Source organism: Lentzea sp. NPDC036955, from assembly GCF_055608005.1.
Genome location: NZ_JBVJRC010000003.1, coordinates 687639 through 744202, shown reverse-complemented (window position 1 = coordinate 744202; position 56564 = coordinate 687639). Strand labels below are relative to the sequence as shown.

53 protein-coding genes, 1 tRNA gene and 1 pseudogene (2 of these 55 cut by a window edge) are annotated in these 56564 nt (G+C 70.4%); 36 read left to right on the top strand and 19 right to left on the bottom strand.

The window, feature by feature from the left end:
* Positions 1 to 1844: the 5' portion of a DEAD/DEAH box helicase gene (locus tag ACZ7CF_RS12795; RefSeq protein WP_360385148.1), read on the bottom strand. The gene continues 454 nt to the left of window position 1, outside the view; the window shows 1844 of its 2298 coding nt (coding positions 1-1844); the start codon lies at positions 1842 to 1844; its stop codon lies off the left edge, out of view.
* A gap of 215 nt (positions 1845 to 2059) precedes the next feature.
* On the opposite strand from ACZ7CF_RS12795, the gene ACZ7CF_RS12790 reads away from it, so the two are divergent.
* From ACZ7CF_RS12790 to ACZ7CF_RS12750, 9 genes are all read left to right on the top strand, one after another.
* The gene (locus ACZ7CF_RS12790; protein ID WP_470369622.1) at positions 2060 to 4369 is read left to right on the top strand and encodes a sodium-translocating pyrophosphatase; all 2310 of its coding nucleotides are present in this window, start codon (positions 2060 to 2062) and stop codon (positions 4367 to 4369) included.
* A gap of 63 nt (positions 4370 to 4432) precedes the next feature.
* Complete coding sequence (locus ACZ7CF_RS12785; protein ID WP_360385152.1) at positions 4433 to 5002, top strand: hypothetical protein; 570 nt, start codon at positions 4433 to 4435, stop codon at positions 5000 to 5002.
* 43 nt (positions 5003 to 5045) lie between these two features.
* A complete protein-coding gene (locus ACZ7CF_RS12780; protein ID WP_470369621.1) occupies positions 5046 to 5594 on the top strand; it encodes a hypothetical protein in 549 nt (182 codons plus the stop codon).
* Positions 5591 to 6133, top strand: a complete 543-nt coding sequence (locus ACZ7CF_RS12775) for a hypothetical protein (protein WP_360385156.1) — start codon at positions 5591 to 5593, stop codon at positions 6131 to 6133. Before ACZ7CF_RS12780 ends, ACZ7CF_RS12775 begins: the two co-directional genes overlap by 4 nt.
* Before the next feature lie 65 nt (positions 6134 to 6198).
* A complete protein-coding gene (locus ACZ7CF_RS12770; RefSeq protein ID WP_360385158.1) occupies positions 6199 to 6771 on the top strand; it encodes a hypothetical protein in 573 nt (190 codons plus the stop codon).
* Positions 6772 to 6910: 139 nt separating this feature from the next.
* Positions 6911 to 9673 carry a type I DNA topoisomerase gene (gene topA / locus ACZ7CF_RS12765; RefSeq protein ID WP_360385160.1) on the top strand — a complete coding sequence of 921 codons (2763 nt, stop codon included), beginning with the start codon at positions 6911 to 6913 and terminating at the stop codon, positions 9671 to 9673.
* Positions 9674 to 9690: 17 nt separating this feature from the next.
* Positions 9691 to 10101, top strand: a complete 411-nt coding sequence (locus ACZ7CF_RS12760) for a hypothetical protein (protein ID WP_360385162.1) — start codon at positions 9691 to 9693, stop codon at positions 10099 to 10101.
* Positions 10102 to 10181: 80 nt separating this feature from the next.
* Positions 10182 to 12227 carry a bifunctional MFS transporter/dTMP kinase gene (locus tag ACZ7CF_RS12755; RefSeq protein ID WP_470369620.1) on the top strand — a complete coding sequence of 682 codons (2046 nt, stop codon included), beginning with the start codon at positions 10182 to 10184 and terminating at the stop codon, positions 12225 to 12227.
* A gap of 28 nt (positions 12228 to 12255) precedes the next feature.
* Positions 12256 to 13452 (top strand): DNA polymerase III subunit delta', encoded by a 1197-nt coding sequence (locus ACZ7CF_RS12750; RefSeq protein ID WP_470369619.1) that lies wholly within the window; start codon positions 12256 to 12258, stop codon positions 13450 to 13452.
* Positions 13453 to 13515: 63 nt separating this feature from the next.
* Here ACZ7CF_RS12750 and ACZ7CF_RS12745 read toward each other — a convergent pair whose 3' ends face one another.
* On the bottom strand, positions 13516 to 14874 hold the full coding sequence (locus ACZ7CF_RS12745) for a hypothetical protein (RefSeq protein ID WP_458429659.1): 1359 nt from the start codon (positions 14872 to 14874) through the stop codon (positions 13516 to 13518).
* Between the two features lie 111 nt (positions 14875 to 14985).
* Between ACZ7CF_RS12745 and ACZ7CF_RS12740 the strand changes: the two genes are divergently transcribed.
* A tRNA-Thr gene (locus tag ACZ7CF_RS12740) sits at positions 14986 to 15059 on the top strand.
* 248 nt (positions 15060 to 15307) lie between these two features.
* Here the strand turns inward: ACZ7CF_RS12740 and ACZ7CF_RS12735 are convergent.
* The 4 genes and pseudogenes from ACZ7CF_RS12735 to ACZ7CF_RS12720 all read right to left on the bottom strand — a co-directional run.
* Positions 15308 to 15802, bottom strand: a pseudogene (locus ACZ7CF_RS12735) (tyrosine-type recombinase/integrase); the annotation flags it as partial.
* A 243-nt stretch (positions 15803 to 16045) separates the two neighbouring features.
* Positions 16046 to 16768, bottom strand: a complete 723-nt coding sequence (locus ACZ7CF_RS12730; protein ID WP_470369618.1) for a hypothetical protein — start codon at positions 16766 to 16768, stop codon at positions 16046 to 16048.
* 271 nt (positions 16769 to 17039) lie between these two features.
* Complete coding sequence (locus ACZ7CF_RS12725; protein WP_470369617.1) at positions 17040 to 18101, bottom strand: helix-turn-helix domain-containing protein; 1062 nt, start codon at positions 18099 to 18101, stop codon at positions 17040 to 17042.
* Between the two features lie 204 nt (positions 18102 to 18305).
* A complete protein-coding gene (locus ACZ7CF_RS12720) occupies positions 18306 to 18719 on the bottom strand; it encodes an NUDIX hydrolase (protein WP_458429655.1) in 414 nt (137 codons plus the stop codon).
* A gap of 130 nt (positions 18720 to 18849) precedes the next feature.
* Here ACZ7CF_RS12720 and ACZ7CF_RS12715 point away from each other — a divergent pair, with 130 nt between their 5' ends.
* Positions 18850 to 19623, top strand: a complete 774-nt coding sequence (locus ACZ7CF_RS12715; protein ID WP_470369616.1) for a TauD/TfdA family dioxygenase — start codon at positions 18850 to 18852, stop codon at positions 19621 to 19623.
* Positions 19624 to 19944: 321 nt separating this feature from the next.
* Here ACZ7CF_RS12715 and ACZ7CF_RS12710 read toward each other — a convergent pair whose 3' ends face one another.
* Entirely contained in the window at positions 19945 to 20586 is a 642-nt protein-coding gene (locus ACZ7CF_RS12710) for an HNH endonuclease family protein (protein WP_470369615.1), read from the bottom strand.
* Between the two features lie 128 nt (positions 20587 to 20714).
* On the opposite strand from ACZ7CF_RS12710, the gene ACZ7CF_RS12705 reads away from it, so the two are divergent.
* The gene (locus tag ACZ7CF_RS12705; protein ID WP_360385174.1) at positions 20715 to 21533 is read left to right on the top strand and encodes an endo alpha-1,4 polygalactosaminidase; all 819 of its coding nucleotides are present in this window, start codon (positions 20715 to 20717) and stop codon (positions 21531 to 21533) included.
* Here the strand turns inward: ACZ7CF_RS12705 and ACZ7CF_RS12700 are convergent.
* A complete protein-coding gene (locus ACZ7CF_RS12700; protein ID WP_360385176.1) occupies positions 21506 to 22246 on the bottom strand; it encodes an SRPBCC family protein in 741 nt (246 codons plus the stop codon). The two genes, ACZ7CF_RS12705 and ACZ7CF_RS12700, sit on opposite strands and share 28 nt — an antisense overlap.
* Positions 22243 to 22839, bottom strand: coding sequence for an ArsR/SmtB family transcription factor (locus tag ACZ7CF_RS12695; RefSeq protein WP_458429648.1), 597 nt, complete (start codon positions 22837 to 22839; stop codon positions 22243 to 22245). Before ACZ7CF_RS12695 ends, ACZ7CF_RS12700 begins: the two co-directional genes overlap by 4 nt.
* Positions 22840 to 22983: 144 nt before the next feature.
* Here ACZ7CF_RS12695 and ACZ7CF_RS12690 point away from each other — a divergent pair, with 144 nt between their 5' ends.
* Complete coding sequence (locus tag ACZ7CF_RS12690; RefSeq protein ID WP_470369614.1) at positions 22984 to 23157, top strand: hypothetical protein; 174 nt, start codon at positions 22984 to 22986, stop codon at positions 23155 to 23157.
* On the opposite strand, the gene ACZ7CF_RS12685 is transcribed toward ACZ7CF_RS12690, so the two are convergent.
* The 3 genes from ACZ7CF_RS12685 to ACZ7CF_RS12675 form a co-directional block, all read right to left on the bottom strand.
* Positions 23135 to 24103, bottom strand: coding sequence for a TIGR03617 family F420-dependent LLM class oxidoreductase (locus ACZ7CF_RS12685; RefSeq protein ID WP_360385182.1), 969 nt, complete (start codon positions 24101 to 24103; stop codon positions 23135 to 23137). The two genes, ACZ7CF_RS12690 and ACZ7CF_RS12685, sit on opposite strands and share 23 nt — an antisense overlap.
* 36 nt (positions 24104 to 24139) lie before the next feature.
* On the bottom strand, positions 24140 to 24844 hold the full coding sequence (locus tag ACZ7CF_RS12680) for an excalibur calcium-binding domain-containing protein (protein WP_470369613.1): 705 nt from the start codon (positions 24842 to 24844) through the stop codon (positions 24140 to 24142).
* Between the two features lie 99 nt (positions 24845 to 24943).
* Entirely contained in the window at positions 24944 to 25402 is a 459-nt protein-coding gene (locus tag ACZ7CF_RS12675) for a DUF4442 domain-containing protein (RefSeq protein WP_470369612.1), read from the bottom strand.
* 163 nt (positions 25403 to 25565) lie between these two features.
* On the opposite strand from ACZ7CF_RS12675, the gene ACZ7CF_RS12670 reads away from it, so the two are divergent.
* Together ACZ7CF_RS12670 and ACZ7CF_RS12665 are read left to right on the top strand one after the other, a co-directional pair.
* Positions 25566 to 26102 (top strand): MarR family winged helix-turn-helix transcriptional regulator, encoded by a 537-nt coding sequence (locus ACZ7CF_RS12670; RefSeq protein WP_360385188.1) that lies wholly within the window; start codon positions 25566 to 25568, stop codon positions 26100 to 26102.
* Complete coding sequence (locus ACZ7CF_RS12665) at positions 26102 to 27742, top strand: MDR family MFS transporter (RefSeq protein ID WP_470369611.1); 1641 nt, start codon at positions 26102 to 26104, stop codon at positions 27740 to 27742. Before ACZ7CF_RS12670 ends, ACZ7CF_RS12665 begins: the two co-directional genes overlap by 1 nt.
* A gap of 61 nt (positions 27743 to 27803) precedes the next feature.
* On the opposite strand, the gene ACZ7CF_RS12660 is transcribed toward ACZ7CF_RS12665, so the two are convergent.
* Positions 27804 to 28307 (bottom strand): inorganic diphosphatase, encoded by a 504-nt coding sequence (locus tag ACZ7CF_RS12660; protein WP_360385192.1) that lies wholly within the window; start codon positions 28305 to 28307, stop codon positions 27804 to 27806.
* 123 nt (positions 28308 to 28430) lie between these two features.
* Between ACZ7CF_RS12660 and dacB the strand changes: the two genes are divergently transcribed.
* The 4 genes from dacB to hpt are packed head-to-tail and all read left to right on the top strand — an operon-like array spanning position 28431 to position 33990.
* Complete coding sequence (dacB, locus tag ACZ7CF_RS12655; protein ID WP_470369610.1) at positions 28431 to 31430, top strand: D-alanyl-D-alanine carboxypeptidase/D-alanyl-D-alanine endopeptidase; 3000 nt, start codon at positions 28431 to 28433, stop codon at positions 31428 to 31430.
* A gap of 28 nt (positions 31431 to 31458) precedes the next feature.
* Positions 31459 to 32502: a zinc-dependent metalloprotease gene (locus ACZ7CF_RS12650; RefSeq protein WP_458429643.1), complete on the top strand. Its 1044-nt coding sequence runs from the start codon at positions 31459 to 31461 to the stop codon at positions 32500 to 32502.
* A 10-nt stretch (positions 32503 to 32512) separates the two neighbouring features.
* A complete protein-coding gene (gene tilS / locus ACZ7CF_RS12645) occupies positions 32513 to 33424 on the top strand; it encodes a tRNA lysidine(34) synthetase TilS (protein WP_360385198.1) in 912 nt (303 codons plus the stop codon).
* A gap of 17 nt (positions 33425 to 33441) precedes the next feature.
* Complete coding sequence (hpt, locus tag ACZ7CF_RS12640) at positions 33442 to 33990, top strand: hypoxanthine phosphoribosyltransferase (RefSeq protein WP_030472607.1); 549 nt, start codon at positions 33442 to 33444, stop codon at positions 33988 to 33990.
* A 69-nt stretch (positions 33991 to 34059) separates the two neighbouring features.
* Here hpt and ACZ7CF_RS12635 read toward each other — a convergent pair whose 3' ends face one another.
* Positions 34060 to 35706: a substrate-binding domain-containing protein gene (locus ACZ7CF_RS12635; RefSeq protein ID WP_360385200.1), complete on the bottom strand. Its 1647-nt coding sequence runs from the start codon at positions 35704 to 35706 to the stop codon at positions 34060 to 34062.
* A gap of 378 nt (positions 35707 to 36084) precedes the next feature.
* Here ACZ7CF_RS12635 and ftsH point away from each other — a divergent pair, with 378 nt between their 5' ends.
* Genes ftsH through ACZ7CF_RS12600 form a run of 7 tightly spaced genes read left to right on the top strand, consistent with a single transcriptional unit; the run spans position 36085 to position 42644 of the window.
* A complete protein-coding gene (gene ftsH, locus ACZ7CF_RS12630) occupies positions 36085 to 38274 on the top strand; it encodes an ATP-dependent zinc metalloprotease FtsH (protein WP_360385202.1) in 2190 nt (729 codons plus the stop codon).
* Positions 38271 to 38918 carry a GTP cyclohydrolase I FolE gene (gene folE / locus ACZ7CF_RS12625; RefSeq protein WP_360385204.1) on the top strand — a complete coding sequence of 216 codons (648 nt, stop codon included), beginning with the start codon at positions 38271 to 38273 and terminating at the stop codon, positions 38916 to 38918. Before ftsH ends, folE begins: the two co-directional genes overlap by 4 nt.
* Before the next feature lie 32 nt (positions 38919 to 38950).
* The gene (gene folP / locus ACZ7CF_RS12620; RefSeq protein ID WP_470369682.1) at positions 38951 to 39736 is read left to right on the top strand and encodes a dihydropteroate synthase; all 786 of its coding nucleotides are present in this window, start codon (positions 38951 to 38953) and stop codon (positions 39734 to 39736) included.
* Positions 39729 to 40121 (top strand): dihydroneopterin aldolase, encoded by a 393-nt coding sequence (gene folB, locus ACZ7CF_RS12615; RefSeq protein WP_360385208.1) that lies wholly within the window; start codon positions 39729 to 39731, stop codon positions 40119 to 40121. The genes folP and folB overlap by 8 nt, the downstream gene beginning before the upstream one ends.
* Positions 40118 to 40615: a 2-amino-4-hydroxy-6-hydroxymethyldihydropteridine diphosphokinase gene (folK, locus tag ACZ7CF_RS12610; protein WP_360385210.1), complete on the top strand. Its 498-nt coding sequence runs from the start codon at positions 40118 to 40120 to the stop codon at positions 40613 to 40615. Before folB ends, folK begins: the two co-directional genes overlap by 4 nt.
* Positions 40612 to 41064, top strand: coding sequence for a DUF3180 domain-containing protein (locus ACZ7CF_RS12605; RefSeq protein ID WP_470369609.1), 453 nt, complete (start codon positions 40612 to 40614; stop codon positions 41062 to 41064). The genes folK and ACZ7CF_RS12605 overlap by 4 nt, the downstream gene beginning before the upstream one ends.
* A 50-nt stretch (positions 41065 to 41114) precedes the next feature.
* Positions 41115 to 42644: a DUF6779 domain-containing protein gene (locus tag ACZ7CF_RS12600; RefSeq protein ID WP_470369608.1), complete on the top strand. Its 1530-nt coding sequence runs from the start codon at positions 41115 to 41117 to the stop codon at positions 42642 to 42644.
* A 32-nt stretch (positions 42645 to 42676) separates the two neighbouring features.
* Here ACZ7CF_RS12600 and ACZ7CF_RS12595 read toward each other — a convergent pair whose 3' ends face one another.
* The 3 genes from ACZ7CF_RS12595 to ACZ7CF_RS12585 are packed head-to-tail and all read right to left on the bottom strand — an operon-like array spanning position 42677 to position 45121.
* The gene (locus ACZ7CF_RS12595) at positions 42677 to 43756 is read right to left on the bottom strand and encodes an NADH-quinone oxidoreductase subunit D (protein WP_470369607.1); all 1080 of its coding nucleotides are present in this window, start codon (positions 43754 to 43756) and stop codon (positions 42677 to 42679) included.
* A gap of 13 nt (positions 43757 to 43769) precedes the next feature.
* Positions 43770 to 44192, bottom strand: coding sequence for a DUF1203 domain-containing protein (locus ACZ7CF_RS12590; protein WP_360385218.1), 423 nt, complete (start codon positions 44190 to 44192; stop codon positions 43770 to 43772).
* Positions 44193 to 44209: 17 nt separating this feature from the next.
* Complete coding sequence (locus tag ACZ7CF_RS12585; protein ID WP_470369606.1) at positions 44210 to 45121, bottom strand: SAM-dependent methyltransferase; 912 nt, start codon at positions 45119 to 45121, stop codon at positions 44210 to 44212.
* 30 nt (positions 45122 to 45151) lie between these two features.
* Between ACZ7CF_RS12585 and ACZ7CF_RS12580 the strand changes: the two genes are divergently transcribed.
* The 5 genes from ACZ7CF_RS12580 (at position 45152) to ACZ7CF_RS12560 (ending at position 49475) form a co-directional block, all read left to right on the top strand.
* Positions 45152 to 46300: a PrsW family intramembrane metalloprotease gene (locus ACZ7CF_RS12580; RefSeq protein WP_360385222.1), complete on the top strand. Its 1149-nt coding sequence runs from the start codon at positions 45152 to 45154 to the stop codon at positions 46298 to 46300.
* A gap of 102 nt (positions 46301 to 46402) precedes the next feature.
* Entirely contained in the window at positions 46403 to 47293 is an 891-nt protein-coding gene (locus ACZ7CF_RS12575) for a Rossmann-like and DUF2520 domain-containing protein (RefSeq protein WP_360385224.1), read from the top strand.
* Position 47294: 1 nt separating this feature from the next.
* Entirely contained in the window at positions 47295 to 48185 is an 891-nt protein-coding gene (gene panC / locus ACZ7CF_RS12570) for a pantoate--beta-alanine ligase (RefSeq protein WP_458429633.1), read from the top strand.
* A gap of 10 nt (positions 48186 to 48195) precedes the next feature.
* On the top strand, positions 48196 to 48684 hold the full coding sequence (gene panD / locus ACZ7CF_RS12565) for an aspartate 1-decarboxylase (RefSeq protein WP_360386602.1): 489 nt from the start codon (positions 48196 to 48198) through the stop codon (positions 48682 to 48684).
* Positions 48684 to 49475 (top strand): type III pantothenate kinase, encoded by a 792-nt coding sequence (locus ACZ7CF_RS12560; RefSeq protein WP_360385228.1) that lies wholly within the window; start codon positions 48684 to 48686, stop codon positions 49473 to 49475. Before panD ends, ACZ7CF_RS12560 begins: the two co-directional genes overlap by 1 nt.
* Here ACZ7CF_RS12560 and ACZ7CF_RS12555 read toward each other — a convergent pair.
* Entirely contained in the window at positions 49465 to 50217 is a 753-nt protein-coding gene (locus tag ACZ7CF_RS12555) for a class I SAM-dependent methyltransferase (protein ID WP_458429632.1), read from the bottom strand. The genes ACZ7CF_RS12560 and ACZ7CF_RS12555 overlap by 11 nt on opposite strands.
* Positions 50218 to 50678: 461 nt before the next feature.
* On the opposite strand from ACZ7CF_RS12555, the gene lysS reads away from it, so the two are divergent.
* From lysS to ACZ7CF_RS12530, 5 genes are all read left to right on the top strand, one after another.
* The gene (gene lysS, locus ACZ7CF_RS12550) at positions 50679 to 52133 is read left to right on the top strand and encodes a lysine--tRNA ligase (RefSeq protein WP_360386605.1); all 1455 of its coding nucleotides are present in this window, start codon (positions 50679 to 50681) and stop codon (positions 52131 to 52133) included.
* Between the two features lie 112 nt (positions 52134 to 52245).
* A complete protein-coding gene (locus tag ACZ7CF_RS12545; protein ID WP_360385232.1) occupies positions 52246 to 52599 on the top strand; it encodes a histone-like nucleoid-structuring protein Lsr2 in 354 nt (117 codons plus the stop codon).
* Between the two features lie 333 nt (positions 52600 to 52932).
* The gene (locus tag ACZ7CF_RS12540; RefSeq protein ID WP_360385234.1) at positions 52933 to 53925 is read left to right on the top strand and encodes a FecCD family ABC transporter permease; all 993 of its coding nucleotides are present in this window, start codon (positions 52933 to 52935) and stop codon (positions 53923 to 53925) included.
* Positions 53922 to 54974, top strand: a complete 1053-nt coding sequence (locus ACZ7CF_RS12535) for a FecCD family ABC transporter permease (protein WP_470369605.1) — start codon at positions 53922 to 53924, stop codon at positions 54972 to 54974. Before ACZ7CF_RS12540 ends, ACZ7CF_RS12535 begins: the two co-directional genes overlap by 4 nt.
* Positions 54971 to 55768: an ABC transporter ATP-binding protein gene (locus ACZ7CF_RS12530; RefSeq protein ID WP_360385238.1), complete on the top strand. Its 798-nt coding sequence runs from the start codon at positions 54971 to 54973 to the stop codon at positions 55766 to 55768. The genes ACZ7CF_RS12535 and ACZ7CF_RS12530 overlap by 4 nt, the downstream gene beginning before the upstream one ends.
* A 58-nt stretch (positions 55769 to 55826) precedes the next feature.
* Here ACZ7CF_RS12530 and ACZ7CF_RS12525 read toward each other — a convergent pair whose 3' ends face one another.
* Positions 55827 to 56564 carry the 3' portion of a (2Fe-2S)-binding protein gene (locus ACZ7CF_RS12525; protein WP_360385240.1) on the bottom strand. 57 nt of this gene lie beyond the right edge of the window, so only the last 738 of its 795 coding nucleotides appear in the window; its start codon lies off the right edge, out of view; it ends in the stop codon at positions 55827 to 55829.

The following is a 56564-nucleotide window of genomic DNA, read 5'->3' as shown; positions in this document are numbered from 1 at the left end:
TCGAGCACCACGCCCGAGGGCAGCCGGCGCAGGTAGCCGACGACCTGCGTGGTCACCTCCACCTCGCCCAGCGACACCGTCACACCGCCGAACTCCTGCCGCTCCACCTCCCGCACGACGGTGATGTCCACGCAGTCGCGCGGCTGGGTGGTCCACTCCGGGTCCTCGCGGTGCACCAGTGCGAGACCGCTGTCGAGGTCGAGCTCGTCGACCACGTATGAGCGGCCCTGGTGCAGGTAGACGGCGCCGGGGTGCACCTGCCAGCTGGCCGATCCCGGGTCGACGGTGCCGAGCATCCGGCCGGAGTCGGCCTCCACCACCGCCACCTGCTCGCCGCCGGAACCGCGGATGTCCACCCCGGCGTGCGGCCGGTCGTGCGAGGCCCAGTACCAGCCGGCGGGCCGTTTGCGCAGCAGCTTCTCCGCCACCAGTTCGGCCAGCACGGACTCCGCCAGCTCGCCGCCGAAGTCCGGCAGGCAGTCCCGCGTCAGCGGCATCTCGGAGGCCGCGCAGGCCAGCTGCGGCCCGAGCACGTACGGGTTCATCGGGTCCAGCACGGTCGCCTCGACCGGCCGGTCCAGCACCGCCGCCGGGTTGTGCACCAGGTACGTGTCCAGCGGGTCGTCCCGCGCCACGAACACGACCAGCGCGCTGTCACCGGACCGCCCGGCGCGACCGGCCTGCTGCCAGAACGACGCCAGGGTGCCGGGGAAACCCGCCACCACCACGGCGTCCAGCCCCGCGATGTCGACGCCCAGCTCCAGCGCGTTCGTCGTCGCCACGCCGAGCAGGTCGCCCGTGGACAGCGCCTTCTCCAGCGCCCGCCGCTCCTCCGGCAGGAACCCGCCCCGGTAGGCGGCCACCCGCGCGGGCAGCTCACCATCCACTTCGGACAGAATCCGCTGGGTGCCCAGCGCCGTCAGCTCGGCACCGCGCCGCGAGCGCACGAACGCGAGCGAACGCGCACCCTCCACCACCAGGTCCGCGAGGATCCGCGACGTCTCCGCGCCCGCCGACCGCCGCACCGGCGCGCCGTTCTCGCCCTCCAAAGAGGTCAGCGGCGGCTCCCACAACGCCACCGTGCGCGAGGCACGCGGTGAGAAGTCGTCCACGACAGCGGACACCGGCACGCCCAGCAGCCTTTCCGCCGAAGCGGAAGGATCAGCCACAGTGGCCGATGCCAAAACGAAGATCGGGTCCGCGCCGTATTTGCGGGCCACCCGCCGCAGCCGCCGCATCAACAACGCCACGTGCGAACCGAAAACACCTCGGTAGGAATGGCACTCGTCGATCACCACGTACTTCAGCCTGCGGAAGAACCGCAACCATTTCGGGTGCTGCGGCAGGATTGAGCGGTGCAGCATGTCCGGGTTGGTGAAGACCCAGTTCGCGTGCGCCTTCACCCAGTCCCGTTCGGCCATCGGGGTGTCACCGTCGTAGGCCGACGCGCGCACCCCCTTGATCCCCAGCTCGTCGAGCGAGCGGAGCTGGTCCGCACCAAGGGCTTTGGTGGGGGACAGGTACAGCGCGGTGGCCCTCGTGTCCGCCAAAAGAGTGGAAAGCACCGGCAGTTGGTAGGCGAGCGACTTGCCCGACGCGGTGCCCGTGGCGAGCACCACGTGCCGCCCGGACCACGCCAGCTCGGCCGCCTCGACCTGGTGCCGCCACGGCTCGCGCACCCCCGTCTCCGCGAACGCCTCGACCACCGCCGAGGCCGCCCACGACGGCCATTGCACGTGATCAGCCCGCCGCAACGGGAGATCGCGCGCGTGCGTGAGGGGCGACTCCCCGGCGGGCGTCCCCGCCAGCACCCGGTCCAGCAACCGGCGTCCCTGATCCACCACGACCCGAGCTTCGCATACACCACCGACAGTCTGGACCGGGCCGCGGTCGACTTCCAGCGCGGATAACGGTGTGTGCACGCTTCGGGACGGTTCGTTGCCTTGTTGCAACCAGCCCCTAGACTCCCCGCTCATCGCATCCAATGAGGGATGCGTCACGTCGCGCTGGGCGGCTGGTCTGCCTTGGCGCTGCACATGGCAACTCACCAGGAGGACGGATGTCCCGGCAATTCCTCGCGGAGGGCCTTGAGCTCTCCGGAGGTGATCGCGGCGTCGTAGCCGTGGTCGCCGTGGTCGCCCTGGCTGCTCTCGCCGTCGGGTACGTGCTGCTCAAGGAGGTGCTGGCCGCCGGCCAGGGCACCGACAAGATGCAGGACATCGCCAGGGCGGTTCAGGAGGGCGCAGCGGCCTACCTCAACCGGCAGTTCCGCACGCTCGGCATCTTTGTCGTGATCGTGTTCGTGCTGCTGTTCGCGCTACCGGCAGATGATTTGGCCGAACGAATCGGCCGATCTTTGTTCTTCATCGTCGGTGCCGCGTTCTCGGCGATCATCGGCTACCTGGGCATGTGGTTGTCCACGCGCGCCAACGTGCGTGTCGCCGCCGCCGCGAACGAAGAAGGCGGTCGCGAAAAGGCGACGCGCATCGCGTTCCGCACCGGCGGCGTGGTCGGCATGACCACGGTCGGCCTCGGCCTCTTCGGCGCGGCGCTCGTCGTGCTCGTGTACGCCGGTCAGGCCCCGAAGGTCCTGGAGGGCTTCGGTTTCGGTGCCGCGCTGCTCGCGATGTTCATGCGCGTCGGTGGCGGCATCTTCACCAAGGCCGCCGACGTCGGCGCCGACCTGGTCGGCAAAGTCGAGCAGGGCATCCCCGAGGACGACCCCCGCAACGCCGCGACCATCGCGGACAACGTGGGCGACAACGTCGGTGACTGCGCCGGCATGGCTGCGGACCTCTTCGAGTCCTACGCCGTCACCCTGGTCGCGTCGCTGATCCTCGGCACCGCCGCGTTCGGTGTGCAGGGCCTGCTGTTCCCGCTGATCGTCCCGGCGATCGGCGTGCTGACCGCGGTCATCGGCGTCTACACGACCAGGGCGAAGGTGGGCGAAAGCGGCCTTTCCGCCATCAACCGCTCCTTCTACATCTCCGCGGTCATCTCCGCGGTGCTGTGCACGATCGCGGCCTTCACGTACCTGCCGAGCTCCTTCGCCGACCTCAACGGCATCTCCGACGCGATCAAGGGCACCAGCGGCAACCCGGCGCTGATCGCGTCCGTCGCGGTGATCATCGGCATCGTGCTGGCCGGTGTGATCCTCTGGCTGACCGGCTACTACACCGGCACCGAGCACAAGCCGGTGCAGGAGGTCGGCAAGACCTCGCTGACCGGTGCGGCCACCGTCATCCTGTCCGGCATCTCGGTCGGTTTCGAGTCGGCCGTCTACACCGCGCTGGTCATCGGTGCCGCCGTCTACGGCGCGTTCCTGCTGTCCGGTTCGGTCGTCGTCGCGCTGTTCGCGATCGCGCTGGCCGGTTGTGGTCTGCTGACCACCGTCGGCGTCATCGTCGCGATGGACACCTTCGGCCCGGTCTCGGACAACGCGCAGGGCATCGCCGAGATGTCCGGTGACGTGCACGGCGAGGGCGCGCAGATCCTCACCGAGCTCGACGCCGTCGGCAACACGACCAAGGCCATCACCAAGGGCATCGCGATCGCGACCGCCGTGCTCGCCGCGACGGCGCTGTTCGGCTCCTACAAGGACGCGATCGACCAGGCCGTGCTGAAGATCGGCAACGAGATCGGCTCGCTGCCCATCTCGTTCACCAACGTGGTGTTCAGCCCGAACGTCCTCGTCGGCGTCGCCATCGGCGCGGCCGTCGTGTTCATGTTCTCGGGCCTCGCGGTCAACGCCGTGACGCGCGCCGCCGGTGCCATCGTGTTCGAGGTGCGCCGCCAGTTCCGCGAGAACCCGGGCATCATGGACTACTCGGTCAAGCCGGAGTACGGCCGCGTCGTCGACATCTGCACCAGGGACTCGCTGCGCGAGCTCGCGACCCCCGGTCTGATGGCCGTGCTCGCCCCGATCGCCGTCGGCTTCGGCCTCGGCGTCGGCCCGCTGGCCGGCTACCTCGCCGGCGCCATCGCCACCGGCACGCTGATGGCGGTGTTCCTGGCCAACTCCGGTGGGGCGTGGGACAACGCGAAGAAGCTGGTCGAGGACGGCAACCACGGCGGCAAGGGCTCCGAGGCCCACGCCGCGACCGTCATCGGCGACACCGTCGGTGACCCGTTCAAGGACACCGCCGGCCCGGCCATCAACCCGCTGATCAAGGTCATGAACCTGGTCTCGGTGCTGATCGCCCCCGCCGTCGTGACGTTCTCCGTCGGCCCGGACGCGTCCGCGCCGCTGCGCATCGCGATCGCGGTGGTCGCCACCGTCATCATCATCGGCGCGATCATCGTGTCGAAGCGCCGCGGAACGGCGATCGCCGACTCGCCCGCGGAGGCCGTCAGCAACGGCGCCGCGTAGTTCCACCGCCGGTCGGGGTACGTTCGGGTGTCCACCGACGTACCCCGACCGAGGAGTTACGACATGAGGCGCAGCCTCGTCGCCACTACCGCAGTTGCCGCCATCGCGCTGGCCGGGTGCACCAACGGCGGCAACTCCGGCACGTCCACGCCGACCAGCGGCCAGCCCGACGCCGCCGCCGTCACCTACATGGACAAGGTCTGCGGCGCGGCGTCCGCGTTCGCCAAGGTCGACAAGACGGCGCCGAAGCTCGACGCGGGCGACCCCGCCAAGCTCAAGGCCGAGATGGCCGCCTACATGGGCCAGCACGCCGACGCGTTCACCAAGTCCGCCGCCGACCTCAAGCAGGTCGGGCCGTCGCCCGTCGCGGGCGGTGACGAGGCCGTGACGAAGATGTCGGAGACCTTCACCGCGCTCGGCACGCTGTTCGCCGACGCCAAGGTGAAGATCGAGCAGGCGGACGCCAACGACGCCACCGGCGGCCTGCAGGCGGCGGGAGAGGCGATCTCCAAGCTCTCCGAGCTCGCCGACCCGCTGAGGGACCTCAAGGCCGTTCCCGAGCTGCAGAAGGCCGCCCAGAGCGCGCAGAAGTGCCAGGAGATGCAGCGGCTCGGCGCCGCCCCCACGGGCTGAGCCCGACCTGTGCGGCACCACCGCCCGGAGTAGCTTGCGGCCCATGACCCGCTCCACCGCACGCGCAGTCCTCGCCGTCGTCACGAGCCTGGCCCTGGCCTCCTGCACCGGCGGCACCCCCGCGTCCACGCCCGCGGCGCCCACCGAGGCCGACGTCGTGGCGTGGCTGGACCAGGTCTGCGGCGCCGTCGGCGGCACGACGAAGGCCATGGCGGGGGAGCCGTCCATCGACCTGAGCGACCCGGCGAAGCTCAAGGCCGGCCTCTCGGGCTGGCTGACCACCCAGATTACCGCCGCCGACCGGTCGGTGAACGACCTGAAGGCACTGGAGGACGGACCGCACCCGAAGGCGAAGGAGCTGGTCGGGGCGGTGGAGAACAGCACGGGGGAGTTCAAGGCGCTGCTCTCCGACACCAGGTCGAAGATCGACTCCTCGTCCGACGCGACCGCGGTGGTCACCGCGTTCAGCGAACTGATGACCAAGGCTGCCGCGTTCGAGAACACCGGCGCCGACGTGCGCAAGCGCTTCGAGGACAGCGGGCTGGCCGAGCCGATGAAGAAGGCGGGCAAGTGCGAGGAGCTACCCCGGTGACCCGGACCAGGCTGGTCACGGCGGTGCTGGCCGCCGCGGCGCTGCTGACGGCGTGCGGTTCGGACGAGGACAAGCCCCTCACCGACGCCCAGGGCCGGTGGGTCGACGCGTTCTGCGGCGGTGTCCTGCCCGGTCTGAGGGCAGGGCAGGAGCTGCAGGCCCAGGACCCCGCCGACCCGGCCGCGGTCAAGGCCGCCTACCTCAAGCTCGTCACCGCGAACGCCGCCGCCCTCACCGACGCGGTGCGGGAGCTGACCGAGCTCGGCTCACCGTCGGATGAACTGCGGGACGTCCACGACGGCACGCTCAGGTACTTCACCGAGTCCGCGAAGTCCTACGAGGCGGCGAAGGACCCGATCACCGTGCTCGCCGCGGACGCCGGGTTCTGGGACGACGCCGAGCAGGTGCTGGCGAGGACGTCGCAGGTCAGCACGCCCGAACAGCTGCGGGCCACGTTCGACGCGCTGGAGCGGTCGCCCAAGTACGCGGCCGCCGTCGGCCGGTCGCGACCGTGCTCCGAGCTGAAGGCGAAGCAGTAGTCCAACCGGTGTGGCCACGCGTGCGCCACTGGTCACAGTCGAACGCCTGTTCTACTCTGTGGGCCGTGGTGGGGCAGCTGTCCTTCTTCTCGGCCGAGGCGCGCACGCCGGCCAAGGCGGACCTCGCCGGCTTCCTCTGCGGGCCGGGGCAGGCCGTCAGCTTCGCACGCGGCACAGCGGCCCGCGTGTACGTCGAACTGCGCGACGAGTGGCGCTACCGGCCCCTCAAGCAGGCCTGCGACGAGCGCGGCGTCACCTCCGAGCTGTGCGTCGACGACGAAGGCACGCGCTTCGTCCGCACGCCGTTCCGCACCGACCTCACCCCGCTGGCCGCCCACTGGCTGAACGGGACCGCGAAGACGGTGCCCGCCGGCTTCGAGCTGAACGGGGCGGTGCTCCGGGTCTGGGCACTGGCCGCCGGCAGCTGGTCGGAGTCGGCCTACCTGCTCGGTTTGGACCCCAACGCACCCCAGACACACGCACCGTTGCAAAATGCCCTGCTCCAGTCCGGACTTCCGTGCACCCTGGTAGGGGCACCGGCGCTGCGGGTAACCGGCCGCCGACGGCTCGCAAGGCTCGCTGAGCTGGTCGGAAGCCCTCCCCACGGGGTGGCGATGAGCACTTGGCCGGCGGCCTGAGCGGGGCAGTCCGGCGGGGTTGTGTCACTCTGTCTCGTCGAACAGGCGTCGCAGAAGACATGACGGATGGTGTGCTTTTCGGCCGGCGCTGGGCAACACTGGCGGGCCTGGGAACGGGTTTGGAAGAGAGCGGGACGGCGTGGCTGGATCGACACGGACGAGAAAGAGCAGCGGAGGAGCGGGTGGCACCCGACGACTTGTGATCGTCGAGTCGCCCACGAAGGCGCGCAAGATCGCGTCCTACCTCGGCGCCAACTTCGTCGTGGAGTCCTCCAGGGGACACATCCGGGACTTGCCGCGCGGTGCCGCCGACGTGCCCGCCAAGTTCAAGGGCCAGGCCTGGGCCCGGCTCGGCGTGGACGTCGACCACGACTTCGAGCCGCTCTACGTGGTGTCCGCCGACAAGAAGTCGCTGGTCACCGAGCTCAGGGAAGCCCTGAAGGAAGTCGACGAGCTCTACCTCGCGACAGACGGTGACCGCGAGGGCGAGGCCATCGCGTGGCACCTGCTGGAGACCCTGAAGCCCAAGGTCCCGGTGCGCAGGATGGTGTTCCACGAGATCACCGAGTCCGCGATCCAGGCCGCCGCCGCGAACCCCCGCGACCTGGACCAGGACCTGGTCGACGCGCAGGAGACCCGCCGCATCCTCGACCGCCTCTACGGCTACGAGGTCAGCCCCGTGCTGTGGAAGAAGGTCATGCCGAAGCTCTCGGCGGGCCGCGTGCAGTCGGTGGCGACGCGCCTGGTCGTGGAGCGCGAACGCGAACGGATGAAGTTCGTCTCCGCCGGCTACTGGGACATCTCGGCGGTCATGGACGCCGGTGCCGACGCCACGCCGCGCCAGTTCGGCGCCCGCATGGTGGCGCTCGACGGCACCCGCCTCGCGACCGGCCGCGACTTCGGCTCCGACGGCAAGCTCACCGGCAAGGCCGACGTTGTCGTGCTGGACGAGGCGCAGGCCCGTGCCATCGCCGCCGGCCTGGAGCAGGCCCCCGTCCGGGTCGCCTCGGTCGAGGAGAAGCCGTACACGCGCAAGCCGTACGCGCCGTTCATGACCTCGACGCTGCAGCAGGAGGCGGGCCGCAAGCTGCGGTTCTCCGCCGACCGCACGATGCGCACCGCGCAGAAGCTGTACGAGAACGGCTACATCACCTACATGCGCACCGACAGCACGACGCTGTCGGAGACCGCGATCAACGCGGCCCGCACGCAGGCCACGGACCTGTACGGCGCGCAGTACGTCGCCGACAAGCCGCGCCAGTACACCCGCAAGGTCAAGAACGCGCAGGAGGCCCACGAGGCGATCCGGCCCGCCGGTGAGGTGTTCCGCACGCCCGGCCAGGTGGCCTCCGAGCTGGACTCCGACGAGTTCAAGCTCTACGAGATGATCTGGCAGCGCACGATCGCCTCCCAGATGGCCGACGCGCGCGGCAACACGACCAGCGTGCGGATCGTCGGCAAGGCGGCGACCGGCCAGGAGGTCACCTTCGCCGCGTCCGGTCGCACGATCACGTTCGCCGGCTTCCTCAAGGCCTACGTCGAGACCGTCGACGCCGAGGCCGGTGGCGAGTCCGACGACGCCGAGTCGCGGCTGCCGCTGCTCGCCAAGGACCAAGCGCTGACGATCGCCGAGCTGTCCCCGGACGGCCACACGACCTCACCGCCGTCGCGCTACACCGAACCGTCGCTGATCAAGACGATGGAGGAGCTCGGCATCGGCCGCCCCTCCACCTACTCGTCGATCATCAGCACGGTCCAGGACCGCGGCTACGTGTGGAAGAAGGGCGCGGCGCTGGTCCCGTCGTGGGTGGCGTTCGCCGTGGTCGGGCTGCTGGAGGTGCACTTCGGCCGCCTGGTCGACTACGACTTCACCGCCGCGCTGGAGGACGAGCTCGACGGCATCGCCGCCGGTCGCCAGCAGCGCACGACGTGGCTGTCCGGGTTCTACTTCGGCGGCAGCGTCGGCCCCGACGGCTCGATCGGCCGCTCCGGTGGCCTGAAGAAGCTGGTCGGCACGGGCGTCGAGGACATCGACCCGCGCGAGGTCAACTCGATCCCGCTGTTCAGCGACTCCGAGGGCCGCACGGTCGTGGTCCGCGTCGGCCGGTTCGGGCCGTACCTGGAGCGCGAGGTCGACGGTGCCGCGCAGCGCGCGAACCTGCCAGACGACCTGCCGCCCGACGAGCTCACCGCGGAGATCGCCGAGAAGCTGTTCTCGACGCCGCAGGAGGGCCGCTCGCTGGGCACCGACCCGGTCTCGGGCAACGAGATCGTGGCCAAGGAGGGCCGCTTCGGCCCGTACGTGACCGAGGTGCTGCCCGAGCCGGAGGAGAGCACGCCGAAGTCGAAGCTGCCGAAGCCGCGCACCGGCTCGTTGTTCAAGTCGATGTCGCTGGACACGATCACGATCGACGACGCGCTGAAGCTGCTGTCGCTGCCGCGGGTGGTCGGCAAGGACCCGGAGACGGGCGCCGAGATCACCGCGCAGAACGGCCGCTACGGCCCGTACCTCAAGAAGGGCACCGACTCGCGGTCGCTGGCCGACGAGTCGCAGATCTTCACGGTCACGCTCGACGAGGCCCTGAAGATCTACGCCGAGCCGAAGAAGCGCGGCCGGGCCGCCGCCGCGCCGCCGTTGCGGGAGCTGGGCAACGACCCGGTGTCCGGCAAGCCGATGGTGATCAAGGAGGGCCGCTTCGGCCCGTACGTCACCGACGGCGAGGCGAACGCGTCGCTGCGCAAGACCGACAGCGTCGAGTCGATCACCGACGAGCGCGCGGCCGAGCTGCTGGCCGAGAAGCGCGCCAAGGGCCCGGTGAAGAAGAAGGCACCGGCCAAGAAGGCGACGACCGCGGCGAAGAAGCCGGCGGCCAAGAAGGCCCCGGCGAAGACGAAGAGCTGACGTGACGGGGGTGGCGGGTGCCGAGCTCTGACTTCGGTCCGGACGGGACGCAGGCCCCGCCGCCACCCCCGCTGTTCCCCGACCCGCTCGCCGGGCTGGTGACGGCCGACACGTGGGTGGCACCCCAGTGGTCCTCGCTGCGGACCGCGTCGTTCTCGTCACGTGTGGCGGTGCCGACACCTCCCGATCCCACCGAGCAGGTGCGGCAGGCCGTCCAGGCCCAGCTGGAACAGGAGCGGCGGCGCCCGCAGAGCCGCCGGCCACGACCGGGGCAGCAGGCCGCGCAGTGGCCGCAAGTGCCTGCCGCACAGGCGCAGCAGCCCGTGCAGAAGCCCAACACCGCCGCTACCGTGGTCGGCTGCATCGTCGTCCTCGGCTTCTTCGTGCTGGTGCTCGTGAGCGTCCTCGGCGCGATCTTCAGCGGATAGTGACCTTTCGACGTCGAGAGTCCGGCGTCGTCACCCACTACATCCGGTTACCCTGATCGCACCCGCACGGGCGAGCAGAGGTGACTGAGATTCAGGACGCGGACACACCAGCGACGCAGGCAGACCCGGCCGGGTCCGCCCAGTCCAGCGTGTCCACGGTCCACCGGCTGCGGTCGGTGCTCGCGATCCGGCCGTTCCGCCGGCTCTGGCTCGTCACCTACCTGTGCAGCGTCGGTGACTGGCTGTCACTGCTCGCGTTGACCGGTCTGGTCTCCGAGATGCTGAACAGCTACCAGTGGCAGTCGTTCGCGCTGTCGCTGGTCGTGCTGACCCAGCTGCTGCCCGGCATCCTGTTCGCCCCCGTCGGCGGGGTGCTCGCCGACCGCTTCGACCGGCGCAAGGTCATGGTCGTCTGCGACGTCCTGCGCGGGTCGCTGTTCATCTCGATCGCGCTGATCGGGTCGCCGATCTGGCTGTTCGTGGCGAACTTCCTGGTCGGCTGCTGCGCGATGCTGTGGATTCCGGCCAAGGAGTCGGCGGTGCCGAACCTGTTGCGCCGGCCCGACCAGGTCGAGTCGGCCAACCAGCTCGGCCTCGTGATGACCTACGGCATTTCGACCATCAGCGGGTTCGGCCTGTACTCACTGATAGCGGGCGTGCCGGCGTACCTGAACCTGCAGGGCGGCGACCTCGAGTTCCGCATCGCGACCATCGCCGTGATCATCAACGGCCTGCTGTACTTCACCTCCGCCGTCCTGATCGCCACCCGGCTGCCGGAGCTGTCCGGCCGGGCCGCGCGGCAGAAGAAGGAGGTCGACGCCGACAAGCCGGGCTTCGTCGCGATGTTCCGCGAAGGGGTCAGGTTCGCCGCCGCGACGCCGCTGGTCCGCGGCCTGGTGATCGGCATGATCGGCGCGTTCGCCGCGGCCGGTGTCGTGATCGCGACGGCGAAGCTCTACGCGACCTCGCTCCTCGGTGGCGCGTCGACGTTCGGCCTGCTGTTCATGGCCGTGTTCCTCGGGCTCGCGGTCGGCATGGCGACGGCACCCCGGTTCGCGCGCAGGCTCGCCTACAACCGGCTGTTCGGCGTGACGATCGTCGGCGCGGGCGTCACGTTGACGCTGGTCGCGCTGGCCCCGAGCCTGTGGCTGGCGCTGCTGATGGTGTCGCTGGTCGGCCTGTGCGCCGGCGTGGCGTTCCTGACCGGTCTCACGATCGTGGGCTCGCAGGTCGAGGACGAGATGCGCGGCCGCACGGTGGCGTTGATCCAGTCGTTGCTCAAGGTCGTGCTGTTCGGTGCGTCGGCCGGTGCTCCGCTGCTGGTCGCGGTGCTGCAGAAGCGCACGGTCAGCATCTTCGGCCACCCGATGGAGGTCGACGCGACCCGTCCGGTGATGCTCGGTGGCGCGGTCATCGCGATCGTGCTCGGTCTCGTCGCCTACCGGCAGATGGACGACCGTCGCGAAGAGCGCGTGCTGTCGTCGTTGTTCGCCGCCATCCGCGGACGCTCGCGCACCAAGGGTCTGCTGATCGCCGTCGAGGGCGACACGCGTCAAGACACGTCCGTGCAGGCCCGTCGGCTCGCGGCCGCTCTTCGCGCCGAGGGGTTCGAGGTGCTGCTTGCCGCCGACCCCGAACACGACGAACGCCGTCTGCGCACGATGCTGTCGTCCGCCGAGCTGGCCGGCGTGCGCGCCCAAGCCCTCGTCGCCGCCGCCGTGCGCGCCGATGTCGTCGAACGGCAGGTGCGTCCCGCGCTGGACGAGGGGTCCATCGTCGTGATGGAGCGCTACGTCGACTCGCCCCTGGCGCACTTCAGCGCGACCGGCACCCTGGAGCACCAGGAGCTCGAAGGCCTGGTCGAGTGGGCCACCGGCCGCCTGCGCCCGGACCTGACGATCCTGCTCGACCGCCCGGTGTCCGACGGCAAGGCGATCGGCCTGGAACAGCACTGGCGGGTCCAGCGCCTGCTCAGCGAGATGGCCGCCGCGAACCCCGACCGCTACCTGGTGGTCGAGACCGACGGCGACGCCGACACGACCGCGCACCGCGTCCACACCGCCGTGCTCCCGCTGCTCGCGTCCCGCAAGAAGGTGCCCGCGGAAGCCCCCGCCCCGACGTCGTGACCGGCCCGGCCGCTGGGAGACTGCACCCATGAGCGTGTGGGACGAGGTGGTCGGCCAACCCGACGCGGTGGCAAGCCTGTCCGCGGCGGCCGAGGCAGCCGCCACGATCGTCGCCGGCGGCACCCCGGCACCCGGCGTGATGACCCATGCCTGGCTCTTCACCGGCCCACCCGGCTCCGGCCGTTCGTCCACGGCCCGTGCGTTCGCCGGCGCGTTGCAGTGCGTTGTCACCGATGACCGCCCAGGCTGCGGTGAGTGCACCGGCTGCCGCACGGCCCTGCACGGCACACACGCCGACGTGCGCGTCGTCATCACCGAAGGCCTCTCGATCTCCGTGGCCGAGATGCGCTCCCTCGTGCAGATCTCCGCCCGTCGCCCCACGTCCGGCCGTTGGCAGGTCGTCATCATCGAGGACGCCGACCGCCTCACCGAGGGCGCCGCGAACGCGCTGCTGAAGGCCGTCGAGGAACCCCCGGAGCGCACCGTCTTCCTGCTCTGCGCCCCCTCCGACCACCCGGAGGACGTCTCGATCACCATCCGCTCGCGCTGCCGCCTCGTCCCCCTCGGCTCCCCCCGCCCCCCGGCCATCGCCTCAGCACTGGAAGTCGTCGACGGCGTGTCCCCTGAGATGGCCTCCTGGGCCGCCTCCGTGTGCGGCGGCCACGTGGGCCGCGCCCGCCGCCTGGCCGTCGACCCCGAAGCCCGCGAACGCCGCGAGGCCGTCCTGCGCATCCCTCTTGCCCTGCGCAAACCCGCCGACGTCTTCACCTGCGCCGACGAGCTCATCAAGGCGGCAGAGGAAGACGCCACCACCGCCAACGAGGCCCGCAACGAGGCCGAACGCACCGCCCTGGAAACCGCCATGGGCGCCGGCGGCACCGGCAAGGGCACCGCAGCCGCCACCCGCGGCGCGAAGGGCGCGTTGAAGGACCTCGAAAAGCGCCAGAAGTCCCGCGCCACCCGCACCCAGCGCGACTCCCTCGACCTCGCCCTGGTCGACCTCGCCGGCTTCTACCGCGACGCCCTGGTCACCAAAACCGGCTCCGAGGCGTCCCTGATGCACCCCGACCGCGCCGCCGACTCGCGCACCGCCGCTGCCCAGTGGTCGCAGGAGTCGATCCTGCGCCGCCTGGAGGCCGTGCTGTCCTGCCGGGAGGCGATCGAGGTGAACGTGAAGCCGCGCATCGCGATCGAGGCGATGGTCACCACGCTGCACCGCGGCTGACGCGCGGTTCTCGGGTGCCGCTGGTCCGCCCCAGCAGGTGCACCCGACTCCGCCACGCCAGCGTCAGCCCGGAACACGACGCGGCCGGCGCCGGACCGGGAGCGCCGCCACCACCACGACCCCGACGAGCAACAACCCGGCACCGGTCCAGAACAGCGGAACCGACTGATACGCGGCGTTCGTGTAGGCGAGCGGCGGTGCCTTCTTGGGCGGCGCCGCCGCACCACCCGGCTCCTGCGGAGCGGGCGTCTGCGGCGGCTGTGACGTTCCGCACACCACGCCGCCCTGCGGTGCCGCGGCGCGGACGATCTGCTCGCCGAGCGAGATCTGCGCGAGCGCGGTGGGCAGGTTCGGGAGCTTCAGCTTGTCCGTCGGCAGGAGCTGCACGTCGAGCATCCGCGCGGTCGCGCCGAGCTGGTAGCCGGTGAAGCCGTTGCCGGAGAAGGCGGCCTTCTTCTCGGTCAGGCCCGCGATCTGCAGCTTCACCACGACCAGGTCGAGCAGCAGCGGCACGTCCAGCACCGGGTGGGCGGCGTCGAGGGTGCCGAGGTCCTTGCCGTTCTGGCTGACCTTGAGCACCGGCGCGGTGTAGCTGATCGTCGAGGTCTTCTCGTCGCCGGTCGCGGTGGCGGTGAGCGTCGGCGGGGTGACCACGTCGATCTTCAGACCGCCGGCGAGCTCGATGCTGACCGCCCGCATCGTCGACGTGGACGCGACGGCCTTGTTCTTGCTGCCCGGCAGGTCGACGAGCCGGACGGCGGAGCTCGCCTCGAACGTGTCCGGGATGCTCACCAGCCCGGTCTTGGGCGCCAGCGGCACCTCGGCGGGCAGCGCGCTCAGCACCTGCAACCCGGCCAGCGACGTCGTGGCCGTGGCGAGCGGGCTGATGCACGGCCCGACCTCCTCGTCCCACCGCGCCTGCACGCTGCCGTTGAGCACGCTCAGCTTCGCGAGCGGCGTCTCCGGGATCGGCAGGCCGCCCTTCGTGGGCTGCGGGTTGTCCGGGATTGCCGTCTGCACCAGCGTTCCCGGCGTCTGCGGCGCCCGACCGGCCACCGCGAACCCGAACGGGTTGGCCTGCGTGACCACGCGTTCCGTCGCCAGGAACGCCTCGGTGTTGACCTGCGCGCTCGACAGCCCCAGCCCGAGCTCGGTCACCGACTGCTTCGGCAGCTGCTCACCGAACCCCGGCAGGATCGTGCTCGTCGGAACGCCCTGCGGCCCGAGCCGCACCACCGCGAGCCCCGTGCCCGCGTCACCGACCGCGTGCGCCAACGGCTGCGGCCCGTTCGGCGACGACGCCGGCGGCTGGTTCGGGTCCCTCGGCCCCGGCACCGGTGTGGTCGGCGGCTGGGCGAGTGCCGGCCCTGCGGCGAGTGCCAGCAGCAGACCGGCCAGCGGCACGGAGAACGAGCGACGCATGAACCACTCCTCGACGCGGACTAGGAGACGGTGACCTCGGTCACGGTCGGTTCAACGATGCCGACCCCCGTGAGTGACGGGTCCACGGGTCAGCTATAGTTATCGCGTCTCGCCGCCTTAGCTCAGTCGGCCAGAGCGGCTCACTCGTAATGAGCAGGTCATCGGTTCGATTCCGATAGGCGGCTCGGTGAGATAAGACCCAGGTCAGGCTTCCTGACCTGGGTCTTTCTGTATCCGCAGGTTCGTGACGAGTTGTAGACCTGCGCTGCTCTGGGCCTCGTGTGTGCTCGAAGTATGCCCATCGGTTCCCGGTGGACTTGCGCGGGACGAGCTTGGTCGCCGCTTCGGCGGCACGGTGAGCGACCTCGGGCGGGACGCTCGTGTAGATGTCCGATGTGATCGTGATGGACGGGTGACCGAGCATCTCCTGCACAGTCTTCATGTCTGCGCCGCCCGCGAGAGCGAGCGTCGCTGCACCGTGCCGCAGGTCGTGCAGCCGGATCGGCGGCAGGCTCGACGTCCGCACGATCTTCTCGAACGCCTCGGACACCTTGCCTGGGTGCAGCGGCGTCCCGTTGGCCTCGGTGAACACGCGGCCTGTGTTGATCCAGGCCTCGCCCCACTCCAACCGTTCGGCTGCCTGCTGCGCCTTGTGCGTTCGCAGGACTTTGACCGTCTCGGCGTCCAGCGCAACGACTCGTGCACCGCTGGACGTCTTCGGGCCTCCCTCCTCGACCTCCCAGCCGGCGAGCACGAGCTGAGTTGCGACCGTCGCCGTCCTCGTGTCGAGGTCGACGTCTGACCAGCGCAACCCGCAACCCTCGCCCCGACGCAGGCCCCGGAACGCGATCAGGTGATGCAGCCCGTACAGCCTGTCCTCGTGCACCAAGTCGAGGAACTCGCCCGTCTGCTCTGGAGTCCAGACCATGACCGGTGACGGCTTCTCGCCGGACCGCTTCCACTGCTCGACGCGCTCGGCTGTCCACACCAGGGCCTTGGGGCGCTTGCCTGGTTCGACGCTGCCTCGGCCGTCACGTAGCCGGAGCGGCGGAGCAGCCGACGCTCACCGTCCGCTGTAGACGAGAGTTCTTGACGGATCGCTACCGTCCCGTGTGCTCGCTGACGCTGACCGGTATGTCATAGCAACTCGCGGCGTGTACGAAACTTGGAGTTATTTGACCAGCTGCCACTTGCCGCACCGCTGAGTGGTGAAGCTGCCGTCTGTTGATGCGATCGTCACAGTGATCGACTGGGCGTGTGTGGCGAAGTTGTTGTCGATGATCTCGCCGTCAGGCCGTGTCCGCTCCCAGTAGCAGTCATCAACGCTGAACAGCGTGCGGTACTTACCGGGCTTGATCTTCCCCTTCCCGGTACCGATCTCGTAGGTTCCGCTACCGAAGGGAACGTTGCCTTCGAGAACTTCGTTCAGTGCGCCTTGGTGCTCGGCGCACAACAGCGGTATGCCGATCTTGAAAATCTCTAGTCTCTTCGCATCCTCGTTGATCTGCCCCTGGAGGAACTCCGACGCGGTCACGTACTGAGCCGGGGTCGTCATGCTCTTGCACACGTCGAGCACCCATGCGGATGCCGTGCGGTATGTCGTGCCTACAGCCGAGTCGAGCCCTGCTGCCTGTGCGGCCTCATCGACCTTCTCCGCTGGAGTGAGTTCTCCAGGTTTGACCCACACGGTCGCAGTCGAGTGGGTGCTGCGGTTGGCCTCGATCGAACTCACGACCCACTTGTTCAGGGACTCGGGGAGCGTGCCAGAGGTCGAAATCTGGAAGAGGTTCGACTTCTTGGTCGCATGCGTCACATAGACGTAGTAGCCGAGTTTCTGGATCTCGGCGACCGCTGTGTTCGCAGTGACGCCCACGTACTTGGCTGTGTCGATCACAGGCGGAAGCGGTGCGGCGGAGGTAGTCGTGGTCGTTACCGCCGTTGATGATCGGGACGGTTCAGACGAAGGACTTGCAGCGCCGCAGGCGCACAGCGTGACTACTACGCCTAGCGCGATGATGGGCAGCGTGAATCGGCGCATGCGGAACTCTTTTCGCAGTCGCTAGTGGGTGTCACATCTGGCTGCCAGGCATGCCCTGTATCGGTGTGAGACCAGCAACGCGTTACCGACCGTGGTCGTCCACTGAGATCGACTCAGCCGATCCTTATCAGCCCGGTGTCAGAAGGGCGTTGAGGCGTTGCAGTGCCAGCTGCCCGCCCGTGCTGATTTCGATGAGTCCGCCGTCGTCGGCGGCGCGGATCGTTCGCTGGATCTGATGCGGCAGGCGGTGCGTCTCTGCCGCAAGGAGTGCGGTGCGCAAGGCGTCCCGTGCGCCGTCTCGCTGGCGTGCTGCAAGCAGAACCTGTCCGGCGGTGACTCGCTCGATGATGTGCCATTGCGGCGCGACCGGCGGCGCGACCGGCATGTTCGTCTGCATGATCCGGACCGCCTTGGCGGCTCGGCCAGTCGTGACCAGCCCGCGTAGTTCGATCTCCCGGAACGTGAACGGGTTGAACAGCATGCTGCGGCCGCCAACGTCGTCGAGCCGTTCGCGGTACCCGTCGATCGCGAGGTCGAACAGGTCCGGGTCACGGTGTTCGCCTGCGGCACGAGCGAGCAGTGCGAACGCGGCTCCCTGCCCCTCACGATCCTCGGACACGGCAACCGCCCGGCTGAGTCGAGCAATTGCTGCGCCGGCGTGGCCGGCCTTGCGCAGTTCGTTCCCGTGCATCCGGAGCGCGTGAGCGAGGAATGCCTGATCGCCGAGGCGCTCGGCGATCACGAGTGCCTTGCCCGTCCAGCGGGCAGCAGCCACCAGCCGTTCTTCAGGCAGCACCGTGCCGAGCGAGACGCCGAGCGCGGCACGGCCCTGACCGAGCAGGATCATTGTGTCCCGTTCGGCCCGTCCCTCGGCGGCTCGTGCCTCAAGCCGAGCGACCAGCGGCCACAGCTCGTTGACGGCGTCGACGGCCCTGCCGGACTGGCGTGCGATCTCAGCAAGGCGGATGGTCGAGTCACCGAACTGGATCATCGCCGCGAAGTCGGCGTCGTCGTTGTCGGTCACGCCGAGCGCGTGCATCGGCAGCCCGAGCGTCCGCGCGATGTGCCGGCGCGTGGCGACGTCGCTGATGTTCCGGCGACCGGTCTCGATCATCGACACGTAGGTCTTGTCGTAGCCGAGCAGCGCGGCGAGCCGTTCCTGACTGAGCTTGTTCAGCCTGCGGTACACCCGCAGGATCGTTGCCAGGTCACGACTTCTGAGGGCCGCGGTTGCCTCTGGTGCCGACCACAACCACACGGCGGGCATGAGTCGGCGAGCAGGGACGACCGGGGCGACGTGGCGAGCACTCGCGTGACAGGTGGGGCAGATCGGCTCGACGGCAAGCCGACTCAGCTCGGCTCCACACGCGTCACACCGCCCGCCCGTCACGGCTCACCTGACCGCGTCCGCGCGCAAACGTTCGAACCACGCTGCGATTGACCGCTTGTAGCCCTCTGGCATGTTCAAGCCGGGCACTTCGTCCTCGGTGAACAGGCCGATTTCTTTGTGCTCGTCGGACAGCACGGGTTCGCTGTCGCCATTCGGGTGGCAGCCGTAGGTCACGATGAACACGTTCTTCTCGGCGACGTTGATGTAGTACATCCACGTGTCGAGGATCGGCCCGGTCGTCACCTTCCACTGCGTCTCTTCGGTGATCTCGCGGGCAACGCACTCTTCCGGGGTCTCGCCTGGCTCGATACGGCCGCCCGGCAGCTCCCACTCCTCGCGCTCGTTCTTCAGCAGCAACACCTTGCCGTCGCGGACCACCACGCCCTTGATCGAGACGGGGTAGGCAAGCTGGCTCATCGAGGAGTCCTCCGTGATCGCAGGCGGTTGCTCAACGGCAACGTAGCACCGGAACTCACCGTGCTGAGGCGACGCGATGTTGACAGCCTGTCACTGGACGTGGTGGCCCGAACGGCGTTCTGCTGATCCTATGGACGAGTCGTTCCGGGAGGTAGACGCCATGATCGAGCCATATCGCGTCAACGCGGACTCCACCGACCTGGTCGGGCTGATCGCTGAGCGGGGACTCGCTGTGGTCGACGGTCTCGACGGCCCCGAGGACCTGCTGAGGCTCGCGCAGTCGATCGCCGTAGTCGTTCCGCATCGCGACAGCGGACCTGACGGCGTCACCACGATCGCTGACCTCGGTGAGTCCGTCGTGCGTAGCGGGTTCGCGGGCTTCAGCGCGTGTGCGCTCAACCCGCACACCGATCGCTCAGGCATTCCGCACCCGCCCGCCCTGCTGATGATGAGCTGCACACAGGCTGCGACAACCGGTGGCGAGTGCGTGCTCATCGACGGCCAGGCCGTGTACGACGATCTCGCCGAGTCGGAGCCCGAAGCGCTCATCGCGTTGAGCACGCCGCGTTCCGTGCTGTTCGGCGGTGCGGCAGGGCATCTCAGCTCGGTCTTCAGCGACAACGGTCGAGGTCGAATCGCCGTCAGACTTCGGCTCGATGAGCTCGCTCAGTTCGCGCCTGAGGTCAACCGGTGGATTCCGGCGCTGCGGGCGGCGATCGATCGCCACGCGTTCGAGTTCAGGCTCACTGCCGGGCTGGGCTACGTACTCGACAACCACCGCTGGCTGCACGGCCGGCGAGCGTTCACCGGGCAGCGCGTGGTCCACCGCGTGAACGGAGATCCGTTGCCGGAACTGGTTGTGGCGACCGGTGTTCGCGTCCGGGCGTTGAGTGATGCCGCATGAACGACGACGCAGCGATTCCGCGTTTCCCCGTGCTCGTGCACCGACCACGCCTCGTCCACGGCGTCGGAGGCCAGCGCCACGACCAAAGCCCGTGCGGTGGCGCGGAAGTCGGCGATCAACGCCTCCACGGCCGGCCGCAGCAGGGTGAGCTCGTCGTCGGAGATGAGCCGCAGCACCAGGAGTTGGCGTTGCCCGCCGATCACCGCGACGTCCGGTGGCAGCACGGCGCGCAACGCGGACGCCGCCTCGGTCGCCTCCTGCAGGCCCGCGGTGAGCGGGATGCGGAACGGGTGCCCGCGGGTCAGGTCCACGGGCGGCACCCTAACCGCAGGTCGCCAGCGCCTTCTCCAACGCCGATCGCTCCGCCGGTGCCACCGTCAGGGCGTAGGCGGTCTTCACCGTCACGTAGATCCGCCCGTACGAGCACGCGTAGGCCGCGTTGGGCGGCATCCACTCGTCGGGCGTCTTGTCGCTCTTCGACTGGTTGACCTTGCCCGAGGTCGCCACGAGGTTGCGCAGGTCGTTCGCCGCCGCCACGCGCTTCTCCGCGGGCCAGGCCGCCGCTCCGCTGCGCCACATCTCGGCGAGCGGCACCACGTGGTCGATCTGGATCGAGGACACCTTGGTCACCTGCGAGCCGGTGTAGGGGTCGTCCAAGGTGCCGGACTGCACGCCGCAGCGGCCCGGTTTGCGTTCCACGGCGGTCAGGTCGCGGGCGAGGACCTGGCTGCGCTGGTCGCAGCCGTCGCCGTCCACGTCGGACCAGGGCCGGCCGAACACGCAGGCGCCGGGGCAGTCGCGGTCGTAGCCGCGCAGCGTTCCCGGTGCGCCCGCCGGCAGCGAGGCGAGCGAGGTGCGGGCCGTGGCGGCGTCGAGCGTGCCCGCGGGCACTCGGTCGACCTGAGCCGAGGTGGGGAGCGCTGCACACCCGGTGAGCAGGAAGATGAGCAAGATCCACCGCATGGGGTGGGCATACCCGCCGCGCGTGGCGGTCATGGCGGCCCATCGGCCTAAAAGCCGGGGGACGAATGGGTCGCGACGACGCCCGGGCTGCTCGACGAAGTCGTGCGGAAGTGGGTAGAACGGCAGGCATGAGAACCGCCGTGGCGGCCGCCGCCCTGCTCCTGCTCGTCACCTCGTGCTCGAGCGAGCCGGAGCTGCCGCCGCGCGAGCTGCCCCCGGTGGGTGCCGTGTTCGACTACCAGATCGGCGGCGCCTACCAGCCGGACGTGCCGGTGAAGATCGTCGTGCGGGACCGCAGCAAGACGCCGGACGGGCGGCGCTACAACATCTGTTACCTCAACGCCTTGCAGACGCAGCCAGAGGGCATGGAGGGCGGGCTGGGGTGGTGGCGGCAGCACCACGCCGACCTGCTCGTCAAGAAGCAGGACGGTCAGCCCGCCATCGACGCGGAGTGGTCCGAGGGCATCCTCGACATCTCCACCGAGGACAAGCGCGCCCGCATCCTGGAGATCCAGAAGAAGTGGATCAAGGGCTGCAAGCAGTCGCTGTTCAAGGGGATCGAGCCGGACAACCTCGACTCGTACACGCGCTCGGACGGGGCGTTCGACCTCGGCGCCACCAAGGAGTTCATGAAGGGCTTCGTGCGGTACGCGCACGAGCAGGGGCTCGCGGTGGCGCAGAAGAACACCGCCGAGCTGGGGACCGCGGGCAGGCAGGAGATCGGCTTCGACTTCGCGATCACCGAGGAGTGCCAGGTCAACGACGAGTGCGGGCGTTACGCCGAGGCGTTCGGCGACAACTTCATCCAGATCGAGTACACCGACGACGGGTTCCGGAAGGCCTGCGCCGATCGCGGCGGACGGGTCTCCGTCATCCGCCGCGACCGGAACGTCGTGCCGTACGGGCACGGCGACTACGTCTACGAGCTCTGCCCGCCCGGGGTCTGAGCCAGGAACGCCTGCCACTTCTCCGCCTGGCCGGTCGCATCGCCGAACAGGTGGTGGCCGACCGCGTTGGTGCCGTGGAAGCGGTAGAGGCCGTCCTGCCCGCGCACGCCGAGGAACCTGTGCGCGTCGTGGCGCACCACGTAGTCCACGACCCCGTGCACGCCGAACGGTTCGAGGGAAACCTCGTCGCCGACCTCCGCGTTCTCCGGGATGCCGAGCGCGCGCATCAGCACCGGCCAGTTGTCGGCGCCCTCCGGCTGCGGCGGCCACTGCGCGAACACGTACGTGCCGGGCCGGCCCGCGAAGTGCCGCACGTACTGGGCCAGCGTGAACAGGTACATGTCCCAGCCCTTCGACTGCTGGTCCACGAACTCGTCGCCCCAGCCGTCGCCGAGGATGCCGCTGTGCACGAACCGCAGCACGGTCGAGCCCTGCTCACGGCCCTCGACCAGGAACTCCATCGCGTGGAACGTGCCGTCCTCGCCCTTGTCGCTGGAGTAGGCGAGGTGCTTGCCCGGCTCCCAGGCCGTGATCGTCGAGCTCTCCTGGAAGAAGCCCAGGTCGAGCGACATGCGGCCGCCGAGGCGCCCGTCGACGGTGTGCGGGCCCATGAACCACGAGTCGATGCCGGGTCCGGTCGCGATGGCGTCCCAGACCTGCTCGGGGGTTCCCCCGACCTCGACTTCCTTGCTGATCTCGAACTCGCGGGTCACGACTCCTCCTCCTTGGCGCTGACGCTCGGGTGCAGGGCGACCACGATCCGGTGTGGACGGCCCCCTTCTGCCTGCTCGTCGTGGTACTTGGCGACCAGGTGCGCCACGCAGCCCGCGAGCTCCTCCGCGAACGCCGCCCGGTCGGCCGCCGTGGCGAACCGGACCTCGCCGTCGAGCGCGAACGTGGCGAGCCGCTTCTTCGCCTTCGTCGCCCCGGTGAGCAGGGTTCCGACGTCGCGCACCAGCCTGGCCGCGACGGCGAGCAGCCACCGCGCGGACAACCGGTCGGGTGAGCGAGCTGGGTCGGGCTGCACGGCCGCGAGCGCGGTCGGGGAGATGACGTAGGACGCCGCGGTCGCCTGCAGCAGGCGTTCGTTGACGTTGCCCTTGCGCCGTTCCTCGACCAGCTCCACCAGGCCGTGCTGCTCCAGCGTGCGCAGGTGGTAGTTCACCTTCTGCCTGGGCAGACCCACCTTCGCGGCGAGCATGGTCGCCGATCCGGGTTCTGCCAGCTCCGCGAGCAGCCGCGCCCGCACGGGGTCCAGCGACACCTCGGCCGCGGACGGGTCCTCGATCACCGCCACATCGAACATGCACCCACGGTCGCACCGAAAACAAAATTAGTCAAGAACGGTCGTGCTGTCGGTGACTTTGCTCCAGCCGGGTGGCTTTGGGACCGGTGCCGTAAGCGATGTCTCGATTGGTCGTTGCTCGTTCACAACCTCCAGGGAGACAAGATGACCATGATGCTCGTCCTGACCGTGCTCGCCTTGCCGTTCGCCCTGAACGCCGCGAACGTGGGCAGGCGCAGGTGGATCCGCAAGCAGGGCGTGGCCAGGGTGTGCGCCGGGCTCGCCGCGTTCCACGCCGAGCTGGCGCGCCAGGGCCTCAGCCACTCCTCAGGGCGCTGAGCACGTCCCCCGACGGGGACAGCCGGGTGACGACGTCGCCGTAGCGGTCCAGCAGCGCGGCCGCGACGCCCTCCGCGGACGACCCCACGACGGCGAACTCCGCCAGCACGTCGTCCGTGACCAACGCGCTCATCTCCGCCCACTGCTGCCGCCGCGACATCCGGTGCAGCTCCTCGTGCAGCTCGCCCCAGCCGTGCAGGTCCAGCACCGCCCTATACGCGGGCGTCGACCCGTAGAACGCGATCTGCCGCTTGACGTCGGCGATCTCCTCGTCGGTGGTCGCGGCGAACACCGGGCCGCTGATCTCGAAGCCCTCCAACGACTTCCCGGCCTTGGCGCGGCCGCGTTCGAGAGCGGGCAGCGTCACCTCGCGCAGGTAGCGCGGCGTCGTGAAGTTGTGGCACAGGAAGCCGTCGGCGACCTCACCGGCCACCTCCGTCATCCGCTCGCCCACACCGGCCAGGTAGATCGGCGCGGTGCCGTGCGGGTTCGGACCGGGGTTGAAGAACGGCGTCATCAGCGCGTGCGTGTAGAACTCGCCGCGGAACGCCAGCCGCTCGCCGGTCTCCCACGCGTGCCAGATCGCCCGCAGCGCCAGCACGAACTCCCGCATGCGCGCGGCGGGCCTGCTCCACGGCATGGAGAAGCGCTTCGTGATGTGCGCCTCGACCTGCGAGCCCAGACCGAGGTTGAACCGGCCGCCCGACAGCAGCCGCAGGTCGTTCGCCGTGGTCGCGACGGTCATCGGGTTGCGCGCGAACGCCACCGCGATGGCCGTGCCCAGCTCGACCCGCTCGGTGGCCGCGGCCGCGCCGGCGAGCGCGAGGAACGGGTCGTGCTTGGTCTCGGCGAGCCAGAACCCGTCGTAACCGCGGTCTTCCGCCCGCTTCGCGATCGTCCCCGCGTCGCCGGGGGTGTAGTCGACAGCGCTCCAGTCCAGCTTCATACCGGCGAGGTTATTGGCCGTGGGCCGCGGTGCGCGTTATCGGCGCGGTGCTTCGCAGGCGATGCCGTTGCGGTTGCCGTCGAGCTCGACCCGGTAGCCGGGCTGACCCCAGGGGATCGGCGCGGCACCGGCCCGCCAGGCGTCCTCGCAGGAGGCGAAGAACACCGGCTTCGGCTTGGGCGTTGTCGTCGTCGGCCCGGGAGCTGGCGCGGGCGGTGGCGGCGGTGGGGGAGGAGGCGGTGGCGTGGGCGTCTCGGTGACGTCCCTGCCGTTGCACGGCGGGCCCCAGAACCCGAGCGTGCCCTTCACGGCCGCCGCCTCGGCCTCCTTCATCGCCGCCGTCGCGGACGTCGTCGCGCGGCCGGCGCCGTTGCCCAGCGCGAGCAGGGCGTAGTCGGTGCCGTCGGAGAGGGTCAGCGCACGCGACTCGGGGTCGAAGCGCACCTGCTGGTCCAGCAGCATGCGCGCGGCGAAGTCGCTCGCCGCCCTCGCCCAGCACGCGCCGGGCGAGGCGAGACCGCCGACCTCGACGGTCCTGCCGTCGGACAACGTCACCGCGTGCCCGTTGACCACGGTCTGGACCGTGAGCTCCAGCTTGGCCGGCGGGACCGACGCCGTGGTGGTGACCGGCACGTCGACCGGCACCGCCACCGGAACCGGACGCGCGTGCTGCGCGTTGCCCGTGCACCCCGCGCACAGGGCGGCAAGCAGCACTCCGCCCGCAGTTCTCCACCCCGACATGGGGTCGAATATGCACCCGGCCCGGAGTGTGGCCAAGGTTACGTATTCCGCCGCGATCGGTTCACGCGGAGACCGTTTTGAGACCTGGAACCGCGCAGGTCAGCCCGTGCGGACCGGCTTGAGCGTCCAGACGACGACCATCTCGCCGGTCGTGACGCCCTCGGCGTTGGTGATCGTGACGGTCACCGGGAACTCCGGGCGGGTGCCGCCGTCGAGCTCCGCGAGCACCTCGTCGGCGGAGCGGCCGAGCACCGCCTCGGCCTTGAGCGGGCCCATCGCGAGCTTCCTGTACGCGATGTCCGCGCGGGCGACCAGCGGCGTCGCCTTGGCCATGTGCTGGGCGAACGCGGCCATGACGACGGCACCGGAGGCCGTCTCACCGAGGCCGAACATCATCGCGGCGTGCGGGCCGCCGACGTGGTTGCGCAGCGTCTCGTCGTCGGGCAGCGACGCGACGACGCGCGTGGCGGAGACCTCGTCGAAGTCGATGCCGGTGGTCTTCACGTACGGCACGGCCTGCTTCATGGCGTCGGCGATGAACGAGACGTCTTGGCTCATGAGCACGGATGCTACTCGCGAGTAACCCACTCGGCTACCCGCCAGTAACCGAACATACCACACTTTCCTGGGGTGTGACTCGAAACTCGCTTGCACATCGGCGTACCGAGATGGATGCTTGTAGCGAGCAACTAGTTGGGTGATACAAGCAACGAGGTGGGCGATGTCAGATCCGGGCGGGTGCGTCAACGGCGTCACCGGTGTCGGCGTCGATCCCGAGCACGAGCTCGCGGACCGCGTCGGCATGGCGATGGTGCGGCTGAACAAGATGCACGCCCAGGTCTCCCACCAGATGGCGAAGCAGGGGATGGACAAGTCCGCCTTCGTGCTCCTCGCGACGCTCTCCGGTCTCGGTGAGTGCCGTTCGAGCGCGCTCGCGGAGGCGGTGCTCTCCGACCCGTCCACGGTCAGCAGGCAGGTCGCCGGGCTGGTCAAGGACGGGCTCGTCGAGAGGCGTGCTGACCCGGCTGACGGCCGGGCCAGTGTTCTCGCGGTCACCGGAGCGGGCCGCGAGCTGATCTTGAAGCGACGCCGGATGCGCAACGAGGCGCTCGAGCAGGTGTTCGCGGACTGGGCCGACGAGGACTTCAAGGGCTTCGCGGACCTGTTCGAACGCTTCGTCCACGACTACGAGCGCACGATTCCGGCGCTTATGACCGAACGCGGGACGGGGACCCGCGCAGGAGGGGAAGACCAGTAATGTCAACGACAACCGATGCGACACCCACGCCAGGGGTTTCCCTGACGCATCGCCAGATCATGACGATCCTGTCCGGTCTGCTGCTGGGCATGTTCCTCGCGGCGCTGGACCAGATGATCGTCTCCAGCGCCATGAAGACCATCGCGGACCAGCTGCACGGGCAGACGCTGCAGGCGTGGGCGACCACCGCCTACCTGATCACCGCGACCATCACGACCCCGTTGTACGGCAAGCTGTCCGACATCTACGGGCGCAAGCCGATGTACCTCGCGGCGATCTCGCTGTTCCTCGTCGGCTCGCTGCTGTCGGGCATCGCGACCTCGATGTACGAGCTGGCCGCGTTCCGCGCCGTGCAGGGCCTCGGCGCCGGCGGTCTGATGTCGCTCGCGTTCGCGATCATGGCGGACATCATCTCGCCGCGGGAGCGCAACAGGTACTCGGCGTACTTCATGGCCGTGTTCGGGTCGGCCAGCGTGCTCGGCCCGGTCATCGGCGGCGTGTTCGCCGGTCTCGACACCTTCATCGGCGTCACCGGGTGGCGCTGGGTGTTCCTCGTGAACGTGCCGATCGCGCTGCTCGCGCTGTTCGTCGTCGGCCGCGTGCTGAACATCCCGCACAAGCGCGTCGACCACCGCATCGACTTCGGTGGCGCGGCCGCGCTGACCGTCGGCCTGGTGCCGCTGCTGATCGTGGCCGAACAGGGCCGCGAGTGGGGCTGGGCGTCCGCCACGGCGATCACCATGTACGTGGTCGGCGTCCTGGGCCTGCTGGCGTTCGTGTGGGTCGAGAACCGCATGGGCGACGAGGCGCTGCTGCCGATCCGGATGTTCCGCAACCACACGTTCGCGCTGGGCAACACGATCAACTTCGTGCTCGGCGTCGGCATGTTCGGCGGCATGGTCTCCATCCCGCTGTACCTGCAGATCGTGAAGGGCGTCTCGCCGACCATGTCCGGTCTGATGCTGCTGCCGATGACGTTCGGCATCATGTCGGCCACCGCGACGGCCGGCCGGATCACCTCGAAGACCGGGCGCTACAAGATCTTCCCGATCATCGGTGCCGGCCTGATGTCGATCGCGCTGTTCCTGTTCAGCACCATCGGCACCGACACGCCGAACTGGCTCGTGATGGTCTACATGTTCATCATGGGCGCGGGCCTGGGCCAGTGCATGCAGACGCTGCTGCTGGCGATCCAGAACGACGCCGAGCCGCGTGACATGGGCGTGGCGACGGCCTCCGCGACGTTCTTCCGCCAGATCGGCGGCACCGTCGGCACCGCGGTGTTCCTGTCGATCCTGTTCAGCACGGTCGGCGACAAGATCGCGTCCGGACTGCGGTCGGCGATGCAGACCGAGGCGTTCAAGTCGGCGCTGGCGCACAACCCGGAGTTCGCGAAGTCGCTGCAGAACGCGGGCGGGTCCGGTGTGGACATCAACAACACCGAGTTCCTGAACAACCTCGACCCGGTGCTGGCGCGGCCGTTCCTCGACGGCTTCTCCGGTGCGATCGACACGGTCTTCATGACCGGCGGGATCGTGATGGTGGCGGCGTTCGTGCTCGTGTGGTTCCTGCGCGAGAAGCCGCTGTCGAACAGGTCGGGCCTGGAGCGCGTCGCCGACGCGGAGTCCGTGGCCGTCTAGGGACGCGAGAACGAGAAGAGGGGCCGCGCTGATCCAGCGCGGCCCCTCTCCCGTGCGTGCCTCAGTGGCCCTCGCCGTGCGCCTCGGCGTCCTTCAGACGCTGGTAGGAGCGCTTGATCTCGGCCTCGGCCTCGGTGCGACCGACCCAGGTCGCGCCCTCGACGCTCTTGCCGGGCTCCAGGTCCTTGTAGACCTCGAAGAAGTGCTGGATCTCCAGGCGGTCGAACTCCGCCATGTGGTGGATGTCGCGCAGGTGCTCGTGCCGCGGGTCGTCGGCCGGCACGCACAGGACCTTGTCGTCGCCGCCCTTCTCGTCGGTCATGCGGAACATGCCGATGGCGCGGGCCTTGATCAGGCAGCCGGGGAACGTCGGCTCCTGGACGAGAACGAGGGCGTCCAGCGGGTCGCCGTCCTCACCCAGGGTGTCCTCGATGAACCCGTAGTCGGCCGGGTACTGCGTAGACGTGAACAACGTGCGGTCGAGGCGGATGCGACCAGTCTTGTGGTCCACCTCGTACTTGTTGCGCACGCCCTTGGGGATCTCGATCAGGACGTCGAACTCCACTGGTCCTCGCTCATGTAGCCCATTCGTGACGCCACTAGTGTGGACCACGACGCCCTGTCAACCCTCATCGGAGCCGCGGCTGGCGGGTGTGAGATTGCCCGTACCGAGCTGACGGAGGCCCTTGTGCCGGACGACCCCCAGTGGCCGACCGACGACGACGACACCACCCCGGAGTCGCCGGCCACCACCGTTCCGTCGCAGGTCACCGCACCTTCACCCGAGCGCCCGACGCTCGCGCTCCCGGTGGCACCGGTGCTCACGGCACCGTCCACTCCGGAGCCTCCGTCGTCCTCCCCGCTGCCCTCCGCGGGCTCTGCCCCTGTCGAGGCGTCTCCTGCTGGTTCCGACCCGGTTGACGGGCCTGCGACCTCAGCGAACGGCGGTTCAGCGGAACCATCGGGTGAAAATCCGAGTGGTGATGCTCACGACGGGATTGGTCTGAACGGTCGCGAACCGGCTTCGACCTCGTCTTCCACGCCTGCCGACGCTGCTGCGGACGCCGTTCCCGAGCAGAACACCACCGCGCTCCCGGTCCCCGTCGCGGAGGAGGAGCCCTCCACTCCGGAGCCGGACTCCCCGGAACCCCCGGAAGCCTCGGAACCCGAACCGCCCGTCGAGGCCGAGCCCGACACCGCCGCCGACCCGGACGCCGAGCCCGATCCCGCCTCGCAGGCCCCCACGACCCCGGAGCCGGAACCCGCTGCGCAGCCGGCCGCACCTGAGTCCGCCGAGCCAGAGGCCGCTCCCGCCGTTGACGCCGAGCCCCCGGCACTGCCCGACGGCGCGACGATCCAGGTCCCGCTCCCCACCCCGGACGGCGCGACGGTCCAGGTCCCCCTCCCCGTCATCCCGCCCGTACCCGCACCCGCCGACCCACCGCGCGCAACCCCGGTGCGCGTCACCCCGTCCAAGGACGGCGACGGCGCACCCCGCGTCGAACCCGCGCCCACGGTCGAACCGCCCAGCGACCAGACCCGCGTGGTCCCCAAGCCGACCACCGCGGAACCGGAGCAGGACGAGCAGCTGTCCCGCTCCGGCCAGTTGGAGCTCGGCCCCCCGCCCCCGGCTGAGCCCTCGCCCGCCGAGTCCCCGCGCACCGAGCAGACCCGTCCGGAACAGCCCCGCACCGAGCAGCTGCGGTCGGAACCGGCGCGTCCGGAGCAGTCGCGTCAGGACCAGAACCAGCCGGATCAGCGCCGCCAAGACCAGCAACAGGGACAGGCACGGCCGGGCCAGGCCCGTCCTCAAGGCCGTCCGGACCAGGGCCGACCCGGTCAAGCCCGCCCAGGCCAGCCCCACGTCGGCAACCCCGCACCCGGCAACCCCGCACCTGGCCAATCCGCACCCGGCCAGCCGCGCGGAGGCCAGTTCGGCCAGGGCCAGGGACGCCCTGACCAGCACCGGCCAGGTCAGCAGCCCCGCCCCGGCCAGTACCGCCCTGACCAGCGACCGGGCCAGCGCACCCCCGACCAGCCGTGGCCCTCCGCTCTGCGCCAAGAGCCTCTGCGCCAGGAGCACCAGCGTCAGGAGCCGCAGCACCAGGACCCGCCCACCCGGCAGAACCTGCGTCCGGTCAACCAGCGCCAACACCCGGCGCCACCCCAGCAGCGCCACGACGCCGCCCACCCGGCGACCGTCCGCCTGGCCCCGGTGAAGCCGGCCGAACCGCGAGAAGAAGAGCCCGAAGCCCTCCCCGGCTACGACGAGGAACCCGAAGACCGCCTCAACGACACCAAGAACACCAAGAACACCCAGGACGACCAGCCGAAGAAGAGCCGCAAGCCCCTGGCCGTCGTCCTGGCCCTGGTGGTCGTGGCGGCCCTGGCCGGCGCCACCGTCTACGCGGTCAACGAGCTCGGCGGCACCGAGGCGGTCGAGACGAAGCCGCCGGCCGCGCCGGCCAACGTCCAGCCACTGGTCAAGCCCATCAGCGCGCAGGGACCGGCACCGACTCCGCAGGGGATCAGGCAGGCACTGGCCGGTCCGGCGGCCAGTGGTGCGCTCAGCCCGCTGACGGGCAGCGTCGTCGACCCCTCCACGGGCACCGTCCTGTGGCAGCAGGGGGACACGACCCCGGCGACGCCCGCGTCGAGCCTCAAGGTGCTGACCGCGGCGGCCGCGTTGCTGGAGCTGGACCGGACCGCCCAGCTCAGCACCAAGGTGGTGCAAGGGTCGGAGCCGGGCACGGTGGTCGTGGTCGGCGGGGGTGACCCGACGATCTCGGCGACGCCGGGCAGCAGCGTGTACCCCGGTGCGGCGTCGTTGGACGACCTGGTCAACCAGGTCAAGGCCAAGGGGCCGGTCACCAAGGTCCTCTACGACCTCGGGCGGTACGCGGGCGAGCCGATGGGGCCGCAGTGGGAGACCGCCGACATCGCGGGCGGGTCGGTCACGCCGATCGTGCCGTTCATGGTCGACGGTGGGCGGCTGGACCCGAAGAAGGTCGACGGGGCCCGCACGCCGACGCCCGCTCAGCAGGCGGCGGACGCGTTCGCGGCCAGGCTCGGGGTCACGGCGGCGGCGGGTGCGGCACCTCCGGGGGCGCAGACCGTCGCCGAGGTGAAGTCGGCGCCGGTGGAGCAGCTCGTCGACAACATGATGCAGATCTCCGACAACGTGCTCACCGAGGCCGTCGCCAGGGAGCTCGCGATCAGGACGGGCAACGAGCCGTCGTTCGCGGGTGGGGTGAAGGCGGTCAGGGACGTGCTCACCAAGCACGGGTTCGACCTCACCGGGGCGAACTTCGTGGACGGCAGCGGGTTGTCGGCGACGAACAAGATCCCGGCGAAGCTGCTGACCGACGTCCTCACGGCGGCCGCGAAGCCCACCATGGACGACAAGACCGCGAAGCTGCGGCCGTTGCTCACGGCGCTGCCGGTGGCCGGTGGCAGCGGCACGCTGGCCGGGCGGTACGACGGGGCCGCCGCGCGCGGCAAGGGCTGGGTGCGGGCCAAGACGGGCACGTTGACGGCCGTCAACGCGCTGGCCGGTGTGGTGGTCGACGTGGACGGGCGGGTGCTGGTGTTCGCGTTCATGTCCGGCAACCCGGGCAATCCGGACACCGAGGTGCGGCCGGCGCTGGACGTGCTGGCGGCGGCGTTGCGAGGCTGTGGCTGTTCGTAGCGGGGCGTGCGCAGGTAGCGTCGGCGGGGTGAACGGCGCGACGGAGGCAGAGCTCGGCCCGGTGGACTGGGAGCTGGCGGTGGCGACCGCGACCCGGCTGGTGCGGCCCGGTCCGGTGGTCGGCAGAGACGAGGCCGAGCACGTCGTCGGCCGGTTGCGCGAGCTGGCACCGCAGGCCGAGGTGCACGTCCGGGAGCTGACCGGGCTCGGTCAGGGGCTGCCGTTGCTGCCGGGTGAGGTCGTGGACCGGCCCGCCTGGGTCAAGGCGGCCGCGCAGGGCCTGGAGGCGCTCACGGCTCCGGCGATGCCGCGGCAGACGGGTGCGATGGCGGCGGTCCTCGCGGGCACCGCGGGCGTGCAGGCCGGTGTGGTGCTGTCGTTCCTCAGTTCGCGGGTGCTGGGCCAGTACGACCCGTTCAGCCCGAGCGACCAGCTGGCCGGGCGGCTGCTGCTGGTGGCGCCGAACATCGTTGGCGCGCAACAGGCGCTGGACGTCCCGGCGGACGACTTCCGGATGTGGGTCTGCCTGCACGAGTGCACGCACCGGCTGCAGTTCACCGGGGTGCCGTGGCTGCGCAGGTACTTCGCGGAACAGGTCACGACACTGTTGTCTACAATGGACGAGGACAGGGCCCCGCTGCCGGAGGTCATCCGCGACTTCCGCACGAAGCTGCGCGCGGGCGACGGTCCGATCGGGCTGATCGAGCTCGTCCAGTCACCGCAGCAGAAAGCGGTGCTGGACCGGCTGATCGCACTGTCCACTTTGCTCGAAGGCCACGCCGACCACGTGATGGACGCCGTGGGCGAGGCGGTCGTGCCGTCGGTGTCGACGATCCGCAGCCGCTTCACCGTGCGGCGCAAGGGCGGCGGCCTGCTCGACCGGGTCCTGCGCACGCTGCTCGGCGTCGAGGCGAAGGTGCGGCAGTACGCGGAGGGCGCGGCGTTCACCGAGTACGTCGTCGAACGCGTCGGCATGGACGGCTTCAACGCCGTCTGGACCAGCGCCGACACCCTCCCGACCCGCGCGGAGATCGCCGAGCCGATGACCTGGCTGCGCCGCGTCTCCCCGTGAGCGCGGCCTCGTGAACGGCCCGGTCTCCGAGGTCAGGGCCGCGGTCCGGCGGTTCCTCGACGAGGTGCGCCCGGACGGCGTGACCGTCGCCGTCTCCGGCGGCGCCGACTCGCTCGCACTGGCCGCCGCGACCGCGCGGCTGGTCCCCGGCGCGCGGGCCGTGGTCGTCGACCACCGGCTCCAGCCCGGCTCGGACGAGGTCGCGGCACGCGCGGCGGGCATCTGCGCCGACCTGGGGCTGACGGCACGCGTGGCGCCCGTCGACGTCACGGGTCCCGGCGGTCCCGAGGCGGCCGCGCGCAGGGCCCGGTACGCCGCCCTCAAGCCGGAGAACGGCGTCGTGCTGCTCGGCCACACGCTGGACGACCAGGCGGAGACGGTCCTGCTGGGCCTCGGCCGCGGCTCCGGTCCACGCTCGATCGCCGGCATGCGCGCCTATGACCCGCCATGGGGCCGACCGCTGCTGAACGTCTCCCGCGCGACGACGCGTGCCGCGTGTGTGGAGCAGGGCATCGAAGTGTGGGACGACCCACACAACAACGATCCGTCGTTCACCCGTGTGCGCCTGCGTGCGGAAGTGCTGCCACTGCTCGAAGACGTGCTGCAAGGCGGTGTCGCGGGGTCGTTGGCGCGCACTGCGGCGCAGCTCAGGGAGGACTGCGACGCCCTCGACGAGCTGGCGGAGGCGTTCGCGGGCGACTGCTGCGCCGTGGCCGACGTCGCGGAGCTGCCGGCGGCACTGCGACGCAGAGTGCTCAGGTCGTGGCTCCTCGACGAAGGCGTGCCGGAACTGTCCGATTCGCACCTGCGCCGGGTGGACGCACTGGTGAGTGAATGGCGTGGTCAGGGCGGTGTCTGGCTACCCGGCGGCTTTGTCGCGCGCCGTGCGCATGGCAGGCTCCAGGTGGAACCGGAGTCTTAACCAGAGGAGACCTCTCCGTGTACGACGGCGACATCGCATCCGTGCTCATCACCGAGCAGGAGATCAGCGACAAGGTCACCGAACTCGCCAAGCAGGTCGCTGACGATCACCCAGAAGGTGACTCCGACCTCGTGCTGATCACCGTTCTCAAGGGAGCGGTGATGTTCATGGCGGACCTTGCCCGCGCGCTGCCCGTCCCGGTGCAGCTGGAGTTCATGGCCGTGAGCTCCTACGGCTCGTCCACCTCGTCGTCCGGCGTGGTGCGCATCCTCAAGGACCTCGACCGCGACATCGCCGACCGCAACGTCGTGATCGTCGAGGACATCATCGACTCCGGTCTCACGCTGTCGTGGCTGCTCAAGAACCTCCAGTCGCGCCGCCCGCGCTCGCTCGAGGTGTGCACGCTGCTGCGCAAGCCCGACGCGGTCAAGGTCGAGGTGCCGGTGAAGTACGTCGGTTTCGACATCCCCAACGAGTTCGTCGTCGGCTACGGCCTCGACTACGCGGAGCGCTACCGCGACCTGCCCTACATCGGCACGCTGGACCCGAAGGTCTACTCCAGCTGAGCCGCAACGCACGCGGGGAGCCTTCGTACTCCAGAAGAGTACGAAAGCTCCCCGCGTGCGTTCAGCGGCTCAGCAGTTCGGGCGGCAGCGGCGCTGGGAGACGGCGTCCAGCAGCACGCCGCGGATGTCCTCGGGGTTGGGTGCCTGGTACGCCTTGCCGCCGGTCGCGGCCGCGATGGCCCGCAGCGCGTCCATGTCGGCCTCCTGGCCGAGCCCGACCATGATGATCGGCACCGGGCGCGCGGGGTCCGACTCGCGCTTCAGGGTCTCGATGAGCGAGGCCGTGCTGATGGACGAGATGTCGTCGTTGCGGCCGTCGGTCATCAGGACCACGGAGTTGACCTTCGACGGGTCGTAGCCCGCCAGCACGTGGCGGAACGCGGCGAGGGTGGTGTCGTTCAACGCCGTGCCGCCGCCGACCAGGCCGTTCAGCTGCGAGGCCCCGGCCTCCAGGCGCTTGCGGCGGGCGACGCCCTGCAGCGGTTCGCCGAGCGGGCCGACGGGGACCAGCTCGATCCAGTCCTGCGGCGGCTTCTTGTCCGTCGAGAACGCCCACAGGCCGATCTGCGTGGTGTCGGGCAGCATCGACAGCGCCGTCATCGACGCCTCGGTCGCCGCCTCCACGCGGGTCTTGCCGTTGGGACCCTTCTCGATCATCGAGCCGGACACGTCGACCACGGTCAGCATGCGCATGTCGAGGCTGATGGCGCCCCACGTGCGCAGCAGCTCGGAGACCTGGTCGGCGCCCGGCGTCTCGATCAGCTTCACGTCACCGGCCTGCACGCCCTCGACCTGGGTCGACCACTTCGCCGGCGCGGCACCGGAGGTGGTGCGGAAGCCGGCCTCGCCGAAGCGCTTGACCGTCTCCGCGGAGCGCAGCACCCGCTCGAACTCGGCGGCGGCCTCGCCGGTGCCGTCCTGCTCGTTCTGCCGCGACACGCGCACCAGCGGGTAGTCGAACGACAGCGTGCCCTCCCGGGGCGGTGCGCCCAGGACGGCGTTCTTCTTCACGGTGCGGTTGTTCGCGACGACCGACTGCTCGGTCGCGGCGAACAGCGGTGCCTTCTCGGCGTCGGTGGTGACCTTGCCGAACGCGTCGCGCACCGACGGGATGGCGGTGCGGCCCACCCTCAGCAGGGTGCTGACCAGCTCCGGCTTCGGCGTGCCGTCGGCGTTGCCGAGCAGGGTGCGGATGACGAAGAGGGTCGCGAGGCCCTCCGACGTCATCGTGGGGTCGCTCATCGAGACGGTGACCTTCGGGTCGATCACCTTGGTCCAGGAGACCGGGGAGATCGGGTAGCCGATCTTGCCCATCGTCGTCTCCGAACCGGCCACCACCAGCGGAGAGGACGCCAGCGAGGGCTTGATGTCTAGCTTCGGGGCCTCGGGACCGGTCTCGGCCGACTGGCGCTGGGCCTCGGCCGCCCACATCGAGGAGTCGGGAATCCACAGGGAGTGCGGGTTGATCTGCGCGGTCGGCAGCTCGTGCGCCACGTCGGCCGCGTTGCGCGACTCGACCTGGACCTGCACGCACCGGCCGTTCACGACCGGCTGGGACCGCTGGTAGTCCTGTGCGGCCGCGTTCACCACGTCGAGGGCCGCGGGCGTGACGGCGATCTTGAGCGGCAGGGCGCCCGCGCAGTCGGGGCCGCTGGTCACGCGCAGTGCCACGACCGTGACGCCGGCCGCCGCGATCACACCGAGCAGGGCGCCCACGGGGAGGGCGACCCTCCGGAACAACCCGGGGGACGTATGGCGAGCTGACATACGGTTACTTACCTTCGGTCACGTGTTCACTCTTTCGAGTGGCGGGGGAACACTCGGGGGATGCATGAGGATGACATGTGACCCCCAAACGTAATGAGATGGCGTGACCTGCGTCACTCGTCTGGTCGGCCGCACTTGTTCCGGGTGAACCAAACAGCGTGAACATGCGTGGCAGCGGTCACGCGCGGGAACCCAGCGGCGGGCAAGACCGTTGGTTGTCCAGTACCCGACCAGCGGGCGGTAGGCTGGTCGGACGCGGTATGTGGGTCTTCCACTGCCCGACGCGCAAGTCAGGGAGGGTCGAGGCCGCCCGCCGGCCGTAAGTGCATGGACCGCAAGCGCCTGCTTCGCAACCCGCTGCTGTGGATCGCTGCGGTGTTGCTGCTCTACTTCGTCTTCACCGTGCTCTTCGACGACTCACGGGGCTACCACCAGGTCAAGACGTCTCAGGCACTGCAACAGGTGCGTGAGGGCAACGTCAAGGAAGCCACGATCGAGGACAAGGAGCAGCGTCTCCGGCTGACCCTCAAGGACGGCTCGACGTTCGAGAACAGCAACCGCCTGATCACGCAGTTCCCGGCGAGCTCGACGGACGAGATCTTCACCATCCTCGACCAGGCCGGCAACAAGCCCGTGGTGGAGACCAAGGTCAGCCAGGAGTCCATCCTGATGCAGATCTTGATCTACCTGGTGCCACTGGGTCTGCTGCTGCTCCTCCTGATGTGGATGATGAACAACGCCCAGGGCGGCGGGAACCGCGTCCTGAACTTCGGCAAGTCCAAGGCCAAGCAGCTCTCCAAGGACATGCCGAAGACGACGTTCGCGGACGTCGCCGGCGCCCAGGAGGCCGTCGAGGAGCTCGAGGAGATCAAGGACTTCCTCCAGAACCCCGGCCGCTACCAGGCGCTGGGCGCCAAGATCCCCAAGGGCGTGCTGCTCTACGGCCCGCCGGGAACCGGCAAGACGCTGCTCGCACGGGCCGTCGCCGGTGAGGCGGGCGTCCCGTTCTACTCGATCTCCGGTTCGGACTTCGTCGAGATGTTCGTCGGTGTCGGTGCCTCGCGTGTGCGCGACCTGTTCGAGCAGGCCAAGCAGAACGCGCCGTGCATCATCTTCGTCGACGAGATCGACGCGGTGGGCCGCCACCGCGGTGCCGGTCTCGGCGGCGGGCACGACGAGCGCGAGCAGACCCTCAACCAGCTGCTCGTCGAGATGGACGGCTTCGACTCGCGCGGCGGGATCATCCTGATCGCGGCGACGAACCGCCCCGACATCCTCGACCCCGCCCTGCTGCGCCCCGGTCGCTTCGACCGCCAGATCCCGGTCTCCGCGCCGGACCTGAAGGGCCGCAAGCAGATCCTGCGGGTCCACTCCAAGGGCAAGCCGCTCGCCGACGACGCCGACCTCGACGGGCTCGCGAAGCGCACCGTCGGGTTCTCCGGCGCCGACCTGGCGAACGTGATCAACGAGGCGGCACTGCTCACCGCGCGCCAGAACGGCACCACCATCACCGGTGCCGCGCTGGAGGAGTCCGTCGACCGCGTGATCGGCGGTCCGGCCCGCAAGAGCCGGATCATCTCCGAGAAGGAGAAGAAGATCACCGCGTACCACGAGGCCGGGCACGCCCTGGCCGCGTGGGCCATGCCGGACATCGACCCGGTCTACAAGGTCACGATTCTCGCCCGCGGCCGCACGGGTGGCCACACCCTCTCGGTGCCGGAAGAGGACAAGGACCTGATGACCAGGTCCGAGATGATCGCGCGGCTGGTGTTCGCGCTGGGTGGCCGCTCCGCGGAGGAGCTCGTCTTCCACGAGCCCACGACGGGTGCGTCCAACGACATCGAGCAGGCGACGAAGATCGCCCGCGCGATGGTCACCGAGTACGGCATGAGCGCGAAGCTCGGCGCCGTGAAGTACGGGCAGGAGCAGGGCGAGCCGTTCCTCGGGCGCTCGGCCGGCCGCCAGGCGGACTACTCGCTGGAGGTCGCGCACGAGATCGACGAGGAGGTGCGCAAGCTCATCGAGGCCGCGCACACCGAGGCGTACGAGGTGCTCAACACCTACCGCGACGTCCTCGACGACCTCACGCTCGAACTGATCGACAAGGAGACCCTGCACCAGAAGGACCTGGAGCGGATCTTCGCCCGCGTCGAGAAGCGGCCGCGCATCACCCAGTTCAACGACTTCGGTGACCGCACGCCGTCCGACATCCCGCCGGTCAAGACCCCCGGCGAGCTCGCCAAGGAACGCGGCGAGCCGTGGCCGCCGGTCGTCGAGGACGTCATCGAGGAGGAGCTGCAGCAGGAGGAGCCCGCCGCTGCGGCGCCGACCGAGGAACTGCCCTCGCCGAACGGTGCCAACGGTGCGAACGGCGTGCACCAGCCGGGTCAGCCGGCCGGGTCGGGCCCGCCGCACTACGGCGCCCCGCCCGGGTGGACACCGGCGACCGTCCCCGGCCAGCCGCACAACGTCTGGGAGCCGCGCAAGCCGCAGCCAGACCAGGACGAGCGGCAGTGACCGAGCACCACCGGCTCGACGCAGACGCCGGCCTCACCCACGACGGGGAGGCCGGCGTCTCCGCGCGGCGGGCCTTCGACCAGGCCCGTGCCGAGGCCGCGGTGCGTGAGCTGCTGATCGCGTGCGGTGAGGACCCGGAGCGCGAAGGCCTCCGCGAGACCCCCGCTCGGGTGGCGCGTGCCTACCGGGAGTTGTTCGCCGGGCTCTACACCGACGCGGACAGCGTGCTCGCGAAGACGTTCGACGAGAGCCACGAGGAGCTCGTCCTCGTCACGGACATCCCGATGTTCAGCTTCTGCGAGCACCACCTGCTGCCGTTCCACGGCGTCGCGCACGTCGGGTACATCCCGAACGAGCACGGCCGCGTGACCGGGCTGTCGAAGCTCGCCCGGCTCGTCGACCTCTACTCGAAGCGCCCGCAGGTGCAGGAGCGGCTGACCTCGCAGGTCGCGGACGCGTTGGTGCGCAAGCTCGAACCGCGCGGCGTGATCGTGGTCGTCGAGGCCGAGCACCTGTGCATGGGCATGCGCGGCGTGCGCAAGCCCGGCTCGCGCACGACGACGTCGGCGGTGCGCGGGCTGCTGCGCACGTCGGCCTCGACCCGCGCGGAGGCGATCGAGCTGATCAGGGGCCGGTTGCGGTGAGCGGTCTGCCCCGCCCGGACCGGTGCGTCGTGATGGGCGTCCTCAACGTCACGCCCGACTCGTTCTCCGACGGCGGCCGCTACCTCGACCGCTCGGACGCGGTGAAGCACGGGGTCGCGCTGCACCAGCGCGGCGCCGACCTCGTCGACGTCGGCGGCGAGTCGACCCGGCCGGGCGCCGCGCGCGTCGAGCCGGCCGAGGAGATCGCCCGTGTGGTGCCGGTGATCCGGTCGCTCGTCGCGGAGGGCGTGCCGGTCAGCGTGGACACGATGTGGGCCTCCGTCGCCTCGGCGGCGCTGAAGGCGGGCGCCTCGATCGTCAACGACGTCTCCGGCGGCCTCGCCGACCCGGAGATGGTCGAGGTCGTCGCCGACGCTGGAGTGCCGTACGTGCTGATGCACTGGCGTGGGCACAGCACGGAGATGGACTCGTTGGCGCGCTACGACGACGTGGTCACCGACGTGCGCTCGGAACTGCTTGAGCGCGTGGAGGCGGCGTTGGCGGCGGGTGTCGCCGAGTCGTCGATCGTGCTCGACCCCGGTCTCGGGTTCGCGAAGCTCGGCGACCACAACTGGGAGCTGCTGCACCGCCTCGACGAGCTGGTGGACCTGGGGTTCCCGGTGCTGGTGGGCGCGTCGCGCAAGCGGTTCCTCGGCACGTTGCTGGACAACCGCCCGCCGGACGGCAGGGAGGACGCGACCGCGGCGGTGTCCGCGCTGGCCGCGTTCAACGGGGCGTGGGGAGTGCGGGTGCACGACGTCGACCGGACGCTGGACGCGGTCGCCGTCGCCGGAGCGTGGAGGCGGGGACATGGCTGACCGGATCGCGTTGACGGGCCTGCGGGTTCGCGGCAACCACGGCGTCTTCGAGCACGAGAAGCGCGAGGGCCAGGAGTTCGTCGTCGACATCACGCTGTGGCTCGACCTCAGCACGGCGTCGAGGACCGACGACCTCAAGGAGACCTACCACTACGGCGAGCTCGCCGAGATGGCCGCGGCGATCGTCGGCGGCGAGCCGCACGACCTCATCGAGACGGTCGCCGGCAAGATCGCCGACGCCGCGATGACCGACACCCGGCTGCACGCGGTCGAGGTGACGGTGCACAAGCCGTCCGCGCCGATCCCGCTGACCTTCGACGACGTGTCGGTGACGATCCGCCGCTCGCGCCGGCTCGCCGCGCCGCTCAAGAAAGACGCGCAATGACCCGCGCGGTCCTGTCGATCGGCTCGAACCTGGGTGACCGGTTCGCGTTCCTCAGGTCGGTGGTGGACGGCCTGCGCGAGCACGTCGTCGCGGTGTCGCCGGTGTACGAGACGGCCGCGTGGGGCGTGGAGGACCAGCCGGACTTCCTCAACGCCGTCGTGGTCGTCGAGGCGGACGACGTCGACGAGTGGGGCTGGCTGCGCCGCGGCCAGGCGCTGGAGAACGCCGCAGGGCGCGTGCGGGAGCAGCGCTGGGGACCGCGCACGCTCGACGTGGACGTGGTCACGGTGGACGGCGTGACCTCCGGCCACCCGGACCTCCTCCTGCCGCACCCCGGCGCGTTCGAACGCGCCACGGTCCTCGTGCCGTGGCTCGACGTCGAACCCGGCGCGGTGCTGCCGGGGCACGGACCCGTTGCGGCGCTGGAGTTCTCGACCGAGGGCGTGCGCCGCCGCGACGACCTGGTGCTGACTTCCGGTTGGATGGACGCGTGAGGTTCACCCGTCCCCGCGACCTGGCGACCGTCGTGGTCATCGCCGGTCTGCTGGCGCACCTGTTCCTGCGACTCGCCTACGACACCCTGCCGCCGCTGCCGCGCGCGGCCGGGTCGACGTTGCTCGCGCTCGCCGCCGTCGAGGTGTGGTTCGCGTTCTCGCTGCGGGCCCGGATCGAACGCCGCCAGGGCGCGCGCCCGGTCCAGCCGCTCACCGCCGCCCGCGCGGTCGCGCTGGCGAAGGCGTCCTCGGTCCTCGGCGCGTTGATGTTCGGCGTCTGGACCGCCTTGCTGATCTACGTGATCCCCGTCCAAGACTCGTTCGCCGCTGCCGGGAATGACCTGTTCGCGGCGGTTGTCGGGATGGTCAGCGCGGCCGCTCTGACCGCTGCGGCGCTGTGGCTGGAGCACTGCTGCAAGACGCCGACGGAGGGTTCCGGGAAGGATTAGACACCGGTGCGCAGGTCTCAGTCGGATAACTAGGCGGTACCGTAGTGCGCATGACCGGACGCGGCGCGTCGATCGACGACGAGCAAGAAGATCACGGTCGTGGCTCCGGGCGGTTGCTGTTGGTCGCAGCGCTGGCGCTCGCCCTCGTGGCCGCGGCGGTGCTCGTCCTGAGCGACAGCGCCCGGATGCTGCGCCTCGCCGTGGTGGCCGCGCTGTGGGCCGCACTGGTCGGTGCGTTCCTCGCGGCCAAGTACCGCAAGCAGGTCAGCGAGCGCGACGACGAGGTGGCCGACCTCCAGAGCGTGTACGAGCTGGAGCTCGAACGCGAGGTGGCCGCCCGCCGCGAGTACGAGCTGGAGATCGAGGCCGAGACCCGCAAGCGGATCGAGGAGGAGTCGCGCGCCGACATCGAGGCGCTGCGCGCGGACCTCAGGGCGTTGCGGGAGAACCTCGAAGGTCTGCTGGGCGGTGGTGACGTCCTGGTCGAGCGCGTGGCGTTGCGCGCGGAGTCGACCCGCCTGCGCGCGCTGGCCGGTGACGGTTCCCGGCTGAGCTCCGGTTCGGAGAAGCGGATCATCAACGCGATCAACGCCGCCAAGCCCGCGGTGACCGCGTCGGCGGAGAAGCCGTCGGAGCGCACCGAGCTGATCGAACGCGTGGCGCACGACGCCAAGGTGCAGCCGCCGCGCCGCGAACCCGCCCGCCCGGAGCCGGCCAGACCGGAGCCCACCCGCACCTCGCCGCGCCCGCAGCCGGCCGCCGCCCGCCGCGAGCCGGCCAAGGCCGTGAAGCAGGAAGCCGCCCGCTCGGCCCCGCAACGCGCCGGCAGCGCCGCCGCCGCGGTGTCGGCCCGGCTCGGCGCCCAGCAGCAGCCCCCCAAGCCGACCGCGCAGCCGGTCCAGCGCACCGAACGGGTGCCGCGCCCCCAGCCGCAGCCGGCCCAGGCGCAGGCGCAGCGCACGGAAGCGTTGCAGCGCCCGGAGAAGCCGCCGGTGAAGAAGACCCCCGCCGCGGAGCCGCGCACCCCGGAGGCACCGCGGTCGCGGGTCGCCGAGCGCACCGAGATCGTCGACCCGAAGTCGCTGACCGGCCGCCGCCGCGCTGACGAACGCGCACCCGAGCAGGACAGCGGCTCGTGGGAGACGCTGCAGCCGGACGAGCCGCCGAGCGGCAAGCGCCGAGCGGCGTCCGCTTCCGCTTCCGCCTCTGCTTCCGAGGAGTCCTCCGCGTCGCTCCCACCGGCACGTGGTCAGTCCAGCCGCCGCACGGCCTCCGAGGACTCGTTCGTGTCGCTGCCGCCGGTGACCCGGCGCGGACCGGAGGAGCCGGCCACCCGCACGCCGGCGCCGACGGGTCGTCGTGCCGCCGAGGAGTCGTCCGCGCGGCTGCCCGCGGTGGCCACGGGCCGTCGTGCTGCGTCCGAGGAGTCGTCGGCCAGCCTGCCCGCGGTCTCCGGTGGCCGCAGGGCCGCGCCGGAGGACCCGTCGGGAGCGCACGCCGACGGCAAGTCGGTCAGCGAGCTGCTGGCGTCACTCGGCGGCGGGGACGCCCCGCGCCGCCGCCGTCGCCGCGACGACTAGGCAGGTCGCCGGAACCGCCGTGCCAGGGCCGTCTACTTGTCGATGTCCCCGACGATCACGGCGAACGAGCTCAGCACGGCCGGCAGGTCGTCGACCGACGTGCCCGGCAGCAGCGCGGACAGCGCCTGGACGTTGTTGAACGACGGAGTGCGCAGCTTGAGCCGCCACGGTGTCTTCTCGCCGCGGGACGACAGGTGCACGCCGGACGTGCCCAGCGGCGCCTCGACGCGGGTGTAGACCGAACCCTCCGGTGCCTTGATCGCCTTGGGCAGCCGCAGGTTCACCGGTCCGGCCGGCAGTGCGTCCAGGCAGGACCGCGCCAGCCGCAGGGAGAGCCGCACCTCGTCGAGCAGGCACCGCACGCGCGCAGCGGCGTCGCCCTCGGTGCGCACCACCGGCGTGACCGCCAGCGAGCGGTACGCGGGCAGCGGGTCGTCGCGGCGCAGGTCGAGGTCGACCCCGCTGGCCCGGCCGATCGGCCCGGTCACGCCGTACTGCAGCGCGTCGGCGAGCGGCAGGACGCCGAGTCCCTCCAGCGGGGAGAGGTCGACCTCCAGTTCTTCCACTGTGGACAGGAAGTCGGCCACCCTGCCGGTCCAGCCGGCCGGCACGTCCTCGCGCAGGCCGCCGATCCGGTTGAACATGAAGTGGATGCGACCGCCCGACGCCTCCTCCATCAACGCCTGCACGCCCTCGCGGTACGCGGCAGCAGCCGGGCACAACGGCGTCAGGAACACCATGTGCGCCATCAGCCTGTTGAGCTCGCACAACAACACGCGCAGCCATTGGGCTCGTGCGGGGACGTCCATTCCAGTCATCCGCTCCACGGCCAGCGCGACCGCGAGCTCGTTGCAGAACGCCGACAGCCAGTCGTGCCGGTTCGCGAGCGTGAGGACCTGGCGGTAGTCGCGGACCTCGAACAGCTTCTCGGCGCCGCGGTGCAGGTGGCCGACGAGCGGGGTCGCGGCGGTGATCACCAGGTCCGGCGTGACCGTGAGCCGCAACCGGTAGGCGCCGTGGGCGGACGGGTGCAGTGGGCCCAGGTCGATCACGCGGTCCATGCCCAGGTACTGCGCGCCCGCGCCGACGCCGACGGTGATCTGCTCGCTCACACCGGCAATGGTTTCACGACCGCGTGACCGCGAAGAGGAAGCACCCGTGCGACAGGCTGCGCACCTGCACCGCCTCGACCGAGGGAGTGTTCAGCAGCCCCTCCACCGCGCTGTCGAACCCGCCCGGCTCGACCAGGACGCCGTCCTCGATCTGCCCGGCCGCGTTGTACGCCCGCAGCACCCGGGAGTTGTTCAACAACCCGGCGGGCAGCCGGTCCGGCGCAGCGCCGCCGGGGCAGTCGACGTGCGTGAAGACCGGCCCGACCTCCTCGTACGGGCCCTTGCCCGCGGCGGGGGAGTAGCGGAACAGCCAGACCGGCTCGTCCGGCGCCGACTTGCGCAGGCAGCACCGCAGCGGAACGCCGGGTTCGGAGGCGCGGTACTCGCGGCCGGGGTCGGACAGGGCAGCTGCTGGGGCGACGGTGTGGATTCGCATTCCCGCAACGATCGTCGTCAGACGTCGGCGGTGCTGGCGGGTATCGGACGCCAGGGCGGCAGTTCCGGCAGCAGGTCCGCCACCGCGACACCGCGGCCGTGCAGCAGCCACCCGAACGCGCCCAGCCCCGCCGGGTCGCGCAGCTCCGCGATCCGGCCCGCCCGCGCCGCCGACTCCAGCCACTCCCAGCCCGACCCGGTGACCTCACCGGTCAGCCCCAGCGCGGTGAGCGCGTCCCGTTGCGACACCAGCACCCGGTCACCGCCGGCCGCCTCCGCGCACGCGTCGAGCGCCACGTGCGCGGTGATGTCGCAGGAGCCGTCGAACACGGGTGGCACCTGCCGACCGGCGCGGTAACCCGTCAGCGTGAACCGGCGGGACGACACCAGGTGCCCGTAGTCGACCGCCAGCGCCGCACCGCGCACCCGCGAGACCGCCGCGGCCCAGGCGGCGTCGCGGGGCGCCCCGACCTCCGCCTGCTCACCGTCGGCCAACGGCCACCACCGCGCGATCCACGGGTCGTCGCTCGGCCCGGTCACCACGGGGCACGGGATCGCGTCCAGCCACTCGTGCCCGACCAGCAACCCGGTGCACGACGGCACCTCCGCCGTCCACCGCACCCCCGGCAGCTCCACCGGCGGACCGAGCTCGACCGCCGTCACCCGCAGCCGCGCGGCCAGCGACCCGGCCGCCAGCCGCCGGACGGCGAACGCGAGCTCGCCGCCGCCCGCGCCGACGTCCACGAAGTCCACGACCGGGGGAAATCCGAGCGCCGCGTCCACGCGTGCGAGCAGCACCAGCAGCGCCTCCGCCAGCTCCGGCCCGACCAGCACAGACGTGCGGAAGTGCGCGGACGGCTTCTCACCGCGGGCGAAGAAGCCATCGGGGCCGTACAGCGCGGCGTGCCAAGCGGCTTCCGGATCGAACACCGGACAAGTGTGCATCTAAGGTCATTTCTCGTGAACGACGCCGACCTCTCGCCGACGCCGGGCCGCAAGCGCATCGAACAGCGCCGCTGGACCGTCCTGTTCCCCGTCGTCGGGCTGATCGCCCTGGCCGCGGCGGGTCTCGTGCTGTTCGCGCTCGGGTCGACGAGCATCGGGCTGGAGCCGATCCTCGTCGGTGCCGCCGCCGCGCTGATCCCGGTCGCGTTCGTGGTCAGCGCGTTCCTGTGGATCGACCGGTGGGAGCCGGAACCGGCGAAGATGCTGCTCTTCGCGTTCTTCTGGGGCGCGTGCGGCGCGACGATCAGCTCGCTGGTGTTCAACCAGACCTCGCGCGTGGTCGGCGACATCCTCACCCACGGCGGAGGCGGCGACTTCACGCTGCTCATCGGCGCGCCGGTGGTGGAGGAGGCGACCAAGGCGGCCTTCCTGATCGCCGTCTACCTGCGGCGCAGGCACGAGTTCGACGGCGTCGTCGACGGCATGGTCTACGCGGGCATCACTGCGGCGGGCTTCGCGTTCACCGAGAACATCTGGTACTTCGGCCGGATCTTCGCCCAGCAGGGCTTCGGCGACCTGGAGGGCGGTGTGGTCGCGCTGTTCCTGCTGCGCGGCGTGCTCTCGCCGTTCGCGCACCCGCTGTTCACGTCGATGACCGGCATCGGCGTCGGCATCGCGGCGAGCTCCAGCAGGGCCGCGACCCGCGTCGTCGCGCCGATCGCCGGGTACCTGGCCGCGGTCGGCCTGCACGCGGGCTGGAACGCGATGACCAAGGTCGAGACCGGGTCGGCGTTCATCAACCTGTACTTCCTGGTCATGGTGCCGCTGTTCGCGGGCGCGGTCGCGATCGTCGTGTGGCAGCGCCGCCGGGAGCAGCGGATCGTGGCGGGCCAGCTCGCGGCGATGGCGCAGAACCGGTGGATCGCGAACAGCGAGGTCGCGTTGCTGGCGAGCCTCAACGGCCGCAGGAACTGGCTGCGGGCGGTCAAGCGCAAGTCCGGTGACGCCGCGGCCAGGTCCGTGCGGAACTACCAGGTGGCCGTCACGGAGCTGGCGTTCCTGCGGCACCGCATCGAGCAGGGCACCGCCGGACAGAGCGCCGAGAGCCGGCACGGCGTGCTGCTCGACACGCTGCACGCGGCCAGGTCCGCCGCCCGCGGGTGAGTCCGGTCACCGCCCGGCCACGCGCCGGGACGTGCGGGATTACCCTCGGCGGCGTCGTCTGGTACCCGAACCGGGACTGGAACGTCAGAAGGAGTTAGTCGCATGGACGCGACCCCTCGTCCGGCCAGGCTCGCCGTCGGCGTCATCTCGGCCGGCCGGGTCGGCTCGGTGCTGGGCGCCGCGCTGGCCAGGACCGGTCACGTGGTCGTCGGCGCGGCCGCCGTCTCCCGGGCCTCCCTCGCCCGCGCGGAGGAGCTGCTGCCCGGCGTCGCCATCGCCGACCCCACCGAGGTCGCCCAGCGCGCCGACCTGGTGCTGCTGGCCGTCCCGGACGACGAGCTGGCCGGCCTGGTGCGCGGACTGGTCGCCACGGGCTCGTTGCGCGCGGGGCAGATCGTCGTGCACACCAGCGGTGCCCAGGGCGTGGCCGTGCTCGAACCCGCCGCCGAGCTGGGCGCGCTGACGCTCGCGCTGCACCCCGTCATGACCTTCACCGGCCGGTCGGAGGACCTCCAGCGGATGAGCTCGGCGTGCGTCGGCGTGACCGCCGCGGACGGCGACGAGGTGGCGTGGAGCGTCGGCGAGGCGCTGGTCGTGGAGATGGACGCCGAACCGGTGCGCGTGCCGGAGGCCGTCCGCCCGCTCTACCACGCCGCGCTGGCCCACGGCGCGAACCACCTGATCACGCTGGTCCGCGACGCCGCGGACCTGCTCACCAACGCGGGCGTCGCCAACGCCGAGCGCCTGCTCGGGCCGTTGCTGTCGGCCGCGCTCGACAACTCGCTGCGCCACGGCGACCGGGCCCTCACCGGTCCGGTCGCCCGCGGCGACACGGGTACCTTGCGCAAGCACCTCACCGTGCTGGCCGAGCAGGCACCCGACACCCTGCCCAGCTACCGCGTGCTCGCCCGGCGCACCGCCGAGCGGGCCGAACGCTCCGGGCTGCTCAAGCCCGACGCGGCCGACGACGTTCGCACCACTCTCGAGGACTGACGTGACCAAGCCCCTGACCAAGGACGACTTCCGCCCCGACGACGTCACGGTGCACCGCGACCCCGCACGGCTGAACCGGGTCGTGCGCGCGCTGCGCAACGCCGGACGCAACGTGGCACTGGTGCCCACCATGGGCGCCTTGCACGCCGGGCACCGGCAGCTGATCCGCGAGGCCCAGGTCATGCAGAACACGGTGGTCGTGGTGTCGATCTTCGTGAACCCGCTGCAGTTCGGCGCGAACGAGGACCTCGACAAGTACCCGCGGCAGTTCGAGTCCGACGTGGACATCTGCCGCGCGGAGCGGGTCGGGCTGGTCTTCGCGCCGTCCGTCGAGGACATGTACCCAGAAGGTGCCCAGGTCACCGTGCACCCCGGTCCGCTCGGCGACGAGCTGGAAGGCGCCGTGCGGCCCGGCCACTTCGCGGGCGTGCTCACGGTCGTCGGGAAGCTGTTCAACATCGTGCAGCCCACGTACGCGGTGTTCGGGCAGAAGGACTACCAGCAGCTCCAGCTGATCCACAAGATGGCGCGCGACCTGAACTTCCCGCTCGACGTCGTCGGCGTGCCGACGGTGCGCGAGCACGACGGTCTCGCCCTGTCGTCGCGCAACGCCTACCTGAGCCCCGAGCAGCGCCAGCACGCCGTGACGCTGTCGGCCGCCCTGACCGCGGGCGCGCACGTGTCGGCGCAGGGCGCGGACGCCGTGCTCAAGGCCGCGCACGACGTGCTGGCGCAGGTGCCGGAGGTCGAGCTCGACTACCTGGAGCTGCGCGGGGCCGACCTCGGTCCCGCGCCGGAGAACGGCGACGCGCGGCTGCTCGTGGCGGCCCGCGTCGGCACCACCCGCCTGATCGACAACATCGCGGTGTTGCTCGGCGAAGGCGACGAGTAGGGGGATGGCCATGTTCCGCACGATGCTGAAGTCCAAGATCCACCGCGCCACGGTGACGCAGGCCGACCTGCACTACGTGGGTTCGGTGACGGTCGACGAGGACCTGATGGAGGCCGCCGACCTGCTCGCCGGCGAACAGGTCGCGATCGTCGACGTCACCAACGGCGCGCGCCTGGAGACCTACGTCATCCCCGGTGAGCGCGGCACGGGCGTGCTGGGCATCAACGGTGCCGCCGCGCACCTGGTGCACCCCGGTGACATCGTCATCCTCATCGCCTACGGGCAGATGGACGACGCCGAGTCCCGCACCTACAAGCCGCGCGTCGTGTTCGTGGACGCGGACAACAAGGTCGTGGACCTCGGCACCGACCCGGCGCACGCCCCCGAGGGCTCCGGACTGGTGAACGGCTCCACGAGCGCCCCGTCATCTGAGACCGTTGAGGCGACCGCGCTGGACGCGTTGATCCAGGCCGAGAACCTGAAGCAGGAGATCTCCTAGTGCTGCTCGCCATCGACGTCGGCAACACCAACATCGTGCTCGGTCTCTACGACGGCGTGGGCGACTCCGCGCCGCTCGTGCGCGACTGGCGGATGCGCACCGACGCCCGCATGACCGCCGACGAGCTCGCGCTGACCATGCGCGGCCTGCTCGGCGAGTACGCCGACAAGATCACCGGCATCTCCGCGCTGTCCACCGTGCCCGCGGTGCTGCGCGAGCTGCGGGTGATGCTCGGCCGCTACTACGACACCGTGCCGAAGGTGCTGGTGGAGCCGGGCGTGAAGACCGGCGTGCCGCTGCTCGTGGACAACCCGAAGGAGGTCGGCTCCGACCGCGTGATCAACACGCTGGCCGCGCACCACCTCTACGCGACCTCGTGCGTCGTGGTCGACTTCGGCACGTCCACGAACCTCGACGTGATCTCCTCGCGCGGCGAGTTCCTGGGCGGCGCGCTGGCGCCCGGCATCGAGATCTCCGTCGACGCCCTCGCCGCGCGCGCGGCCCAGCTCCGCAAGGTGGAGCTGGTCCGCCCGCGCAACGTCATCGGCAAGAACACCGTGGAGTGCCTGCAGTCCGGCATCGTCTACGGGTTCGTCGGCCAGGTCGACGGACTGGTGCGGCTGATCACCCAGGAGCTCCAGCAGACCGACCCCGGCCCGGTCACGGTGATCGCGACCGGTGGCCTGGCCCCGCTGGTCGTGGCGGAGTCCTCGACGATCGCGCACCACGTGCCCGACCTGACCCTGCTGGGGCTGCGCCTGGTGTTCGAGCGCAACCTCGTCAGCCGCTGACGACCATCCGTGTCACGTCCGTGAGCATGGGGACGTCGAACGGCCCGTTCGACGTCTCCGGCCGCGAACGCAGGAACGCGAGCATCTTCTCGTTGACCGCTTCGCGTTCCTCGGCGCTGACGACCAGCATCCGCGAATGGGTGTTCACGGTGGCGATGAGCGCCTCCGGTGAGTCCCGGTGCTGCGCGTGCTGGAACACCTGCCGCTCAGGCGTGCCGAACAACGGGTGGGCCAGGAGGCCCGTGGGGTCCTGCCGGTTCATCTCGATGCTGTTCGCCGACACCCGCTCGAACTCCGCCACCCACTCGACCGACGTGTCCGGCTCGTTCCACATCGCCGCCACCACACCGCCGGGCCGCAGCACGCGGGCGATCTCCGGCATCGCCTTCGCGTGGTCGAACCAGTGGAACGCGGTCCCGACCAGCACCGCGTCGACCGTCTGGTCCGGCACCGGGATGTGCTCGGCATGGCCGGGCAACGCGCGCACGTCGTGCACCCGGCGCACGAGTTCCGACAGCATCTGCTCGTTGGGCTCGACCGCGGTGACGCAGTGGCCCTCCGCGACCAGTCCCGCGGTGAGCTTGCCGGTGCCGGCGGCCAGGTCCAGGACGTCCAGGCGCCTGTCCTGTGCCAGCGGCTCCAGAGCCCACCGGATCGCCGCCAAGGGGTAGTCCGGCCGGTGTTCGGCGTAGGCCTCCGCCTGCGCGCCGAACGAGTCAGCTCGCCTCGCGTGTAGATCCATCCGTCCAACTTAGTGACCGGCCCGGTGTCCGAAATGGTCCGGTCGGGTTCCCCGCGTCACGCCATCCCGCCGCACGCCGCCCTCTCGCGCTCCTCGCTGGTCACGCGGGAGTCCCGCGTTCCCCTCACAGGCACGCGGGAGTCCTGCGTTCCCCTTTCCGGTCACGCGGCGGCCCTGCGTACCCTCAGAGCGCACGAAAGCTCCCCGCGTGCACTTCTCAGGTTCCGGGATGCGGAAAGCGCGGCTCAGCGAGCAGAGACGTGGGGGTGAGGCCTCTGCGGTTGCATTCCCCGTGGGGGCAGAGCTCGCGCGTCGGTTCCTCGTCGATCTCGGGATCGGTGGCGAGCTGGTGCAACGGGTATCCGGTTCGCCCTGACCTCCCGCCCTTCCGTACCCTTCTCGGCGTGAGTGAGCAGCCGAAGCAAAACCCCGTGACCAGCGAAGAAGACCTGCCCGAGCAGATGCGCGTGCGCCGGGAGAAGCGTGCGCGGCTGCTCGCTTCCGGCAAGGAGCCGTATCCGGTCGAAGTCGGGCGCACGCACACGTTGCGCGAGATTCGCGAGACGCACCCGGAACTGGAGCCCGACACGCAGACCGGTCAGGTCGTCGGTGTGACCGGCCGGGTGATGTTCCTGCGCAACACCGGAAAGCTGTGCTTCGCCACCCTGAGGGAAGGTGACGGCACCGAACTGCAGGCGATGCTGAGCCTCGCCGGTGTGGGTGAAGAAGCGCTTTCCGAGTGGAAGAGCGACGTCGACCTCGGCGACCACGTTTTCGTGCACGGCGAGGTCATCAGCTCGCGCCGCGGTGAGCTTTCCGTGATGGCCGACGCGTGGCAGCTGACGTCGAAGTCGTTGCGCCCGCTCCCGGTCGCGCACAAGGAACTCGGCGAGGAAACCCGCATTCGCCAGCGTTACGTCGACCTGATCCTGCGGCCCCTCGCGCGTGACACCGTTCGGACCCGCGCGAACGTCGTCCGTTCCTTGCGGGAGTCGTTCCACCGGCGCGGTTTCCTCGAAGTCGAGACGCCGATGTTGCAGACGCTGCAGGGCGGTGCGTCGGCGCGTCCGTTCATCACGCACTCGAACGCGCTCGACATCGACCTGTTCCTGCGCATCGCGCCGGAGCTGTACTTGAAGCGCTGCGTGGTCGGCGGGATCGAGAAGGTCTTCGAGATCAACCGCAACTTCCGCAACGAGGGTGTCGACTCGTCTCATTCGCCCGAGTTCTCGATGCTGGAGTACTACGAGGCTTACGCGACCTACGACACGAACGCCGTGCTGACCCGCGAGCTGATCCAGGAAGCCGCGGAAGCGGTGACGGGCTCGCAGATTGTCACCCTCGCCGACGGCACGGAGTACGACCTGTCAGGCGAATGGCGGACGATCAGCATCTACGAGTCGTTGTCCGAAGCCGTCGGTGAGGAAATCACCCCCGAGACGCCGGCCGAGGTGCTCCGCAAGCTTTGTGACCGCCACGAGCTGGAGGTCAACCCGAAGTTCGGGCACGGCAAGCTGGTCGAGGAGCTGTGGGAGCACCTGGTGTGCGACTCGCTCTACCTGCCCACGTTCGTGCGCGACTACCCGGTGGAGACGTCGCCGCTGACCAGGCAGCACCGCACCAAGCCGGGTGTCGCCGAAAAGTGGGACCTCTACGTCCGCGGATTCGAACTCGGCACCGGTTACTCCGAACTGGTGGACCCGGTGATCGAGCGGGAACGCCTCGAAGCGCAGGCCCGCCTTGCCGCGGCCGGCGACAACGAGGCCATGCCGGTCGACGAAGACTTTCTGCGATCACTGGAGTACGGAATGCCACCGAGTGGTGGTGTCGGAATGGGGATCGATCGGCTGCTGATGGCACTGACCGGGCTGGGTATCCGAGAGACCATCTTGTTCCCGCTCGTTCGCCCTGAATGAGTAACTTTTCGCGAGTCGATAGGTGCAATGCGGCACCTGTGCGCTAACCTGCGTCCGCAGGGCATTAGTTGGCGTGCGGGTGACCGCGCATTCGGGGTCCAGGAGGATACGCATGGCGCAGAAGGTCACGGTGACCCTCGTCGACGACCTGGACGGCTCCACTGCGGAGGAGACCGTCGAGTTCGGGCTGGACGGTGTCAGCTACACGATCGACCTTTCCTCGGGCAATGCGGGCAAACTGCGGGACGCCTTGTCCGACTACGTGGCGGGTGCCCGCCGCGCGGGTGGTCGCAAGCGCACCGGCACTGGACCTGGCCGTCCGGCGAGCGTGAAGGCGCGTCCGGCATCGGCTGACCGCGAGCAGAACCAGGCCATTCGCGAGTGGGCCCGCAAGCAGGGCATGAAGGTGTCGGACCGGGGTCGCATCCCGGCCGAGGTGCTCGACGCCTACCACCAGCAGGGCTGAAATTCGGTAAAGCACGAAGGGGTTCCGGGGCGCATTCCCGGAACCCCTTCGTGCTATTTGAGTGACCACTCAACTACTTCCGGGGGACACTGGGGTGACCCGTCCGGGAACCGGTGCTGTCCAAACGACTTTCTCGGTTCACGTTCGGATGAGCCGAGAACGTTTCCGTGGAATATTCTTCCTCGATCGTCCGACGGCCGTTGTTCCGCTGTTCTCGCCTGGGTGTTCTGCGGGGCGTGCGTCCGCGTGACGAGGGCAACGGGACTGCGCGGCCGACCGCCTGGTCGGTTCGGTTAGGCTTACCTCTCCTTGAGGAGTACAGGAGGGTGGGCCTTGGGTCGTAGGTCGTCGGGCCTGCTCTTCCTGCTGGTCGTGCTGGTCGCCGTGGCGCTGGTGAGCATCGCGGTCGGCTCGAAGGACATCCCGCTCTCCGCCGTGTGGCACGGGCTGTTCACACCGACCGGCGTCGAGGACGACGTGATCGTCCGCGAGCTCCGCGTCCCGCGCACCCTGATCGGCATCGCCGTCGGGATCGCGCTGGGCGTCGGCGGCGCGTTGATGCAGGGCCACACGCGCAACCCGCTGGCGGACCCCGGCATCCTCGGCGTCACGCACGGCGCCGCGCTGGCCGTGGTGCTGTCGATCTTCCTGTTCGGCGTCTCGTCGCTGTACGGCTACATCTGGTTCGCCTTCGCCGGCGCGATGGTCGCGAGCGTGCTGGTCTTCGTGCTCGGTTCGGCCGGGCGTGCGGGTCCATCGCCCGTGACGCTGGCGTTGGCCGGTGCCGCCGTATCGGCGCTGATGAACGGTCTGGTGTCGGCGATCGTGCTGCTCGACCAGCAGTCGCTCGACGCGTTCCGGTTCTGGCAGCTCGGCGGGATCGCCGGCCGCGACCTGTCGGTGCTGACGCAGGTGCTGCCGTTCCTGCTGGCCGGTCTGGTCGTGGCGGCGTTCAACGCGCCGGGGCTCAACGCGCTCTCGCTCGGTGAGGACGTGGCGCGGTCGCTCGGCGTGAACGTCAGCCGCACCCGGTCGTTGGGCATCCTCGCGATCACGCTGCTGGTGGGCGCCGCCGTCGCCGCGTGCGGGCCCATCGGGTTCGTGGGACTCGTCGTGCCGCACATCGCGCGTGCGTTCACCGGGCCGGACTACCGCTGGATCCTGCCGTTCTCGGCGGTGCTCGGCGCGGTCCTGGTCCTCGTGGCCGACGTCGTCGGCCGCGTCGTCGCCCGTCCGTCCGAGGTGGAGGTCGGTGTGGTGCTGGCGCTGCTCGGCGCCCCGTTCTTCATCTTCCTGGTGCGCCGCAAGAGGCTGGTGAAGATTTGACCGCCACCGCGCTGAGGGTCGGGGCCACCTCGTTCAAGCTCCGCCGCCGTCCACTGCTGGTGGTGGCGTGCTCCCTGGTCGTGCTGGCGGCTCTGTTCGTCGCCGACATCATGATCGGCGACTTCCCGCTGACCGCCGCGCAGGTCGTGGACACCCTGCTGGGCGGTGGCTCGCGCCGCGACCAGTTCGTGGTCTTCGAGCTGCGCATGCCCCGCGCGCTGACCGGCCTGCTCGTCGGCGCCGCGCTCGGCCTGTCCGGCGCGATCTTCCAGGCGATCGTGCGCAACCCGCTGGCCTCACCCGACATCCTGGGCGTCACCTGGGGCGCGGGTGCCGGCGCGGTCTCGGTGATCACGTTCGCCGGCTCGCTCGGCGTGGTGACCGGCAGCGCCGCGTCGATCGGCGTGCCGCTGGCGGGCCTGCTCGGCGGCCTGACCGCCGGCCTGCTCGTCTACGCGCTGGCGTGGCGCAAGGGCATCGAGGGCTTCCGGATGGTGCTCGTCGGCATCGGCGTCACCGCCGTGGCCGGCAACTTCACCCATTACCTGCTGACCGTCGGCGACGTCCAGGACGCCGGCCGCGCGATGGTGTGGATCACCGGCTCGCTGAACGGCCGCGGCTGGGAGCACGTCGTCCCGGTGGCGATGGCGCTGGCCGTGCTGGTCCCCGTCGCCCTGGTCGGCGGCCACGTCCTCGGCGCGCTGCAGTTCGGCGACGAGACCACCCGCGGCCTGGGCATCCGCGTGAACCCGGCCCGCTCGTTCCTGATCGTCGTCGCGATCGTCCTGGCCTCCGTCGCCACCGCCGCCGCGGGCCCGATCACGTTCGTCGCGCTGGCCACGCCCCAGATCGCCCTGCGCCTGGCCGGCACCGCCCAGCCCCCGTTGTTCGGCTCGGTCGTCATCGGCGGCGCCCTGGTCATGCTCTCCGACCTGGTCGCACGCACGATCTACCGCACCGAGCTGCCCGTCGGCGTCGTGACGGCGGTGCTCGGCGCCCCCTATCTGATGTACCTGCTGGTTCGGAGCCGCCGGGAGGCGCGGGTATGAGTGTGCGTCTTGAGGCCACGTCGCTGTCGGTCGGTTACGGCGAACGGCTGGTCGTCGACTCGTTGGACCTGGCGGTGCTCGGCGGCACCGTGACGGCCGTGATCGGCCCGAACGGCTGCGGCAAGTCCACGCTGCTGCGCGCACTCGGCCGGTTGCTGCCCGCCCGGTCCGGCGCGGTGCTGCTCGACGGCAAGGCGATCGACTCGATGCCCACGCGCGAGGTGGCGCGGGTGCTCGGCATGCTGCCCCAGGCGCCGTCCGCCCCCGAGGGCCTGACCGTCGCGGACCTGGTCGCCCGCGGCCGGCACCCGCACCAGTCCTGGTACCGGCAGTGGTCCTCGGACGACGCGGCCGCCGTCGACGCGGCCCTGGAGATGACCGGCATCTCCGACCTGGCCGACCGCACCGTGGACGAGTTGTCCGGCGGCCAGCGGCAGCGGGCGTGGATCTCGATGGCGCTCGCCCAGGGCACGGACCTGCTGCTGCTCGACGAACCCACCACGTACCTGGACCTGGCGCACCAGATCGACGTGCTCGACCTCGTGCAGGAGCTGCACGCGTCTATGGGGCGGACCATCGTGATGGTGCTGCACGATCTCAACCTGGCGGCGCGGTACGCGGACCACGTCGTCGCCATGCGCGGTGGGCGGATCGTGGCGCAGGGAACGCCCGCGGAGGTGCTGACCGAGGAGATGCTGCTGGAGGTGTTCGGGCTGGACGCGCGGGTCGTCGAGGACCCGGTGGCCGGAACGCCGCTGGTGGTGCCGGTCGGGTCACGTCACCGCCTGCCGTAGCGCCTGCGGCGGTGCCTCAGGCCGTAGCGCCGCCCATCGGGTGGGGGCGGCGCTCAGCTCAGCTCGTGCGCGGGCAGGCCGTGCACGGCTCGGCGTCCGGCAGCACGTAGTGGAAGCAGCAGGAACGGCGGCGGCGCTTCCAGCCCTCGTCCGTCAGGTGCAGCGTCGACGCGGAGATGAACGGGTCGAGCTTCTCCGGCAGGAGCAGGGCCGCGTCGGTGACGCCCGCTGTCTCGTCGCCGCACACCCGGCCCGCGGCCCAGGGGCCGTACTCCAGCATGTCCGTCGCCGCCGCCCACAGGGTGCGGCGGCCGAAGCGGACCACCTGGCCGAACGAGGTCACGAACTGCGCGGCGTGCGCGGCGTAGCGGGCGCGGAACAGGGCGGCGAGTGCCGCCTCGTTCGCCACGACGGTCGCGGCCGGGTGGTTCGAGGCCGGGTCGTCGGGCAGGCAGGCGAACTCGTCGGAGAGCAGGGCGATGCCGTCGGGGTGCGGGCGGCCCTCCTGGGCGATCCGGAACGCGACGTCCGCGGGCTTGAGGGACGGGATGCGGCGGACGGTGTGGAAGAGCAGGCTCGCGAGGTAGGCGGGGACGTGCAGGTACCAGCCCATCACGTAGCCGGCGGTCGCGCGGTCGTCCGACTCGCCGTGCTGCTCGACCATCCACTCGGCGAGGTCCTTGCGCCAGAGGTCGAAGCGCGACGGCTCGGCCACCAGCTCCGAGCAGATCGTCCAGTCCGACGGGGGGACTCCGAAGCGGATCTCGGTTCCCACGTCCAGGCGGGCGACGGATTC

Coding starts and splice junctions, on each gene's coding strand:
- ACZ7CF_RS12790 (WP_470369622.1), top strand. CDS start 2,060: ATGTCCCGGCAATTCCTCGCGGAGGGCCTTGAGCTCTCCGGAGGTGAT.
- ACZ7CF_RS12785 (WP_360385152.1), top strand. CDS start 4,433: ATGAGGCGCAGCCTCGTCGCCACTACCGCAGTTGCCGCCATCGCGCTG.
- ACZ7CF_RS12780 (WP_470369621.1), top strand. CDS start 5,046: ATGACCCGCTCCACCGCACGCGCAGTCCTCGCCGTCGTCACGAGCCTG.
- ACZ7CF_RS12750 (WP_470369619.1), top strand. CDS start 12,256: ATGAGCGTGTGGGACGAGGTGGTCGGCCAACCCGACGCGGTGGCAAGC.
- ACZ7CF_RS12745 (WP_458429659.1), bottom strand. CDS start 14,874: ATGCGTCGCTCGTTCTCCGTGCCGCTGGCCGGTCTGCTGCTGGCACTC.
- ACZ7CF_RS12720 (WP_458429655.1), bottom strand. CDS start 18,719: ATGAGCCAGCTTGCCTACCCCGTCTCGATCAAGGGCGTGGTGGTCCGC.
- ACZ7CF_RS12715 (WP_470369616.1), top strand. CDS start 18,850: ATGGACGAGTCGTTCCGGGAGGTAGACGCCATGATCGAGCCATATCGC.
- ACZ7CF_RS12710 (WP_470369615.1), bottom strand. CDS start 20,586: ATGCGGTGGATCTTGCTCATCTTCCTGCTCACCGGGTGTGCAGCGCTC.
- ACZ7CF_RS12705 (WP_360385174.1), top strand. CDS start 20,715: ATGAGAACCGCCGTGGCGGCCGCCGCCCTGCTCCTGCTCGTCACCTCG.
- ACZ7CF_RS12695 (WP_458429648.1), bottom strand. CDS start 22,839: ATGTTCGATGTGGCGGTGATCGAGGACCCGTCCGCGGCCGAGGTGTCG.
- ACZ7CF_RS12690 (WP_470369614.1), top strand. CDS start 22,984: ATGACCATGATGCTCGTCCTGACCGTGCTCGCCTTGCCGTTCGCCCTG.
- ACZ7CF_RS12685 (WP_360385182.1), bottom strand. CDS start 24,103: ATGAAGCTGGACTGGAGCGCTGTCGACTACACCCCCGGCGACGCGGGG.
- ACZ7CF_RS12680 (WP_470369613.1), bottom strand. CDS start 24,844: ATGTCGGGGTGGAGAACTGCGGGCGGAGTGCTGCTTGCCGCCCTGTGC.
- ACZ7CF_RS12675 (WP_470369612.1), bottom strand. CDS start 25,402: ATGAGCCAAGACGTCTCGTTCATCGCCGACGCCATGAAGCAGGCCGTG.
- ACZ7CF_RS12670 (WP_360385188.1), top strand. CDS start 25,566: ATGTCAGATCCGGGCGGGTGCGTCAACGGCGTCACCGGTGTCGGCGTC.
- ACZ7CF_RS12665 (WP_470369611.1), top strand. CDS start 26,102: ATGTCAACGACAACCGATGCGACACCCACGCCAGGGGTTTCCCTGACG.
- ftsH (WP_360385202.1), top strand. CDS start 36,085: ATGGACCGCAAGCGCCTGCTTCGCAACCCGCTGCTGTGGATCGCTGCG.
- folP (WP_470369682.1), top strand. CDS start 38,951: ATGGGCGTCCTCAACGTCACGCCCGACTCGTTCTCCGACGGCGGCCGC.
- folB (WP_360385208.1), top strand. CDS start 39,729: ATGGCTGACCGGATCGCGTTGACGGGCCTGCGGGTTCGCGGCAACCAC.
- folK (WP_360385210.1), top strand. CDS start 40,118: ATGACCCGCGCGGTCCTGTCGATCGGCTCGAACCTGGGTGACCGGTTC.
- ACZ7CF_RS12600 (WP_470369608.1), top strand. CDS start 41,115: ATGACCGGACGCGGCGCGTCGATCGACGACGAGCAAGAAGATCACGGT.
- ACZ7CF_RS12590 (WP_360385218.1), bottom strand. CDS start 44,192: ATGCGAATCCACACCGTCGCCCCAGCAGCTGCCCTGTCCGACCCCGGC.
- ACZ7CF_RS12575 (WP_360385224.1), top strand. CDS start 46,403: ATGGACGCGACCCCTCGTCCGGCCAGGCTCGCCGTCGGCGTCATCTCG.
- panD (WP_360386602.1), top strand. CDS start 48,196: ATGTTCCGCACGATGCTGAAGTCCAAGATCCACCGCGCCACGGTGACG.
- ACZ7CF_RS12555 (WP_458429632.1), bottom strand. CDS start 50,217: ATGGATCTACACGCGAGGCGAGCTGACTCGTTCGGCGCGCAGGCGGAG.
- lysS (WP_360386605.1), top strand. CDS start 50,679: ATGCGCGTGCGCCGGGAGAAGCGTGCGCGGCTGCTCGCTTCCGGCAAG.
- ACZ7CF_RS12545 (WP_360385232.1), top strand. CDS start 52,246: ATGGCGCAGAAGGTCACGGTGACCCTCGTCGACGACCTGGACGGCTCC.
- ACZ7CF_RS12530 (WP_360385238.1), top strand. CDS start 54,971: ATGAGTGTGCGTCTTGAGGCCACGTCGCTGTCGGTCGGTTACGGCGAA.